Genomic DNA, 46,239 nt, shown 5'->3' on the forward strand with positions numbered 1-46,239 from the left:
CGATTGCATGATAAAGAAAGACCGCATGAATCGCCTCACGTACTAGATTGTTCCCTCTAAAAGAGAAGGAGACATTAGAGATCCCCCCTGAGATATGGACATAGGGGAGATTTTTCCGAATCCATTCCGTCGCTTCCAAAAAATCTAACCCATAACGATTATGTTCTGAAATGCCCGTTGCAATCGCAAAGACATTGGGGTCGAAGATAATATCCTCCGCCGGAAAGTTGACCTCATTGACCAAAATATCATACGCTTTTGAGCAGATCTCAATCCGGCGTTCTAAATTATCCGCCTGCCCTGCCTCATCAAATGCCATCACCACAATGGCAGCGCCATATTTTTTCGCCAGTTTTGCCTGCGCAATAAATTGCGCGACCCCCTCTTTCATCGAGATTGAGTTAACAATCCCTTTCCCTTGAATGCACTTAAGCCCCGCTTCTAAGATCTCCCACTTTGAGGAGTCGATCATAATGGGCACTTTAGAGATATCGGGCTCTGAAGCAATAAGATTGAGGAAGGTGACCATCTCCGCTTTCGAATCGAGCATCCCCTCATCCATATTGATATCGATAATCTGCGCGCCATTTTCCACTTGATCACGCGCGACTTCCAAGGCTTCGGCATAATTCTTCTCTTTAATCAGGCGCTTAAAACGGAGAGAGCCGGTAATATTGGTTCGCTCGCCCACATTGGCAAAGAGCGATTCACCAATCGTTAAGTTACACGCCTCTAAGCCTGAAAGGCGCAATGATTTTACCTTCTCTTCCGGAATACGAGGAGCGATCGATGCGACCTTCTCAGCAATTTTCGCAATATGTTCCGGCGTTGTTCCACAACATCCCCCGACGATATTAAGAAAACCTGATTCTGCCCATTCGGCCATCTCTAACGCCATCTCATCAGCGCCAAGATCATACTCACCAAACGCATTGGGAAGGCCGGCATTAGCATGAGCAGAGAGATAAAATTCGGAAATATGGGAGAGTTCTGCAACATAGTTTCGCAGAAGATCAGGTCCTAACGCACAATTAAGACCGATCGAAAAGGGGCGAACATGGCGTAACGAGTTGTAGAAAGCTTCGGTCGTCTGCCCTGAAAGCGTCCGCCCTGAAGCATCTGTAATAGTACCGGAGATCATCACCGGCAATCGAATCCCTCTCTCTTCAAAAAAGGTCTCGATCGCAAAAAGCGCTGCTTTAGCATTGAGCGTATCGAAGATAGTCTCGACCATTAAGATATCGGCACCGCCGGCTACCAAGCCAGAAATAGCTTCCAAATACCCTTCAACTAATTGATCAAAAGAGGTATTTCTAAAGCCAGGGTCATTCACATCAGGGGAGATCGAGGCCGTCTTACTAGTAGGACCTAAAACCCCTACCACAAATCGGGGCTTTTCTGCCGTGCTATAGCGCTGACACGCACGCTTAGCTAATTGCGCTGCCTCATAATTGATCTCATAAACATAAGGCTCCATCCCATAATCGGCCATCGACATTTGAGTAGCATTGAAGGTATTGGTCTCAATAAGATCAGCGCCCGCCGCAAGATAGGCCTCATGAATCGCCAAAATAATATCAGGTTGCGTTAAGACTAAAAGATCATTATTCCCCTTAAGATCTTGGGGCCAATCGGCGAAACGTTCACCGCGAAAATCAGCCTCCTCCAATTGTCGCTTCTGGATCATCGTCCCCATTGCTCCATCTAAAATTAAGATGCGTTTCTGGGCGATACTCTGAAGTTGCTCTTCGATAGCCATAAAATAGATACTCCTCTCTCTACCGGCAGACGCAATCGCTGCCATCATCAATAGTGGTTAACTCAGTGAGTGTTACTCATTTATGCGACGAACTTAACTTGTAGCGCACTTTAAAAAAGTGTCGCTCTCATCATCATCTTGATAATCGTTCATCGTCGTTAATAATCGTTCTAAATAGAGAGAGGAGGATAGAGAAAAAATAGAATCGACCATAAAAAAGTGCTAATCACAGATCAAATCTGCCACTAGCACTTCTTTATTAAGATCAGCCTGTACAAGATCATCTTCTAGAGTGCAACAGATCAAGCATCCTAAAAGATTGATCAACGATAACACATTAATCAGGAATATCGATCTTTCCTGAGATAGCGGGCTTCACAGCCTTGCTATCGATAATTAATGTGGGCTGTAGTGAAGGATTAGAGGGATAATTCGATCCTCCCCATTTCATCACTACTTGTCCTTTCCCTTTGCTATAAACGGAGAGATCAGACCAACCATTTGAACGTGCTTCTAAGACATAGATCGGCGCATTCGCAACTGTCGATTTTGATGCTAATTTATAATTACCATCTGCTAAGCCTTCAAAGACTAACAGTGTACAGCCACCGGTTCCACACCACTCTTCCCCTTCGAGAAGCACTAAACCATCATCGATGCCATCTTGGTTAAGATCAGCATATGCGACAGCGTAACTTGGTGCGGTCTCATTGGTGAAATTTTTAATTGCTGCCTCTAACTGCGGTGTTGCAACAACCTCTTCTAACTCAATAGAACTCCCTGCTGTTTGACAGCCTGCTAAAAAAAGTGCGGAAAGTGCTACGGTTAATAGACCTTTTTTCATCATAGTGACTCCCTTTGTTGTCCTGAGACTTCTGGTATAAAAAAGCTCTTCCTGGGTAACAAGAAGAGCATCATTAACTGATTAATGCTTCTTATCTGCCAGACTCATCGATCTGTTGGACTTAGCACAAAAAGATTGGTGCTGAGACTTCATTGGGCCAATTCCCTCCATCTCTCTTAATAAGAACTACACTTTTACTATATCACTCAAAATTTAAAAATAGCAAAATAAAAGTGCAAATATAGAAATAGAGGTAATAAAAAGTGAACGTAATAACGGACGCAGCAATCGCGGTAACGGTTTCGTTTAAGATTAATCTCGTTTAAAAATATCGCAAGAATGTCGTAAGAATATTGTAATAGTATCGATAAACAGGCCGGTTAAGATATCGAAAAATAGTGAAAAGCATCTTGCTAAAAAGATTCAAATGATCGATTTTTAGAGCCTTAAGCTCTTCATGCAGATGCAGTAACGACCTCAAGGGCGATCTCAATAGAAGCCTCAGTAGCGCGTAAAAACTTGCTTTTTACACAACAACTCCTCTATAGTAAAAAGTAGATGGTAGAGAGAGCAACCCGCTTTTAATACCATGATCTTATCAAGAGCGGCGGAGGGAAAGGCCCTGTGATGCCCGGCAACCTGATGAAAATTAAGGTGCCAATTCCTTCGACCTATCTAGGGATAGTGATCGAAAGATAAGTTTGCGTAATGCCAACACTTGATGAGAACGAGTGCTGGCTTTTTTTATGCCAGTTCGAAAATGGAAGGACCCTCCAATAACCCCAATTTCCCAATAACCCAATAACCATTAATCGACAGAGGACAAATAAGATGAGTGCGCAATATGTTGAGCTATTAAACCAGAGCCTTTCTGAACTACAAAATGATGTTAATGTCTCTTTTGAGTTCTTTCCCCCCAATAGCGAACAGATGGTAACCACTCTCTGGAACTCCATCGAACGCCTTAAAGTATTAAAGCCTCAATTTGTCTCCGTCACTTACGGAGCAAATGCTTCAACACGGGATCGAACACACCGCGTGATTGAAGATATTGTTTATAAAACAGATCTTACCGCTGTGCCTCATCTCACCTGTGTGGATACCTCCGAAGAGGAGCTTCACCAGATTGCCGATAACTATTGGAATCTTGGCATTCGCCATATATTAGCGCTTCGAGGAGATCTCCCTAAAGGTACCGAAAATCCTGGGATCTATGCCGATCATTTGGTGAAGCTTCTAAAAAAACGACATGATTTTGATATCTCTGTCGCTGCCTATCCTGAGATTCATCCCGAAGCTAAAAATGCCCAGGCAGATCTGCTTCATCTCAAACGAAAGATCGATGCCGGCGCCAATTTAGCTATTACCCAATTCTTCTTCGATATCGATGCCTTTCTTCGATTTCGTGATCGTTGCGTTGCTGTGGGAATTGAAGCGGAGATTGTTCCCGGTATTCTTCCTGTCTCCAATTACGATTCTCTTGTGAAATTTGCCGGCCCACTCAATGTCAAAATCCCCTCTTGGCTCCATAAACGCTATGAAGGCTTAGAGAATGATCCCACCACTCGAAACCTTGTGGGGGCGAGTATCGCCATCGATATGGTGAGAGTTCTCCGAAAAGAGGGGATTCAAGACTTCCACTTCTATACGCTCAACCGCTCCGAGCTAACCTATGCAATCTGCCATACATTAGGTCTACGCCCCGAGCCGGCACTTACCATAAAAGAGGCCTGAGCATCAATCAGCGACTCAGGTTCCATGTGAAACATTAAAAGAGAGAGTCAAAGGTTTAACGAAATGGATCAGGAATTGTGGAGGGAACAAGGATATGGCGCCCCACATGCGCAACATCGGTCTCGCCACAAAAAGCCATACTGGTCTCAAACTCATTGCGGATCAGTTCCAATGCCTTTGTGACCCCGGCTTCCCCCATAGCGCCTAAACCATAGAGATAAGCGCGACCAATCATTCCGGCATTCGCGCCTAATGCAACAGCTTTAAGGAGATCTTGTCCGGAACGAATACCACTATCGAGAATAATCTCGGTAGAAGTACCGCTAAGCGCTTCAACAATAGAAGGGAGAACCGCAATGGAAGAGAGTGCACCATCTAACTGGCGCCCGCCATGATTACTCACCACAATGGCATCGGCACCCACTTGATGTGCCATCTTGGCATCTTCAGCATCTAAGATCCCTTTTAGGATAATTTTGCCGCCCCACATCTCTTTGATCCAGGCGATATCATCCCAATTGAGGGTTGGATCAAATTGCTGATTAGTCCAAGAAGCAAGAGAGCTTGGATCATCAATCCCATCCACATGCCCAACAATATTGCCAAATTGACGCCGTTTTGTCTTCAACATATTCCAACACCAACGCTGTTTAGTTAGGAGGTTTAACCAGTTTCGAAGTGTCGGCTTTGGTGGCACCGAAAGACCATTTTTAAGATCTTTATGACGCTGACCGATCATCTGCAGATCAAGAGTAATCACTAAAGCATCACACCCTGCTCTTTTCGCGCGATCGATAAGGCGCTGCATAAAATCACGATCACGCATCACATAGAGCTGAAACCAGAAAGGCTCACCCACCTCATTTTTAATATCTTCTAAGGAGGCAATACTCATTGTAGATAAGGTATAACGAATCCCAAATCGCGAAGCGGCTCGTGCCGCTAGGATCTCCCCATCAGGATGGACCATGCCCACAAGTCCGGTAGGAGCAATAGCGAGCGGCATCGACATTGGAATCCCGAGAACTTCACGCTCTAAATGTCTATTCTCCATATTCCGTGCCACTTTCTGCACTAGCTTAATCTTCTGAAAATCAGATTCATTTGCGCGATAGGTGGATTCTGTCCAAGATCCTGAATCAACATAATCATAAAACATTTTAGGGACACGTCGCTTTGCAAGCAGACGAAGGTCTTCGACATTGGTAATCGTTGCCATACTTAAAAATTGAACCTCATAACATAATCTAAATTAATAATCTGAATTAAAAAGGACTCAAACTGAGCCTAAATAGCCTCAAAACACTATACTGCTCGCACGAAAGAGTGACAACGATTTATTGAGAATTTTATCTATAGCTCTCTAGTTTCGACCCTAGTTACAACCTTACTTACAACCCTACTTACAACCTTATTTAAAATCACATTTGCCATTCTATCTACAAAATTTATTTGCACTTTTTATTAATGTAGTCTATACATATATGTAATGCCGATTTGATAACAGCTTGCGGGCATAACCAGCTAAAGCGTCCCTCTCAAAAAAAGAGATTCTCCTCCAAAAATACCTTGTGGAGAGCAGGCAGATCAGATCGCAATTGAGACAACTCAATGGAATCTAATCGATCAAATCAATAAGTCGATCGAGTCGATTAGATGATTAGCACCTGACAAACCTGACAATCACCACAAGGAGAAAATGTATGTCATCAGAGAATCCTCAACTTCCCATCCTCGATTATCATCAATTTCTTGCAGGAGGCGATGAGCGAGAAGCTTTCCTAGAATCGCTCCGCTATGCCGCACATGAGATCGGCTTCTTCTACCTTAAAAATCATAATATCCCCCAATCATTGATCGAAAAGGCGCAAAGATTAGCGAAAGAATTTTTTGCGCTACCGTTAGAGGAGAAGTTAGCAATCCATATGTCGAACTCACCTCACTTTCGCGGCTACACCAATATTCATGATGAGATTACACGAGAGAAGCCCGATAGCCGTGAACAGTTCGATTTTATGCCGGAGTATGAAGCGATTCCGCTCGACCAGATCCCTCATGATCAACCTTGGCTTCGCCTTCAAGGCCCTAATCAGTGGCCCGACTCGCTTCCGGAGTTGCGCCCCACCTTTATTGAACTTCAAGAGCGTCAGACAGAATTAGCAAAGTCGATGTTAACCGCTTTTGCTTTAGCGCTCGGGCAGGATGAGGAGATCTTCGCGCCCACCTACGCGCATAAACCCTCTGTTCTCTCCAAAGCGATCCACTATCCCGGCGTCGATGGCGAGCAAGGGGTCGGACCTCATAAAGATTCTGGCTATATCACCTTTGTGCAGCAGGAGGATCAAGCGGGATTAGAGGTCTTAAAAGATGATGAGTGGGTCTTAGCAGAACCGATCGAGGGAACCTTTGTTGTCAATATTGGTGAGCTACTTGAGATCGCCTCACAAGGATATCTCAAAGCGACGCTTCATCGAGTACTTCCCTCCCCTATTGGGCAAGATCGCTACTCTATCGCCTACTTTTTAACCTCACAGCTCGATGCCACCGTGCCACTTTTAACATTACCGAAAGCGCTACAGGGAAAAAGTTTTTCAATCACCCAAGATCCTAAGAATCCACTCTTTACACAGATTGGCAAAAACTTCTTAAAAGGACGTTTACGCTCCCATCCTGATGTTGCCGCGCGCTTCTATACCGATATCTCAATTGATGAATAGATCTGTAGATGAATAGCTAGAGAGAGAAGTAATAATAAATAGTGATCGTTATTGGTAACTAGCAACGACCAATAACGACGAACAGAGCACTCACCCTCATCACTATTCATAACACAATCACCCAACCACACAATGACGATTAACTGATTAACTGATTAACAATTAATAACTAACAATTAACGATCCACAATAACAGAATGCCGATTTGGAAAAGCTTGCGGGCAGAACAGCTAAGCGAATCTCCTTTTCGGCATCTACTAGGAGAATAAGATGAAAATCAACACCCCATTCCTCACCCCCACTTTATCATTAAGCGATAAAAAACCTTCCTTTTGGAAATCTCTTAAACGAGGCATGAAACTGCTTCTATTAGCAACGCCACTACTCTTAACGGCATGTTCAGATGATGGCTCAACCGCACAAGCGAGCGAAAATAGAATTAAAATTGGCACCTCTCCCGGGGATTTTGCCGATATTGTGCGGGAGTATCTTGCGCCAGAACTACAAAAATCGGGGTATCAAGTAGAGCTAACAGAGATCACCGATATTGTGATCCCCAATGTGAGTGTTGAAGAGGGTGCACTCCATCTCAATCTCTTTCAACACCGCCCCTATATGGAGGAGTTTAATCGTGTTCGAGATGGCCACCTTGCACCGCTGGTTCAAGTTCCTACCGCACCTTACGGACTCTATGCCGGCAAGAAGAGATCGCTCGATGAGATCGAAAAAGGAGCAACAGTCGGGATTCCCTCCAATGTCACCAACTTTTCCCGCGGTCTTTGGATTTTAGAGAACTTAGGTTGGATAGAGCTGCGCGATGATATTGCCGACCCTTTCCGTATTGAGAAGCGTGATATCACGAAAAACCCCTATCAATTGGAGATTAAAGAGATTGAAGCAGCCCAGATGACTCGAGCGCGTGATGATCTCGATTATGCTATCATCAATGGAAATTTTGCTCTCGATGCCGGCATCCATTTTACAGAAGCGCTCACCATTGAGCCGAGTAAATATTTTGTCAATTGGATCGTAGTACATGAGAAGAATCTCAACGCTCCTTGGGCAACAGAGATTGTGGAGATTATCAATTCCGACGGCTTTAAAGCTTATAGCCAAGAACGATTCCCTGGTTATAATCTTCCCTTAGTATGGGAAGAAGAGAGTGATCAATAGCACAACATCATTTCAACACGATTTAAGATAGATCAGCGAAGCGGTGGAGATCCATCGCCCGCTGATGCTCATATTTTCCAACAATTGAGAATTACCACTTGCCAGCACGAAATTGATGGAATTATGCGACAGTAAGATCCGGCAACTCATCAGCTTCTATTGCTTTGATCAATTATTCTTAAGAGAATCCATGGAGATGTGGGAACCAACTATTTCGTTCTTATAACGATTGCATGCCCGCAGATTACATCAACCATATCGATCTTCTACTCAACATAGAAAAGAATACTAAAGTATTGGCAGGCACTGCCACCAATGACAAAAAGATGCCAAATGCCATGCGCATGTTTAACCTTTTCATCCAGAAGAAAAAAGATCACGCCGAGCGTATAGACTACCCCACCGGCAATTAACCAGAAGAGCCCTTCAGATGAGAGCGCTAAAGAGAGTGGTTTTGCCGCAATCACAATCAACCATCCCATCACAAGATAGATCGTTAATGAGAAGATCTGTGTTCGACGACCAATTAAGATCTCCTGAATAATTCCGATCGCCGCTAATCCCCATGAGACACCAAATAATGACCACCCCCAACCGCCACCTAAAGTCACCAAAGTATAAGGGGTATAACTCGCTGCAATTAAGAGATAGATCGCACAATGATCTAATACCTGAAAGAGATCTTTCCTTGGTCCGGGCTGAAGAAGATGGTAAATCGTTGAGGTAAGATAGAGTAAAACAAGTGCCGCGCCATAAACCGAGACACTTACAATCTTCCACGCATCATTATAGAGGCTGGCATAGACAATAATAAATGACATCCCCCCTAATGCGAGTAAGGTCCCGATTAAATGACTATAGATATTAAATTTTTCACCTTGAGGCATCTTATATAACTCCTTACACTCATTGCTGTGTTGATGCATTGCACGACTTAAGTGCTTAGTGTAGCACTCCTCAGGACCACTTTATCAACCAAAATAAGAAAATCTGTAGAGCCACTGGAATCAACGACTGCACGCTTTTCACCACTCTATGCCCACAGGTCGGCATACTCAATGCCGAGATTAATCTCATTGAAGTATTCATAATTGCTGGCGATTGAAAATTGCCACTTGCCGGCGCGAGATATGTGGAAGTACGCGATAGTAAGATCAGGCAATCGTTCAGCTTTTTTGTTTCAATATGTTTCAATAAATAAGATCATCAGCAAAGCCTCAGGAATCGACGACTGCACACTTTTCACCACTCTATGCCCACAGATCGGCATCAATGATGATCAGACAATTACACATTTTGATTCCCATTATCATGAAAAATCGCTATATATCGAGTTATTCCCTCTAAAATTGGGTAAAATAGAAACGGTATACATAAAAAATTGAATAGATATTCAACAGATAGATATTTAATCATTGAGTTATCTCAACAACTAGATTTTAGGAGCAAAAATGCGTAAACGTACTACAACCGTTAATCTTGATCGATTCCGTAAGAAGCGATCACTTCGCCTCAAACCGCTTGCAGTCATTGTCGCCTCTGCCCTCTTCCTTGCCGCATGTAATGATAATAGCGCACAGCAGGAAGAGGTCTCCATGTATCGTAACGTTGAAGAGTGTGTGCGTTACAATCCCGATGCAAAATCGCTCTGTGAAACAACCTTTGCACAAGCACAACAAGAAGCGCTCGATACCGCACCTCGCTTTGCAACAAGAGAGGATTGTATTGCTGAATTTGGAGAAGCAGGTTGTCAAGTTGCACCACTCAATCAAGAACAGAATACGGCACAATCGAGCGGAAGCTTCTGGATGCCCCTTATGGCAGGCTTCCTCTTTGGTAAAATGATGGGTGGATTTAATGCCCATAAGCCGCTCTACTCGCCACAAGCAGGTCCGAATAAAGGGCAATTCTTCGACTCAAGCGGCAAAAACTTTGGCAATGTCAAACCAGGAACGAAGTTTAAAGTCAATCCAACAGATTTAAGACCTGGAAAAGCAGGACAGACGCTACGCCGTGGTGGTTTTGGCCAGATGGTCTCTAAACAGAATATGGCGCCGGCAAAATCAGCTTCGGGAAGCAATACTCGTCGCAGTGTAGGTGGCTAGCGATGAAACGCATCCCTATTACCGAACGCCCTCACTGGCAGCAACAAGCTGAAGAGTATGGCTTTAACTTCCATACCATGTATGGCGAACGCTACTGGTGTGAAGATTTCTACTATCAATTTGGCCTTAAAGAGATTGAACTGATTGAATCGGCCACTGAAGAGCTTCACCAGATGGCGCTTCAAGCAGTTGAGAGAGTGATTAAGAGCGAAAAACTGCTGGAAAGATTTCAGATTCCGCCTCAAAGTTGGCGCTTTATTCGAGATTCATGGGAGCAAAATGCCCCATCACTCTATGGCCGTTTTGACTTTGCCTACGATGGTGCCGGACGCCTTAAGCTCTTAGAATATAATGCAGATACACCAACCTCTCTCTATGAGAGCGCCTTCTTCCAATGGCTCTGGCTTGAAGAGCAGATTGAGGCGAAAAATCTGCCGATGATCGCCGATCAATTCAATAGTATTCAAGAGCAGCTAATCTCGCGATTTTCAGAGCTACGCGCCTATCATCAGGTCGAACTTCTTCACTTTAGCTGTTGCCAAGATTCAGATGAAGATCGAGGTACTGTGGAATATCTAGAAGATTGTGCTCAAGAAGCGGGTTTAGCGACTCAGTTTCTCTATATCGAAGAGATTGGTATCAATAACGAATTGGAGTATACCGACCTCGATGATGATCCGATCAAAGCGATCTTTAAGCTCTATCCTTGGGAGTTTATGTTAGGGGAAGATTTCGCGAGCTATCTCGATATGAATAAGACCTTATGGCTTGAGCCAGGCTGGAAAGCGATTCTCTCTAACAAAGCGCTTCTCCCCCTCTTATGGGAGATGTTTCCTAACCATCAATATCTTCTGCCTACCTATTTTGCCGATGATCCTAAAGCAAAAACACTCACTGATTATGTGAAGAAACCACTCTTCTCTCGAGAAGGGGCAAATGTTGAGATCATCACCGATGGTAAAGTCCTAGAGAGTGCGGATGGCCCTTACGGCATTGAAGGCTCCATTATTCAAGCCTATGAACCTCTACCTGTTTTTGATGGTAATCATGTTGTCGTAGGAAGTTGGATTGTTGGCGATACCGCTTGTGGGCTCAATATTCGTGAAGATCACTCTCGGATTACCCAAGATCTTTCGCGCTTCTATCCTCATGCGATTATTGGCTAATCAATTTGAAAGAATCATTAAAAGAGAAATGCGCCTTACCGGGCGCATTTTTTATAAATAACCTCTAAGAAAGTTAGAGATAATACATATAGTTGCCCTCTTCCTCTTGTGCTTCTAAGGCAATGTCGGACAACTTAATATTGGTTAAAATCTTCATCAATCCTTCACTCATAGGGCGATAGACCTGTTCAAGCAGAGCGCGCTCAATATTGTGGGCGGTCTCTTCCACCGTGGCATCATTCTCGGTAAAGAGCGCCGGCTCAACACTACTTAAAATGTCATAGAGCGTAATCTCTTTAGGTGCTCGCATGAGATAATATCCTCCTTGAGCTCCTTTGATCGAACCGACAACTTCTCCCCGACGCAGTTCTGAGAAGATTCTCTCTAAATAGATTTTAGAAATCTCTAAATCTTCGGCAATCTCTAAAACTGTAGTGACAGGCTGAGACTCATGGACTAATGCCATCTTCACAAGCGATGCTAATGCATAACGAGATTTTGCGGATAACTTCATAGAAACTCCTCAGTGAATATTAATTGACAACTATTTCCAGATCCTGATACTCTACACTACATAGAGTAAACATATAATAATGGTATGCTTATCATTCGTCAATAGCGATTTTCTTTTATAAGCGCGATCTGCATCTACAAGCACCTTATAAGCAACCATTGATTGTCTCAAGGAGAAGAGAAGATGACAAAAATTTATGAAAGTTTAACCGATCTTATCGGCCATACCCCCCTTTTAGCACTCAATCGTTTTTCAAAATCGAAAGGCATTAAAGCGCCACTCATTGGAAAACTAGAGTATCTCAATCCTGCCGGAAGCGTTAAAGATCGTATCGCTTATGCTATGATCGACACCGCAGAAAAAGCGGGCATCTTGAAACCCGGATCAGTGATTATTGAACCCACCAGCGGAAATACCGGCATTGGACTCGCTTCTGTTGCCGCAGCTAAAGGGTATCGTATCATCTTAACAATGCCGGAAACAATGAGTATTGAGCGTCGCAATCTTCTAAAGGCTTACGGTGCTGAATTGGTGTTAACGGAAGGTGTTAAAGGAATGAAGGGCGCCATTGCCAAAGCAGATGAGCTTGCAGAAGAGATTGAGGGCGGTATCATCTTAGGGCAATTTATCAACCCAGCAAATCCACAAGTTCACGAAGAGACAACCGGCCCTGAAATTTGGAATGATACCGATGGCCAGGTCGATATTGTCATTGCCGGTATCGGCACGGGCGGAACAATCACCGGTCTTGGACGCTATCTTAAAAAGCAGAATCCCGCGATTCAAGTGATTGCCGTAGAACCAGAATCGTCTCCTGTTCTCTCTAAAGGGGAAGCAGGTCCTCATAAAATCCAAGGTATTGGTGCCGGCTTTATCCCTGAAACTCTCGATACCGCAATCTATGATGAGGTGATCACAATCTCCGATAGCGGTGCTTTTGAATTAGCAAAAGAGGTCGCCGCGACAGAAGGTCTGTTGATCGGAATTTCAGCAAGTGCCGCAATTAAAGCTGCGGTCGAAGTCGCAAATCGTCCAGAAAATGAGGGTAAAAAGATTGTAGTGATTCTCCCTGATAGTGGTGAAAAATATCTTTCAACACCGCTCTTTGAAAAGGAATAATCATCCCCATATTGGAATTACGGTATTTTATTCCTCCTTTAAATACCTACTTACTTTCGCCTAGTCAGATGACTAGGCTTTTTTTATTTCAGAAATTATTCCCAAAGAGGTATTTATACAATAAGAAAATCAGCAGAGCCGCGAGAATCGATTATTTCATACTTATTGTGGAAAAAGGATAGAGATCTGCAAACCTGATAACTGATCGTCTCGCGCTGAAAAGTGGATCTCTCCATGATGCGCTAAGACGATCTTCTCTACAATATGGAGTCCTAAACCAAATCCGCGACGCGATCGATCCGCTCTATGAAAACGCGCCTTTAACTCAGCCATCTGCGCAGATGGAATGCCGGCACCCCGATCACGAATCACCAAACGAATGGCACCTGCCTCCTGCTTTGCTACAAGCTCGCTATACTCCCCTTCTGCCGCATAAAAGCGGATATTATCGAGAAGATTTTTAAGGAGAAGATAGAGCAGACTCGCATCCCCCCGCATCTTTAACTCAACGGGGATATCCACCCGTAAAGGATGGGGAAATTGTGGCTGATACTCCATTAGTAAGGGCTCAATCACCTCCTGCAGTAGATCGAACTCCCGAACATTTTCAAAGTGAAGCTGATAACTTGCACGCGAAAATTGGAGTAATCGTTCAATGGTGACTAAGAGATCATCGATTCGATTGAGCAGTAACTCTCGCTCCGGCAGAGCCTCCATCAACTCTAAGGTTAAACGCATGCCGGCAAGTGGTGTTCGCAACTCATGAGCAACATCTGCCGTAAAGGCCTTCTCATACTCAATCCGCTGCCCAATATTGTGCAACAATTGATTCACCTTCAAGACCATCATCTCCACCTCTTTTGAGGGACTCGACAATAAGATCGGCGTTAAATTGAGCGAGCTTCGAAGTGCTAACTCCTCACTCAACCGCTCAAAAGGAATTAAGAGACGCTGTGTGACATAGCGAATCGACAAAAAAGCGCCGATCAAAATCAGAATAATAAAGAGCGTCAGCGCGATAAGGATCTCTTTTGCTTCATGCCGCATCGCACTCACCTTCTCTGCATCACTCAATACTTGATCTGTTAAGATATCGATCTGCTCACTAATCTCATAAGCGATCAGGGCAATAATGATAATGCCTGATATCAGAATGATCCCGGTTAAAGCTAAAAGTAAACGTCGCTGAATGCCCACTGCTTCGCCCCTTACTTGTTTACATTTTGATGCTGTTGAGTCTGATCGATCTCATCGACCTCATCGATCAACTGATAACCAAAACCACGAACTGTCTCTATCCTCTCTTTACCGATCTTCTGCCGTAATCGATGAATGTAGACCTCTAAGGTATTCGATCCCAATTGATCTTGCCAAGAGTAGAGATCTTGCTGTAAAAACTCTCGAGCAACAACCTGCCCATATTTGAGCAGAAGACGGGAGAGAATCAGATACTCACGAACGGTAAGATCGAGCAATTTCCCCTTAAGATGAATCTCTTTCTGGTTCAGGTCAAGCGCAAAATCAGCGATCTCTAACTGATTATTAGCAACACCACAGTGACGCCGAATAATCGCTCGTAAACGCGCATAGAGTTCGGCAATTGCAAAAGGTTTTAATAGATAATCATCCGCGCCGGCATCTAGCCCCATCACCCGATCATCCACCGTATCTCGCGCCGTAATAATGAGTACCGGCACACTATTTTCCGTCTGCCGAAGATAGGAGAGGAGTGTCAATCCATCACCATCAGGAAGCCCAAGATCTAATAAAACCGCACTATAGTGACTATTCTCAACCGTTAAAAAAGCGATCGCTTCCTTCACTGTCTCCGCAGAGTCGACCACATAATCCTCTTTAATAAGCGCTCGCTCTAGGCCTCTTCTTAAAAGAAGATCATCTTCCACGATCAATAATTTCATAATGTTTGACACGCCTTAAATAAGTTCATCGATTCATCATAGACCGCACTCTCTACCGAGAGCAAGCCCAGAAGTGAATGGAAGAGGTTGTCTTGAGATAGTGCCACCTCATCAGCCATTTGCAAGAGACAACTCTCTGATAATTTTCGGTTTTGATAAAAATCGGGATCTGCCCAAAAGATCATCGGCACCTGCTTTTGCTCCTCAGGGGCAATCGCATAAGGTGCGCCATGAAGATAGAAGCGATTCTCGCCCAACGACTCACCATGATCTGAAATATAGAGCATTGCGGTCTCATACTCACCGGAGAAACGCTTTAGAAGCCCAATCGTCTCTGCTAAAACATAATCGGTATAGAGAATCGTATTATCATAAACATTCGCTAACGCCTCTTGATCACAGGTTTCGATCTTATTGGTATCACAACTTGGAGTGAATTGGCGAAACGCTTCAGGATAGCGCTGATAATAGGTAGGGCCATGACTTCCATTCATATGAAGGACTATCACAAGATTCTCATTTTGTGGATCAATCTTCGCCGCGGCACTCTTTTCAGCAATATAATCCGCCAAGCCTGTTAAGAGATATTGATCATAATAGAAACCGGTGATCGACTTTGGCTGATCGAGATACTCCTCTACATATTGCGTCGGCACCCGATCACATACCCCTTTACAACCATTATCATTCTCCCGCCATAAAACCTGATAGCCAACACGTTGTAAAATATCGAGTAAATTATCCTCTTTACTCGCGCGTACCTTATCGAAGGTCTCTCGCGTTAAACGGGAGAACATACAAGGAACAGAGATCGCCGTCGCCGTCCCACAAGAGGAGACCGATTTAAAACTCACTAAGTTCTGCTCTTGAGCTAAGCGTGGATTCGTCTCCTTTTCATAACCATTAAGAGAGAAGTTTTTACTCCGCGCAGTCTCGCCAACAACCAGGATAAAGAGACGCTTCTTCTCTCCGAGCGCATCTTGATTGAGATAAGCATCTTCTCCGATCTGCTGATAAGGGAGATTATCTGCATAAAGCTTACGAGTATAAGAGAGTCCACTCGAGATATAACTAAAGGGCATTGTAAGCTTCAAAAGCGGACGGTTATTGCGAAAATAGGAGGCATAATCTTTATAAAAGAGTGTCGCAACGCCCAATAGTAGAAGCAGTGATCCCACAATTAAGAGAAGTCGCTGTAGTAGCGAAAAGCCTATTTTTGTCTGACGAATGGGGATCTTCATCACGATCAAAAGCGGCAGACCCACACCGATCAAGAGCCAAAGAAAGAGCTTCAATGTGATTAAATTCACCACTTCGCCGCTATTGGTCTCAATAATATTGATGAGCATATCTCGATCCATATAGATCTGATAGTAGTAGGAGTAGTAGTTAAAGAGTGTCGAAAGAAAAAAGAGCAATGCGACAACGGGTAGCCGTAACTTCCCCCATAAAAGTAGAGTAAAGAGAATAATCGAAAGCAACCACAGCGTGATAAAAAGCGAGATGAAAAAGAGATAACTCCAACCAGAATCAAAGAGAAAGCTCTCACTAACACCGCGCCAAAAGACAATATTTTGCGTTAAAGTAGAGAGCAGTGCGATCAAGATGATCCCCATAAAGAGAGGGATGCCACGATGATGACTTCGCACAACTCCATCTATTTTGGTAGCTGATCGCTCTTCTGCCTTGATGCCACCAATATTCCCGATACTCATAAAAAAACTCCTCTAATAGTGAGGGAATGAGTATAGAAATTGAAGCTTAATAAAACATTAAAAAGGAATTAAATGACAAGTAAACAGCAAGTAAACGAAAAGTAAACAGAGAATACACAAAGAAAAATAGAGGTGGAAAATAGAGATAGAAAAGTGCGTGCAAAAAAATGGGGCGAAGATCCAATGATCTCTGCCCCCGCAACCATGATTCTAATGATCTAGTCGAGTCCCTCATAAGAACTCTCCTATGACCTCTCTTCCTCTTACGATCTTCTCTGCGATTGCTTACGCTCTATCACCCCTGATATTGATGAATAATCGCCAAAATACCATTAATCACAAATTGCACACCCATACAGACAAGAAGGAAGCCCATCAATCGCGAGATCGCCTCAATCCCTTTCTCCCCTAATACGCGCATAATGGTCGATGCACTACGAAGGCCAATCCAGAGAAGCGCCGCGATCAATACCCCTACAATCGGAGGGGCAACTAGATAGACAAACTCAGAGATATGGCTACTTGTATGGAAGGTAGAGCCAGTGCTGATCACTAAAGCGATGGTGCCAGGTCCTGCCGTTGCCGGCATCGCTAGTGGCACAAAACTGATGCTACTACTCTTACCTGCTGACTCTACAGTTTCATCACTCTGTTTAGCTGGAGGGAAGAGCATCATAAAGCCGATAAAGGCAACAATCATACCGCCGGCAATCTGCAAACCGGGGATCGAAATTCCAAAAACACTCATAATAAAGTGCCCTAGATACCAGGTAGTCAGAAGAATCACTAAAGTATAAAAAGCACTTTGAGAAGCGGTCTTCTTCCGCTCTTCAATCGACATTCGACTCGATAGCCCAAGGTACATCGCAATAGCGGTGAGGGGATTTGCAAGAGGAAGTAGCATCATTACCCCAATAGAGACCACTTTGATCAACTCAATCATATAACTCCTTCATACTCTTTAAAAAAATCGATCAGAAAATTTGATCTAACGCTCTTTAATCTGCCTCAAGGATACCATCTCGCTCCTGAAGAAAAGAAAAAGTTATGCTTAAATAGGTGCTTAAATTATTAGCGAAAACAGTTTTCATCACAAATTTTCCCGCTACTGTTAAGGAGTTGTCATCTACTCTCCCTATAATTTGCGCATCCCAAACTTCAAATAAGGAGAAACAAATGAAAACTCACAGCAAGAGACAAGTCCGATGCCATCAGTGGCTAACACTACTGCTACTCCAAACGGCCTTAAGTATCCCACTCTCTCTTCAAGCGGCAGAAAATAGCACAACCCCAAGGGAGGAGATAATGCAGAAACAAGATTCCCATTCAAATGTTCATTCAAGCACTATCCATTTTCAAAAGGTGGATAATTTTCGTGATGTTGCTGGCAATCTTCAGCCTTATCAAAATAATCGTGGTGAAACACTCCAACAGGGGCGACTCTATCGCGCCAATGCCCTTCTTCTCTCCCCGGAAGAAGCAGAAAAATTGGCCTCACTCAATATCACCCATATCTATGATCTTCGCACACCCGGCGAGATTGCCCTCCATCCCGATAGCGAGATTCCCGGCGCAACATGGCACAATATCAATCTATTAGGGTGGGATGATATCGAGCCTGTCCGTGTAGGCTTTACCCAAAAACCAGAGATCACAATTGCCGGCGCTGAAGAGATCTATCTTAACTTTGTGAATGATCCAATAACACGCGCACAGATCGGTACGCTCTTAACATCAATTGCCCAAAATGAGGGGAATCAGCTCTTTCACTGCTCCGGCGGTAAGGATCGCACCGGTTGGGTTTCTGCCCTCTTACAATATATTGCCGGCGTTCCGCAAGAGATTATTATCGCAGATTTTCTCGCATCGAATGATTACTCCCGTGACTCTATCACCCAAAGTTTCAATAAGATGGCAAATGAAAAGGGCGTTGCCGCTGCGATCGCCTTCTCCCCATTCTTAGGCGTTCAAGATGATTGGCTCTTAATGGCCTTCGCGGAAGCGGAGAAAAATTATGGCTCTGTTGATAACTACCTGCTCGAAGGTTTAGCGATTACACCGGAGACAAAAGCACAGTTGAGAGAGAAACTCTTAATGCCGTAGTAAATCGCAAGATTTCATCTGAGAAATCAAACTCTACCTTCTCTACCCCCTCTACCACTTTAGGCTAATAGTTATTCTATTAGCCTCTTTCTATAATAACGAGGGAATTTTTAACTTCACAACACTGACAATAGTTATGGAAAGGGATCAAGATGAATCTACTTAAGCGTGCACTCTCTATTACACTTCTCACCCTCTTTAGCACCACTGCTTTTGCCGCAGGGTCGATCTTTGTCTACTCCGGCGCTGGCTTAAAAAAGCCGATGGAAGAGATCGCCACTATTTTTGAAAAAGAGCATGATACGACCGTTGAATTTAACTTTGCCGGCTCAGGACAGCTCTTAGCACAACTTGAAACAACACGTAAAGGGGATGCTTTTATTGTCGGTTCAGATGCGACCTATCTCGTTGCACATCAAAAAGGTTTAGTGGGAGAAGCTTACGCCATCGCCCATCACACGCCGGCAATTGTGGTCCTGAAAGGCAATCCGAAAGGAATTGAGGTATTAGAAGATCTCGCTAAGCCTGGAATGAAGCTTATTTTAGGGGACGCTAAAGCGAATGCGATCGGTAAAACAGCGCAAAATATCTTAAAGAAAAATCAGCTTGAGAAGATCAATGAGAATGTTGTCTCTACGGCAAATACCATCAATGAGATGGTAATGCAGATGGCACTTGGTAACGCCGATGCGACAATCGCGACTGTTGATGCTGTCTTTATGAATGATAATGTTGAGGTGATTATGATCGATCCGGCACAAAACATCGATCAAATCGTCACTGGCGCCGTCGTCACATCGAGTAAAGAACCACAATTAGCAAAAGCCTTTATGGATCTTGCAGCATCAGAAGAGGGGAAAGAGATCTTTGCAAAATATGGCTTTGCGCCCGTCAATGAGGCGCCAGTAGAAGAGATGCCTGTAGATGAAGCGCCTGTTGAGTTAATCATCGAACTTAATCAGCCTTAACTCATTCAGAAAATTGATCTAACAGAGACATGTATAGCACCCAAGTGAAAGCGATCCAGCATATGATGCGCCTATCGATACTATTATCGATGTTGTTATCGATACATCATATGGTTGATCCAATAATCGGGAGAAATATTAGGAGATCAGCGCTGTGAAACAACTGATCTTCTACCTTATCGTTGCACTTATCACCCTCTTTATCGCAGCACCTCTTTTTATGCTCGTTAAAGAGGGTTTTCTGCAATTACCAACCGCCTTAAAATCGCGTGAAGTACAATTTGCCATTCAGCTAAGCCTGATGACATCGATCATCTCGACACTCATCTGTCTACTTCTTGCCGGTCCTGTTGCTTACTTTCTCTCTCGCTCCTCGCTCCGGCACTTCTTAATGCCGATTCTCTATCTGCCACTCGCCCTTCCCCATATTGTCTCCGGCGTAGCATTACTTCTCTTTTTTGGTTTTATGGGAATTGGAACATGGCTCGATGAATGGTTTAATCTCTCCTTTATCTTCACCAAAGAGGGGATTATTTTAGCGCAAGTTTTTGTTAACCTCCCTTTTGCCATTCGCCTCATTGTTTTAGGTTTAGCCAATTTGAATGAGAAGCAGCTCTTTGTCGAAAGAACTTTGGGCGCATCAAGGTGGCAATGTTTTCGTTACGTCACACTTCCGCTATTAAAACCGACACTTCTCTCGGTCATTGTTCTCACTTGGTCTCGGGCATTAGGGGAATTTGGCGCTGTGATGATGGTTGCCGGCTCGACGCGCCTAAAAACAGAGATTCTTCCCACCTCGATTATGCTCAATATCTCCACCGGTGATCTCGACCTTGCGCTTGCCATTGCCCTGATCTTGATGCTCATCTCCCTACTCTGTTCTACTATTTTTGAGTACCTTTTAAAATCGAAATATGTTCACCATTGATCATCTACAGCTAACACTCTCCCAATTTGCGCTTCAAGATATCTCGCTGACGCTTAAAAAAGGAGATTACTGCATTATTCTCGGACGCTCTGGCTCTGGAAAGACACTACTATTGGAATCGATCGCCGGCCGTTATCCACAAGCAAAAGGAGAGATCATCTTCAATCAACAACGTATCGACCGACTACCACCGGAAGAACGGAATATCGGCTTTGTCTATCAACATTATGAACTTTTTGCCCATCTCTCTGTGTGGGATAATATCGCTTTTCCGCTAAAGATGCGGGGTGAATCACCACAGAGCTGCAAAAAAATGATCGATGAGATCTTAACGCTCTTAGGAATTACCTATCTCAAAAATCATGGTGTTGCGACATTAAGTGGCGGCGAAAAACAGCGAGTCGCCCTCGCAAGAGCCTTAATCGCCGAGCCCAATATTCTACTGCTCGACGAACCCACCAGCGCACTCGATTATGTAACGCGCCATGAGATGCGTGATGTCCTAAAGATGATCCATCAACGATACGCACCCATCATCCTCCACGTCACCCACGACATTAGCGAAGCCCTCGCACTCGCCACCCATATCGGTATTATGAAAAAAGGAGAACTCAAACATTATCTCCCGACCGATCAACTCAATAGGGAGAATGCTAAGCGGGAGTTGTTTGAGATTTTGAGGTAGTTAATAATCCCATAAAATGCTTACTTAACCTGCTGTTCTGCCACCCTTTTCGATCTCTTTTTAGCCTATTGAGGAAAGCGTGATTAAGGGACTCGAAACCAGCTACACTCTGCGGCAAAATTGGATGAACACTCCATTCGTTTCGCTCGGCAGTAGACCCCACTGCCATAGAGATTAACGCCATGGTAGCGACATAGAAAGCAATTTCGCACCTTAAAGCCGTGCTCAAAGGCTTTAGTGAGCTCCCCAATAAAGAAGTCCCTCTTAGTTAAAGGGGAGTCTAATAGTCCCATCTCAAGATCGGCGTTGTTCCGATCAAATGGTAATAGCACCTTATGGTGAATAATCGCTTTTGAGCGCAGATCATAAGCGATAGCAGCTAAGCTCTTCTCCTTTAAGATCGCCTTTCCAGTAGGAAAGAGATAGAAGACAAAATAGGTCTTAAAGGCGCAGCGGCACTCTGAATCCACAATTGGCGACTCAGCCTGATCAAACCCGATCAAGAGCGCATCATCGGCGGTGATATGGCGTGCGCTAATCGACTTAAGATCGGCATCTGAATCTAAGCGGATCTCAATTACTCTATTTCCCGAGTGAGCCTTTTTCTCACTTAAAAAGCTAGTGACGGCAATCTCAATATAAATCTTCTCTTGGGGATTTTTCTGACTTCTTAAGAGAAGATCGGGAATAAAATCTCCATCCCTCTGCTCTAAGATGATCTCCTGATAGTAGGTGGTAAGATCGAATCTCTTCACCGTTGATCCTAACTGACAATCTTTCGCCGGCATTATATTGAGATGATCATATTTACGGCACCGATTAGCGTAGGAGATATCGATATAGAAGGGGGTATTATGAGCTAAAGCCTCCCGATACTGCTCTAAAAAGAGGCGCTTTCCCAACTGATGAAGATAGCTCTCCTGAGAGCACTCCTGCTGAACTTTATGAGCAAAATGGGGCTGCATCACCTCCCCCTTCACCTTAGGAATTAAGCGCGTGCCACAACCGATACAATAAATCACTCCCCACTGCACTTGTGGCTTTTCTAACAGATCATAAACCGAAATAATCGCTCCCGATTCCTCTTCTCCAAAGAGATACTTTGCCATCTTCCCCTCACTTATCTAAAAGGAGTATTAAAGTGCCTCATCTGCCCGCTGACAAGCGCTATTTTGATTCCCAACAAGGTAAGATCCTCTCGGAGAGTTATGGTGGCAAGAGAAGAAGAAGTACGGAAACAGATAACGCTAGCAGAAATGAGCTTTATCGGAATACCGAGATCCCGAAAGCTCAGCATCATGTCTCACCACAAATATCTAAGAGAAGCTTACTTTTACTTCTCCCCCCCAACATTCGTCCTTAACTTGATAAAAGGAGATCTGATCTAAATATAGGCATTGAAACGACTCTACCAAGTCCATTTAGAGCCACTCTCTATGGCGATTGTAAAGCAGAAGATCAACTGTACCTCGCCCCTGCTGATCCATATCGATGAATCAGGAAACAGATACCTTTAAGGTAATGATCTTTGGTCAGGAGATTCGAGGTTAGAAATTGGATTCCTATCAGTCGGTTGAGCAGCAATTAGCTGATAGCGAAATAGAGGACTATCTAAAGGAACTATTAGCGGCCTACTCACACTACTTCTACCATAAAGAGAGTAGAAAAGTGCGCTCCCGCTCCATCTTTATTGCCGACCCATCGTTATTTAAGAGAAACTCGCTCTGAACGAACCTTGAGAAACTTGGGAAAAACAGGTCTTTATTGCAAACGAAGGGAAAGTTGTTAATTTCTACTGAACATATTAGTAATATACCCAAAACAGATTATTATAAAAAAATATAAAATCATAAGGTATAGCCCCACATAAGCAAAAAGTGGCAATAAGAGGAATTGTAAAGTCGTGCCAATAGTGCCATAAAGCCAATCCGTCTCCTTATAATTCACTATTGCCACGAAAAGATACAAAATAATAGCGATGCCCATCACCACAAGACCATTCAAGGTCTCCCGATTAACCTCTAACCCTAAAAATTCACTTCCCGTTCCCGTCAATGATGATTGATACCACTTTAATCCACCATAAAATATAGCGGCGCCAATTCCCAAAAATCCCGTCGCACCCATGGTCAAAAACTGATAACCAAACTTATCTTCACAATGTTGATTAAAGAGATAAATTGCCCCCATAAAGAGCAGGATTCCTAAAACTACACCTAAAATAATTAAGACGGTCATTATATTTTCCCAAACAGACGCTAAATAAATCAAAAATCGATTAACTAAAATTTCATTAAAGTGAGATATATTATTTTATTTATCTGAAAATTCAATAATGAAATAGCGTAAGTCTCTTTTTAGCCAAAACTAACAATTTTGGTTCCCTATCAAAACAAAATATTACCAGCTTGCTATTTTTTCAAAAAAGAGGTCAAAGAGCCACAACCCAATGTCTCTTTATAATGAATGCCTCTATCTTTCAATCTTCGACCTATCCGGTCTCTATCTAATAACGCTCTATCTTTCTCATCACAACTATATTTTTTGATAATTTCTCGCACTTTTTTAAGTTCACTTTTAGGTAATTTACAAGCAATATGAAGTGTATTTTTTTGTCGATTCAATCTAAATAGAGCTATCGTTTCAATTAACTCTGATAACTTGGAATAACCATAGTTTCGAACATCAAATTCAGGATCTACTTTATTAATATAAGATCCTACAACGCCTAAGGAGACCCACCCTGTATCTTGATCATGTTCTTTAATGGCATTGCGAATCAACTTCAATAATGATAAATCTGATCGAAGAGAGATTTGATCCCAGACCTTTTTTTGGCCAACACGAACAGACTTACTCCCACGATCCACTAGGTCAACTAGACTCTCGGTTGATGCTTCATCTCTAACCAGCAAATTATCAATAAATATATATTTATCACACGATCTGCGAAATGCTGCGGGCGCTGACTGTTTACCAATCCCATAGACTTGAATACCATTTTTACGAATACGAGAAACTAGTCCGGTAAAATCACTATCACTCGAAACAATACAAAATATATCAAATTGCTGACTATGTAATAGATCCATAGCATCGATCACCATCGCAATATCTGTCGCATTTTTGCTACGGGTATAAGCAAACTGCTGAACGGCCACTAATCCATGACTCAAACATTTCTCTTTCCAGCTTTTAAGTGCCGGGGAGCTCCAATCGCCATAAGCTTGCTTAACGTAAGATGTCCCATATTTGGCAACTTCTTCTAAAATAGCATCGATCAATACAACAATATTTGAAGAACATACCGTCATAAATAGAATATGCCTTAAATTTAATATTTAATAATAAAGTAATAAGATGGAATAATAGATTCTTTACCCTTCACTTTCTAAAGACCAACCTTAAAAAGATATCCCCCTATCTCAATACCGTTTCTCCTCTTTTAGACGGTTAACCATTAGCAATTTTATATCATGCAATATCATGATTTTGGTTGAAAATTAAAATCTACATTTCCACAGTTTTCACACCAATAATAGATCTTACTACTCTTCCTCGAGTAGAGCTTTAATAATTTACCGTTATGACAAGCCTTACAGGGATTTAACTCGGCGATAGAATATTGATAGTAACTATTTGCAAAGGCTTCTGGAAAGTATTTTGCTAAAAGCATAAATAGTTTTTTACGGTCGATTAAAATTAAAAAATCATCCACTGCTTCTAGCGCTGGCATTGTAAAATAATGCGTTGTAAAAAAGAGCGCATATTGATATTCGTTCATTGTTGCTCCTTTAAAACTTTGAACGCACTCTTTACTAACCTGTTCTGTATTTCTTTTAGGGTTCCAGGCTTTACATTGCACCGCTATTTCTCTCTGATTCCCAACAAAACCAATAATATCGACGCCTTTATCATTTTTACCATCAATAATTTGCGTGCTATACCCCATTTTTTGTAACAATTCCGATATTACATAATTGAAATCATTGGCATTGCAATCATCAATGGAATGAATAATTTTCATCAACTTATGGGCTTTAGCACTATTATTCACATAATCTGTTGTTTCTAATAAGCTCGGCAAAGAGACTTGTATTGGTGCCTGCTTTGGTGCTGCTTTAGTCATCATCTTTTTAATAGCTGTGAACATCTTATCTTTTTCCTCTCCTTAAAGCTTTTGCTTAATCACACTTAAAATGTATTCTAATTGATCACTATTTGAAATGATCATCTCATAGTCTCCATTTCCATAATGACCGACATGACTCACATCACGGAAAATATGCTTAGGCTCATCTAATGATCCCCAAACTGCATTGATATAGAGTTTTAATGCTCTCTTTTGAATCTCAATATCCACAATATTGGTTTTATCTTTTTTAAAAGCAGCATAAAACTTGGTATAAACCAGTTGCAGTTCATTATCGAGATTTAAAATGGCCTGTTTAAACCGCTCGTAAAGCTCAATGGTTTTTTCCGAACCTCTTTGGTAAAAAGTGTCCTCATCGTACACAACAATCTCTTTGGTGATATTGGCTAAAGACGCATTTTCACCTTTTTCGGATGCCATAGATTGCGGTAATGCCGGCGCACTTTTAGAACGCTCGACAAAATTCACGGTTAATAGATCATTTTTATAGCGCTTAAACTCAATCAGTTCGATACCTAAATTTTTAAAATTAGTGGCATTTTTTTGATAATCGGTGAAAGCATTGGCAACAAAAAGAATCCGGCTCTGGCTCCAATCCACATCACTACGCTTTAATGTTTGTCCTAGATTTTGCTCGTTATATTCAACGATTAAGCTATCCCGATACTCCAGCAAAGCATTAAGGTAAGAAACGCCCTGATCCACAACACTCTGATTTTTATCGCGCTTATATTCAATCACCACAAATGCTTGTTTCTCATGATCAAATGCTAAGGTATCGAAACGAAATTGCTTGAGCAGAAATTCTGATTTCACCAATGTTAAGCCGGTCAGCAGGGATAAATGAGTTTCAAAGAGTTGTTGCATCTCTTTTTCAAGCTGAAAGGGCTGCTCTTTAATCGCCTCTAAATGAGAAGCACTGATTTTATAGATATCCATTTCGCCTCTTTATACAAACATGCGTTGAAGCATTGCTTTTTTCAGCTGTTGATAAGTGCCTTGTCTCTGCTTCTGCGACTTGATCTCCCAGAAGAAATCGCCGATTTCGGTCTGTTCTGACATAGTGCACGATCCAATAATTTGGGAATTTAATTATTAGATCATAGCAGAATCGAAGGAAAATGGCTCAAAGTGCGTCATTAATCAGAGGGATAGATCTTCACTCAACTTTCAAAAGACAACAAAAAACCCTCGCAACTCAAAGAGTTAAACAAGGGGTTTGACATATCTGGCGGAGGCGGTGGGATTCGAACTCACGAACGGTTTAACCCGTTGCCGGTTTTCAAGACCGGTGCCTTCAACCACTCGGCCACGCCTCCATTTATATAAGAATGTTATTATAATGAAAAGTTAAAACTCTGCAACTGTTTCTTACATAAATTTTTCTATCAATCTTTATCACTCCTTCATATCTTTTTCGTTATCTCCCTACTTATCATCAAAACTGAGCGATTTCCCTTTTGTCTCCTTAATTAAAGAGATCGAAACAATAGAGATGAGACTCGCACAGACAAGGTAGATCGATATCGGCACCGAGCTATGAAAGTGATCGAGTAACGCTAACGAGATTAAGGGAGCCCATGAGCCTGCTAAGATTGGAGCGATCTGATAACAGAGTGAAAGCGCCGTATAACGCACATGTGTAGGGAATAGTTCTGTCATTAGTGCCGAGTAAGGTGAGTAGGTCATCGATTGGAAGAAGAGCCCGATAATAATCGCCAACATAATAATGCCATCATGCCCCGTATCCATCATGGGGAATGCGAAAAATCCCCATGTCGCCGTCAAAACTGCGCCCGTTACAAAGATCGGCTTTCTTCCATAAACATCACTTAAATGCCCCATCAGCGGAATAAAGAAGACGTGGATCAAATGTGCGCCAAACATCATCACTAAAATCTCTGTTGTATCTTTATGAACCACTAGTTTTAGATAGCTGATGGAGAAAGTAACCACCATATAATATAAGATATTTTCAACAAAACGGGTTCCGATGCCGGCAGCTATCGCTTTCTTATGATATTTCAATACCTCAACAATACCGAGTTGCTTTTCTGCTTTTAGTGCCTGCTGTCTTTGAGCTTCCTTAAATACCGGCGCATCATCAACACTTTTACGAATCCACAGTCCAATTAAGACGACAACAGCAGAGAACCAGAAAGCAACGCGCCAACCCCAATCTAAAAACTGCTCTTGGGTTAATAATGTAGATAAGAGTAGAAGAATAATGGTCGCCACTAAATTTCCTAAAGGAACGCCTGCTTGTGGCCAACTAGCCCAAAAACCTCTTCGATCGGGTGGGCTATGCTCAGAGACTAAAATCACAGCACCGCCCCATTCCCCACCAAAAGCAAATCCTTGAATTAAGCGGAGAGAAACTAGTAATACCGGCGCCCAATAGCCGATGCTATCAAAGCCAGGAATTGTTCCCATCAAAAAGGTGGTAATCCCCACCATAATCAAGCTAATCTGCAGAAGCTTCTTTCGCCCATATTTATCGCCAAAATGACCAAATATAATTCCTCCTAATGGGCGTGCTAAAAAACCAACGGCATAGAGTGCAAAGGCTGCTAATATTCCATCAATCGCATTTCCTGTCTGCTTAAAAAATACTTGTCCAAAGACTAGTGCGGATGCTGTTCCATAAAGAAAGAACTCATACCATTCAGCCACGGAGCCCACGGTTGATGCCGCGACCGCTAGCTTCAACTCTTTTGACGCCTTCTTTTTTGCCATATCTATCTCCTTATTATCTTTATTATTATTTTCAATGTGGATACTTTTTAATCTCACATCTCTATCTAGAGTCTAAGATTTAGCATTTTTATTCTTGATGAAAAAAGCGGTAAAAGATGCTGATTTTGGCATAGGAGCAGATAGATGATTTAGGGACAATAGAGGAAAATAGAGAAAAGGGATATTCTTTATAGACTTGAAGTAGGTTAATCCCTCTCTATAAAAAATAACCCCGAAAAGAACTTATCTGTTCAATTTCGGAGTTAATCCGATTTTTATAGAATCTACTTGATCGACTTAACTGATCAAGTAGAGATTAATACTTAGGGATTAATGCTTAGAGATTAAAATTCAAAAGCCACACCAGCACCTATCCCTACTTTATTCTGAGTATCATAAGAGAATTGAACTCGATATTTTGCACGATCATTAATACGACCTTGAATACCCATCGACATCGCACTCTCACCATCGTAATAGCCAACACCCATACCAAATGAGTATTTTGAGTAGTCAATATAGGGAATCGAGCTCATCGCCATCGCACTAGCAATACCGGCACTTGCAACTTTACGGTTTTCATGCACTTTTTTCTCAATATGATTCATACGAGTATTGTAGTGATTGAGTGTATAGTTAATATTTTGAATCTGTTGATTAGCCTGCGTAATCGATTGATTCATTTCATAGATCTGACCACCATTGACCGCTTCTGTTGAGCCGGCACCGATATAACCATCAGCAACGCCGGTCACTTTACGGCCAGCGCCATCTGCTTTCGCAAAGTTGATCGCGCTAGCTTGCTGATCCCCCGTAATAGTAATAGCGCCAACAGTCGATTTGTTACCCTCTTTATCATAAATCACCGCTTCACCTGTACCGAACATCTGATTTTGATCGATCGCTTGAATCGCTTCAGCAACGCTATTGTAGCCTTTACCACCAACAGTAAAATTATTACCATTCGTATTATATTTCACATAGCCAGAGGAATCGACCATAGCACCGCCGCCAAGGAGATTAGCAATTGCGGTATTTGCATCATAGAGTTGACCGCCATTAACCGCCTCATTAGAGGATGGCGCAATATTACCCTCCGCTAAACCTGTGAGTTTACGATTCTCACCGGCACCATTCTCTTTAGCGATATTAAAATCACCACCGTGCGCAAGCTTATCGTCAATAACGATCTCATCTCCATGGACCTGAATAACACCACTCTCCCCTTTTGTGATGCTCTCTACTTTGCCACTAATGTCACCCACACTGTTATTAATCGTATCGATTCTATCAGTCACATGCTTAAAGCCATCTTCTACAGTATTGATATCTGTATCCGCTTGGAGCGCATCTTTAAAGTTAGGCGCTGTCCATTTTCCATCACTATCAATGCTGGCACCACCGCCAAGAGCATCGGCAATATTGCCGATATTAGTGCTATTTTGATCTACTCGACCTGTTAGGTCTTTGATATCATCCCTGTTTTGCGCAATCTCATTGCTATTAATCTCTACAGCCTGATTAGTTTGATTGAGTTGCGATCCACTTACAGCGTCGGTAGAAGTTTCTGATAAATCCCCTGCAGTTACACCTGTCACTTTTCGAGTGTCACCATTATCTTGTGCAAGATTGAGTGTATCCCGCCCACTAGCGACTTCGTTATTAATCACAATCTCATTGGGTTTCCCCTGCCCTGAACCGCCCAGAATAAAGATACCTCCCGAGCGATTAAAGCTATCCATACGTTTGTCGAGGTGATCAAACCCTTGATAGACGCTAGTGATCGTCCCTTCTTCAACACCGGTGAAAGCAGATGAAAAATCGAGTTTCTCTAAACGGCCATCAGGATTGAGTCGACCTTGATCCCCCTCCCCCATCAATGCGAGAGAGATAGCTCTATTACTCTCATAGAGCTGAGATCCATTGATAGCATCTTTAGAGTTCGCATGAACCGATCCTTCAGCAAGATCCGAAATCTTCTGACCTGCCATATCGATACCCAATTGTGTAATCGCCGGACCACCATCAATCATTAAACCGCGTTGGTTAAGTGTTGTATCACCCATTGCAATCGAGCCATCTGCTGTTAAATTCAGATCCTTCGCTAATTTAATCTCAATATTACCGGCATCATCAACATTCACACCGATATTGCTATCTGTGAGAGTCTGCACTTCAGCACCGCCGAGAAGATGCACTGTTTCACCCTGTTTATAATTATGAGATTGGCCATCATCACCGGCAAAATTCAGGCCCAGATTGAGACCTTCATTCAGCTGTTGAGCGACACGATCTAATTGTGCTTTATTCACTGCATCATCATCTTTCTCTCCTGCAGAAAGACCAGAAATGACCTTATTACCGGCATAAATACCGTTTGTAGTGACGCTCGGACCATCTAAAATAGATAAGCCTGATCCATTTAATTGAGTATTACCCGCTTGTACCGAATCAATATGGAGATTCTTCGCAAGTTTCACTTCAATCTCACCCTGATTATTGATATTGATACCGATATTATTGTCACTCAATTGTGTGCTATCAGCTCCACCTATAAAACTTAACTTGTCACCAAGCTGAAGATTTCTCTCACCACTATCTGCCGCAAAGTTAAGCCCTTTAGCAATGACTTCACTATTTTGTGCAATATGATCCTCATTCTCAGAAACACGCTTTGTCACATTCGTGATATCTTGCTTGTTTTGGGCAATATCTTTTGTATTAAGCTCTATATCTTTCCCAAGAGAAATAATTCCTGCTTCATTTGTCGTTACTCGAGAACCGAGAGATTCTATACTGGACTCATTGTCGGTAACTCTCTTAGTAACATTATTTAGATTCTCATTCGTAGTTTTGATGGTTTCAGTATTCTCTGTAACCCGACCATCTAATCCAATAATCGCTTCTTGGTTCGCTTCAATATCAGTGCGGTTTTTAGCGATTGCTCGTGTATTATCCAGGACGTTCGAGTTAGTTTGGAAGAGCTGTGATCCATTCACGGCCTCGGTAGAATTTTCTGATACATCACCTTCCGCGACACCGGTTAAGGTGCGAGCGGTTACTTTCCCTTCACTATCGACATTGGCAAAATCGAAAGCTGTTGCTGTTTTGCCGGCAACATTATCAATCACAAGCTTTTTACCATCTTCAGAGAGCTGCACAAGTCCGGCTTTACCCGAAACAATACGGCTGTTGAGTGTGCTTAAACCATCATAAACGCTATTCACCGGCGAGCTGGCACCAACGGCACCGGCAAAATCGATCTCCTTCAACGTACCATCCGCATTTAACTGAGCATTTTCACCCATTAAAGCTTTAGAATTCTGCTGATTTACAGTGTAAAGCTGTGCGCCATTAATCGCATCGGTGGAGTTCTGCGCAATCTCCCCTGCCGTTAAACCAGTAATTTTACGGGTAACAACTTCGCCTTCACTATCGACACCACCAATATTAAATTGAGTGCGATCTGCCACTAAATCAGGATTGAAAAGAATCTCCGAATTTTCACCTAAGACCAATAATCCCGCTTTTCCACCCATCACAGATTGGATAGCAGTGCTATTTTTAGCGATATCATTCGTATTCGTCGTAACACGACCATCTAACTTACCAAATGCTTCCTGATTCGCTTTCTGATGAGCATCGATGTCAGTTCGATTTTTATCGATTGCATCTTTATTCTCAGCGATTGCCTTTTCGTTGACGCCGACTTGATCAGAAACATTTTTAAGATTCTCATTCGTAGTCTCAATGCTCTTTGTATTAGTCACGATACGATCATCTAATCCACTAATCGCTGTTTGATTCGCTTCAATATCAGTGCGGTTTTTAGCGATTGCTCGTGTATTATCCAGGACGTTCGAGTTAGTTTGGAAGAGCTGTGATCCATTCACGGCCTCGGTAGAATTTTCTGATACATCACCTTCCGCGACACCCGTTAAGGTACGAGCGGTTACTTTCCCTTCACTATCGATATTAGCAAAATCGAAAGTCGTGGCTGTTTTGCCGGCAATATTATCAATCACAAGCTTTTTACCATCTTCAGAGAGCTGCACAAGACCCGCTTTACCCGAAACAATACGGCTGTTGAGCGTGCTTAAACCATCATAAACGTTGTTGATCGGAGAGCTGGCACCAACAGCACCGGCAAAGTCGATCTCCTTCAACGTACCATCCGCATTTAACTGAGCGTTTTCACCCATTAAAGCTTTAGAATTCTGCTGATTTACAGTGTAAAGCTGTGCACCATTAATCACATCGGTAGAATTCTGCGCAATCTCCCCTGCCGTTAAACCGGTTATTTTACGGGTAACAACTTCGCCTTCACTATCGACACCACCAATATTAAATTGAGTGCGATCTGCGGCTAACTCAGGATTGAAAAGAATCTCCGAATTTTCACCTAAGACCAATAATCCCGCTTTTCCACCCAAAACAGATTGGATAGCAGTGCTATTTTTAGCGATATCATTGGTATTTTTGGAGGTTTGTTCAGTAACTGTCTTGATATCTTCCTGGTTTTTGGCAATAGCTCCTGTATTCGTCTCTATATCTTTTCCAAGAGACGTAATGCCCGCTTCATTTGTCGTTACTCGAGAACCGAGAGATTCTATACTGGACTCATTGTCGGTAACTCTCTTAGTAACATTATTTAGATTCTCATTCGTAGTTTTGATGGTTTCAGTATTCGCTGTTACGCGCCCATCTAACTTACCAAATGCTTCTTGATTCGCTTTTTGATGGGTTTCGATATCTTGCTTATTCTGAGCAATTGCATCTTTATTCTCAGCTACACTCTTATTAGTTTTGTTGAGCTGTGATCCATTCACCGCATCTGTAGAGTTTTCTGATACATCACCGGCCGCGACACCCGTTAAGGTGCGAGGGGCCACTTTCCCTTCGCTATCGATATTAGCAAAATCGAAAGCTGTTGCTGTTTTGCCGGCAACATTATCAATCACGAGCTTTTTACCATCTTCAGAGAGCTGCACAAGACCCGCTTTCCCCGAAACAATACGGCTGTTGAGCGTGCTTAAACCATCATAAACACTGTTCACCGGCGAGCTGGCACCAACGGCATCAGCAAAGTCGATCTCCTTCAACGTGCCATCCGCATTTAACTGAGCCTTTTTACCCATTAAAGCGTTAGAATTCTGCTGATTTACAGTGTAAAGCTGTGCGCCATTAATCGCATCGGTAGAATTCTGCGCAATCTCCCCTGCCGTTAAACCGGTTATTTTACGGGTAACAACTTCGCCTTCACTATCGACACCACCGATATTAAATTGAGTGCGATCTGCGGCTAAATCAGGATTGAAAACAATCTCCGAATTTTCACCTAAGACCAATAATCCCGCTTTTCCACTCATCACAGATTGGATAGCAGTGCTATTTTTAGCGATATCATTCGTATTCGTCGTAACACGACCATCTAACTTACCAAATGCTTCCTGATTCGCTTTCTGATGAGCATCGATATCGGCGCGGTTTTGATCTATATCCGTGCGATTCTGAGCGATATTCCCTTCGTTTTTGGAAACTTGATCAGAAACTATCGTGATATCTTGCTTGTTTTGAGCAATCGCATCTGTATTTGTCTTCACACGACCATCCAAGTCGCTAATCGCTTCTTGGTTCGCTTTCTGATGGGTTTCGATATCTTGCTTATTCTGAGCAATCGCATCTGCATTTGTCTTCACACGGCCATCCAAGCCGCTAATCGCTTCTTGATTTACTTTCTGATGAGCATCGATATCAGTTCGATTTTTTGCAATCGCATCTTTATTCTCAGCTACACTCTTATTAGTTTTGTTGAGCTGTGATCCATTCACCGCATCTGTAGAGTTTTCTGATACATCACCGACCGCGATACCGGTTAAGGTACGAGCGGTTACTTTCCCTTCACTATCGACATTGGCAAAATCGAAAATAGTAGCTGTTTTACCGGCAACATTATCAATCACAAGCTTTTTACCATCTTCAGAGAGCTGCACAAGACCCGCTTTACCCGAAACAATACGGCTGTTGAGCGTGCTTAAACCATCATAAACACTGTTCACCGGCGAGCTGGCACCAACGGCACCGGCAAAGTCGATATCCTTCAACGTGCCATCCGCATTTAACTGAGCTTTTTTACCCATTAAAGCTTTAGAGTTCTGCTGATTTACAGTGTAAAGCTGTGCACCATTAATCGCATCGGTAGAATTCTGCGCAATCTCCCCTGCCGTTAAACCGGTTATTTTACGGGTAACAACTTCGCCTTCACTATCGACACCACCGATATTAAATTGAGTGCGATCTGCGGCTAAATCAGGATTGAAAAGAATCTCCGAATTTTCACCTAAGACCAATAACCCTGCTTTTCCACTCATCACAGATTGGATATCTTGCTTGTTCTGAGTGATATTAGTCTCATTTTTTGAAACTCGACCTGAAACATCAGTAATATCTTGCTTATTTTGGGCGATGTCCTTTGCATTATTTTCCACACTTTTACTGATGGATGTTATCTGCTCTTCAGTAATCGCAACCCTATTCCCAACTGCATTAAGGCTCTTACTTACAAGATTAATATCATTTCTATTCGCAGCTACATCTTGATTCGTTTTATCAAGCTGTGATCCATTCACAGCTTCTTTAGAGGTAGATGAAAGTTCACCATCTGCAATGTTAATGAGTTTTCGCTGTAATTCACCATTCCCGAAGGAAACAGCATTCTCAACTGTAACTGTGGAGCTTGCCCCTATTGCAACACTATTTTTAGCTGTACTAGTAGCTTGATTCCCTATAGCGATACTATTTTGTACCGTTGACTTTGCCTTATTACCTAAAGCAATAGCTTTATCACCTGAGGCATCACTATTATCTCCAACTGAAACAGCTCGATTTCCTGTTTGGGTACCCCACCGATAGCAATAGCTCCTTCATTTGATTTAGCCTTATTACCTATAGCAATCCCCCCTTCATTTTTAGAAATCGCTCCAGGACCTATAGCAACTGTGACTGGAGCGCTTGCTTGAGCTCCTTGTCCAATGCTAATTTGAGTTTCATTTTCTAATAGACCTGCAAAGGTCGTTGGAGTCTCTAAATATTTCACTCCAGCAACTACGTCTATTTCATTTTGGCCTTCTTTCTCCATATCAGAAATATTTTGAATATCCTCTTCTGAGTCAGAAAAATTATTTTGAATAGCGTCTTGAGCAAATGCTACTGTTCCTTGAGAGATAAATAGTAGACTTAAACCTAACGTAACTAATTTCGATAAAGATTTACCTTTCTTTCTTTGAGAAGATAGTTCTGAAACAACTACATAAGCTTGTTTAACATAACTCCAAATAACTTTATAAATCCTATTCATAATCCTATTCACCACTTACATATCAGGACAATATATTTCAAAACCGATTCTAATAACGACTATTAGACAGAAAGAGACAATAATTAAAACAATCTGTGAGTGTAGGATTTTATTTTAAAAACTATTAATCTCATAAGAGATTTACATAATATTACAAAGTAAAATGAGTGTGGGAATTAACTCTAATAGAGAATTTAAGGTTAGGGACTTATCTCCATAGTAAAAAAGCAAATAAAAACAGATGGTTATATTTATTAATTTCTTTGAAATTATATTAATAAAAGATCACCAATAGCAGAAAACATTAAATATTCATAAATCTTAATTATGATATTTACATTTATTTAAGAATCAAAGCTTTCAAAACGTTATAAAAAAAACAAATGATAGCAACTCATTAATTAAAAATATCATTTTATAAGCTCTTCATATTTTTAATGCACAATCGATATTTTTGGCTATAAAATAAGATCCCTTTTTTAGATGTGAAAGATTATAAGTCGTTAGTGATTATCATCTATAGGAAAAAGATCGCTACTGCTTCACTTCAGAAACATCATCACACTATTGCAAAACAGACATTGAAAAATAGATATCAGATAATGAAAAATAGATCCTTAACTTATCTCTCATTAACCGCCACTTTCTCTTTACTCCTAAGTGCTTGTGGCACATTTCCACAACAATCTTATGGAATCTACGATACGCCGATGCCATCAACCGAGATCTCATTCCCTACGGAAGAGCGCACAATTGTAATCTACGATACGCCGGCAATCATTATGCCTACAGGCAATTATGGGGAAGTACATACAACCAAATCGAGTAAAACCTCCGGCGATAGTCAAACTCAAACAGAAGGCGGATGCATCACCAATGAATCTCACGATTTTCATACGAATGGGATCAGTACTACGCGCAAAAGCAACTGTAATAGTAGCTCTCAAACACGCAGCAATAGCAAGACACGTTCTACATCAAGTAGCGTAGGTTTTAATGTCGATGGCCCCGTCGGTGCCGCATTGGGCATGATTCGTCAAATGGAGGAGATCAACAATATCCAAGAACAGAATGCCAATGAGATGTTTAAAGCTTTTGGATTTTAAAGTTATAGATTTAGTTATAGCTCTAGTTGAAGGTTCAAAATTAAAAAACATCCTTCCCGATAATATCATTTCAAATATTTACTAATCTTGAATCATCCGCAATGAATCATTTCAGCGGATGATCTCAACCAATGATTTATTGCAGATATAATAAAAAACCCCTAGCGAATGCTAAGGGTTTTAAGATTGGCGGAGGCGGTGGGATTCGAACTCACGAACGGTTTAACCCGTTGCCGGTTTTCAAGACCGGTGCCTTCAACCACTCGGCCACGCCTCCATAGGTAAGAATGAATATTATAATGAAAAGTTATGACTTCGCAACCTATTTTTCATTCTCACTGCTTTTTTGACCGCTAATTAATCAATCGTCACAATACGAAGGCAGTTTGTACCACCTTGTTGGAAATTGAAAGAACCGAAGGTAACTAAGATACGATCCCCTGATTCCACCGCATTTTCTGCTTTTAAGACACTCACCACTTGACGTTGAATCTCATCATCGGGAGAAGGTTTAAAATCATAGAAAATTGGGGTTACACCACGGCAAATCGTCAAACGTCCACATGTATCTTGATTACGGGTAATACCATAGATCGGTAAATCCGTCGTAATACGACTCATCAAGAGCGCTGTCGTTCCTGTCTCTGTTAAACAAGCAACTGCTTTAATATCAAAGTGATTCGCTAAAACGATGGAAGACATGGCTATCGCCTCATCGGTGCGCTCAAATTTGAAAGGCTCCTCTCTTAAAGAGTAACCACCTTGCAAACCTTGTGCATACTCAACTTCACTCTCTGCGCCTCGACAGATCTCTGACATCGCCCGAACTGTTCTAACGGGATATTTCCCAACAGCTGTTTCTGCGGAGAGCATAACGGCATCTGTTCCATCAAGCACGGAGTTAGCAACGTCCATTACTTCTGCTCGAGTCGGCGATTGATGTTCAATCATCGATTCCATCATCTGTGTTGCTGTAATCACTGCCTTATCAAGCTGTCGCGCACGTTTAATAAAACGTTTCTGAACCCCAACGAGTTTCGCGTCTCCAATCTCAACACCAAGATCTCCACGCGCAATCATAATGGCATCAGAGGCTTCAATGATCTCATCAATATTCTCTAATGCTTCTGTTCGCTCAATCTTTGCAACAATACCTGCTTTAGAGTTTGCGGCTTTTAACAGCTCACGCGCCTCTAAAATATCAGCTGCAGTTTTAGGAAAAGAGACGGCGATAAAGTCTGTATTAAAACCAGCGGCACAAATGAGATCTTCTTTATCTTTCTCAGTTAATGCTGCAGCAGAGAGACCGCCCCCTTTTAAGTTAACCCCTTTTCGATTTGAAAGAGGTCCGGCAACAACCACTTTAGTCTGAATCTCTGTCTCTGTAACGCCTGTCACATCTACAATAATATTGCCATCATCTAATAGGAGAGTATCGCCAATCTTCACATCATTAACCAACTCTTTATAAGCGATACCAACACGCTCATTATTGCCGGCATCTTCATCTAATTGGGTATCGAGTACAAAGACCTGCCCCTCTTCGAGTTCAACCTTCCCTTCAACAAAATTCTCAATACGAATTTTAGGCCCTTGAAGATCCGATAAGATCCCCACACGAACACCTAATTTATCAGCGATTTCTCGTACCGCTTCAGCACGTGCCTTATGTTCTTCATGCTCGCCATGAGAGAAGTTGAGACGAACAATGTTAACCCCTGCTTTAATAATTCCCTCAAGAACTCCAGGTTTATCCGTTGCAGGACCTAATGTAGCTACAATTTTGGTACGGCGCATCTTAATGACTCCTCTTAATGACCATAAAAAACAGATTGATACAGGGAGGGACTCCCTAATAAAAGTATACCGCTAATTAGATCACTTCGCTCAAGAAATCAGGAGAAAAGCATCATGATCCGCTCCTTTACGTTATAATGAAGCTAAATTTATGGGTTAAAAGCCATAAAAACAGTATAGGTACATCATAAATACATTACAAATACCGGGTGAGTAAGATCATTGTGCCATTTTAACCCGATCTTCACCCTTCATAGATCTTCGAGCAGAAGCTTATCATTAGAGAATATAGAGCATTATGACAAATAAAATATTTAATGAAGCCCTCATCGCGAAATACGATAAAGCGGGTCCTCGCTACACCTCTTACCCTACTGCGGTTCAATTTACCGAAGAGTTTGGGAGCAAAGAGTATCAACAGGCGGCAGCTGAATCTAATGCTAGGAAAAATCCGCTCTCTCTCTACTTCCATATTCCATTTTGTGCAACGATCTGTTTCTACTGTGGTTGTAACAAGATTATTACCAATAATCGTAAGCGCTCACAACCCTATCTCGATCGGCTCTTTAAGGAGATGGAGATGCAAGGAGAGCTCTTTAGTAATCGTGCGCCGGTAAAACAACTCCATTGGGGCGGAGGTACGCCGACATTTCTCTCTCATGATGAGATGCGCTCACTGATGGAGAAGACTAGAGAGGAGTTTAATCTTCTCTCTGATGATGAAGCAGAGATCTCCATTGAAGTGGATCCTCGTGAAGCTGATGCTGATACCGTTCGCTTCTTGCGCTCTATCGGTTTTAATCGCTTAAGTATGGGAGTACAAGATTTTGATGAGAAGGTTCAGGTCGCGGTCAACCGTATTCAACCGAAAGAGATTACGATAGAAACTTTAACCGCCGCACGCGAGTCAGGTTTTAATTCAATCTCTCTCGATCTCATCTATGGCCTTCCTTTCCAAACGGTCGATAGTTTCAATCGGACACTCGAAGAGGTGATTGAACTTTCACCTGATCGGCTCTCTGTCTTCAACTACGCACATATGCCCCATCTCTTTAAGACACAAAAGCAGATGAATCCTGAAGATATGCCATCCCCTCAAGAGAAATTACTCATCTTAAAACAGGTGATTGAGCGCTTAACGGATGCAGGATATGTCTATATCGGTATGGATCACTTTGCCAAACCGACAGATCAGTTAGCCATTGCCCAAAAAGAGGGACTACTCTACCGTAACTTCCAAGGTTACAGTACCCATTCAGATTGTGATCTTGTTGGAATGGGTATCTCTTCGATCTCTCAAATTGGAGATATCTATGCGCAAAATGCCAAAATTATGCCACAATATGAAGCAATGATCGATCGTGGTGAGCTTCCTATTATGCGTGGAGTAAAACTGACGAAAGATGATCTGATTCGTCGCCATGTGATTACAGAGATTATGTGTAACCTTAAACTAGATCTCGATAAGGTCAGTGAAGATTTAGGTATTGATGCACGAGAATACTTCAAAGATGATCTTCCTGAACTCAATGCAATGCAGGAAGATGGGCTAATTATTATCGACAATGATCGCTACTATGTACAGGATGCAGGTCGTCTCTTAATCCGTAACATCGGCATGGTTTTTGATGCTTATCTTCGTAAAAATGATAATCGTTTCTCACGCGTTATCTAAAATATTGTGAAAATATTGCAAAAACATCTTTTACTAAAAATATAAATCAAAATCGAAGATCGATAAAAGATAAATCACAGAAGAATCAGTAAGTTAAATAATATTGTATCGGGCATTAACTTCTCTCTAATTGAGGAGTTAATGCCCGATTTTTATTTCTGAGTTGCTATAAAAAAAAAGCTGTGATAGCTTTAACTCATCCACCCTAGGAGAACAAATGTGCGCATAGAGATCCAAAAAGGACGGAGACGCACAGGCAGGAGGCAGTATATAGGTGTTAGCAGGCGGTTGGGCAGATCGATCAGAGCGCTGATCAAGAAGGTCTTTCCAACCGCTGTGCTAAATCTTATTCCACACTCTTGCAATAATAGGGATTCTCATAGAGTAGAACGGTAAGAGTGACACAGAGTAATATCACAATTTGCAACTGAGAAAGGAGACTCCATCGAATCGATATCTCCCCCTCACTTTCTCAATAGAGAGATTGAATGAGGCAAAATAAGAAGCGTTTGTAAAGTGTGATAAGCAAGCTACTGAAACCTTTTTAAAATCAAAAAAGATTTAATGAATTAATGAAAATCTAGATGAAGACACTAGATCAAAGTTTATTAAACGCTTGTTAAGGATTAGAACTTGATTATAAAAATCCTTAGTAGGAGAAGAAAAGAGGAAGTAGCAGCGAAGAAAAGGAGGAGCGATCACATGAATGATCTTCCCCTAAAAGTTGTAACCGAATGTTCCTTTACAGATTTCAAATAATAGATGGCAGAGATTAGATCGATGATCTAACATCTCGCCTTTAATGGATCATGGAGTATTGAATTTCACCGTAGAGAAAATCGATTACAAACAGAGCAATGTGGATAAAAATATCTATCAGAATAGCGATAAACAATCAATACAACAAAACTAGATTGAACTGAATTGAGTTAAATTGCGTTGAGTTGAATCGAAATAAATTAAATTAAATTAAATTAACAATTTGAAGTAACCGTTTTTAATACCATCACTATCTACAATACGAGGAGGATATTATGTCCAATTCAAATCAGGATAATACGCAACGCGATTATGATGCAATGACCATCGCGATTAGTAAAAATCCTAAATTCTATGACGTAGTCAGAAGAAAACAGACCTTTAGTTTAACGCTACTGGCACTCACTCTAGGACTCTATATCCTATTGATGCTTGCCGTTGCATTTGCACCTAACTTGGTAGGAATGCCTATCTCTAAAGATTCTGTAACCACATGGGGAATTCCAGCAGGTTTCTTCCTGATTATCTGGACAACGATTTTAACGGCGCTCTATATCAGCCGTACCAATAAAGTCTATGACCCAATGACTGAAAACTTAATTAAGGAGGCGGCAGATGAAACGCTTAAATAGATCATTAACAGCTAGCGCGATTCTATTATCGCCGCTTCTCAGCAGTGCCTTTGCACAACAAGCAGGCGAGAAGAATTGGACAGCAATCATTATGTTCTTTGTCTTTGTTATTGCAACGCTCTGGATCACTTTCTGGGCAGCCAATAAGACAAAGTCAGCTTCCGACTTCTATACCGCAGGTGGTGGCCTTTCAGGATTCCAAAATGGTTTAGCCATTGCCGGGGATTATCTCTCATCCGCATCCTTCTTAGGAATTTCCGCGATGGTATTTACCTCGGGATATGATGGATTAATCTACTCTTTTGGATTCTTTATCGGGTGGCCAGTTATTCTCTTCCTTATGGCTGAGAGATTCCGTAATTTAGGTCGCTTTACCTTTGCTGACGTGACGGCATATCGCCTCAAACAGCGCCCTATTCGTATTCTTGCCGCTTTCTCAACAATGGCGATCGTTCTACTCTATCTGATTGCACAGATGGTAGGTGCCGGTAAATTGATCGAATTACTCTTCGGTTTAAGCTATGGCTTTGCGGTAATGATCGTTGGGGTCTTGATGGTGATGTATGTTCTCTTTGGAGGAATGCTCGCAACCACTTGGGTACAGATGATCAAAGCGGTATTGATTCTCTTCGGTGCAACTGTAATGTCTGTTGTTGTACTCTACTGGTCTGGTTTTGATCTTGGCACACTCTTTAAACATGCTGTTGAAAAGAGTCCCAATGGTATCGATATTATGAAACCCGGTCTTCAATTCCCTAACCCTATTGATGCTATCTCATTAGGAATTGGTCTTATGTTTGGTACTGCCGGTCTTCCCCACATCTTAATGCGTTTCTTCACTGTTAAAGATGCAAAAGAAGCACGTAAATCAGTTCTCTATGCGACAACCTTTATCGGTTACTTCTATCTCTTAATGTTCATCATCGGTTTTGGTGCAATCGTCTATGTTATGGGTGTGCCGGAGTATATGAGCGGTGACTCATTAATTGGTGGCAATAACATGGCAGCGATTCATCTTTCACATGCTGTTGGTGGTAACCTCTTCTTAGGCTTTATGTCCGCAGTAACCTTCGCAACCTTAGTTGCAGTTGTTGCAGGATTGACCTTATCAGGCGCATCAGCAATTAGCCATGATATCTATGCTAATGTGATCATGAAAGGGAAACCTGTCATGAAGACAGAGTTGAAGATCTCTCGCTATACCACGATTGCTTTAGGTATTATCGCAATCTTATTAGGGATCCTCTTTGAGAACCAAAACGTTGCTTTCGTCGTAGGGCTTGCATTCTCAATCGGAGCTTCTGCAAACTTCCCACTTCTCTTCCTCTCAATGTACTGGAAAAAACTCTCAACACGTGGAGCGGTTATTGGTGGTGCGGCAGGTTTAGCATCTGCAGTGATCATCATTATCTTAGGTCCTGAGGTTTGGGGTAAAGTCTTAGGGAATGGCGATGGAATTATTCCTTACAACAACCCTGCACTCTTCTCTATTCCTATTGCATTTATTGTCACAATGATTGTATCGCTCAATGACAATTCAGCAGAAGCAAAAGCAGAAAGAGCAGTATTCAGTACCCAATATGTACGTTCACAAGTAGGGGGAGAAGGTATTGCTGAAGCGATTCAACAGTATCGTCAAGTAAACCATCCTGACTTTAATAAGAAGTCATAACAATAAGAACTCTCTAGTAAAAGAGTCATCTTGCGAGTAAAATAGAATTCGTTCGACCTTACTCGACTCTCATAGAAGCACTTCGAAAGAGGTGCTTTTTTTTATCTCATTTATAAACAATAGGAAGAGGACTGATGTCTACAGATACAAAACCGACCGCCGACATAATCGAGCCTACAGAGATGAATCGGATCGATCCTAACTCTGTTCTGATTCGCCCCTTAAGTCGCCCTGAAGATTTCCACTCTCTTATTCAGATTTGGTTAGATGCCTCTATTGAGGCTCATCACTTTATTCCAGAATCTTACTGGCGCTCTAAAGCGAAGGATGTCTGCAATATTTATCTCCCTACTGCAGAGACTTATATGGCGATTATTGAGCGTGAAATTGTCGGGTTTTATGCCTACTATCAACATAGGTTAGGGGCACTATTTGTTGAGCCTAAAATGCAACATCGCGGCATTGGTTCAATCCTACTTGAAGATGCTAAAAATCGATTCTCTCCTCTAGAAGCGCGAGTCTATAAGAGAAATAGTAATGCCGTTCAATTCTATCTTCACCATGGTTTTTTAATCCAAAAAGAGGAGATAGATACTGAAACTCAAGAACCGGAACTGATCATTACCTATAATCCCAGAGATTGAGGAATTAAATAGGGCAAATACCCCTTTTCGGCTCATTTTTTCGTACAATAGAGAAGAATTTTTAGAAGAGGATTAAGTATGACATATTATATTGGAGCACATGTCAGTGCTGCCGGAGGCGTTCAAAATAGCGTCAAAAATGCTCATGAAATTGGTGCAAATGCTTTTGCCCTTTTTACAAAAAATAATCGCCGCTGGGAAGGTCCCCCACTCAAAAAAGGGGATATCGACAACTATAAACGTTTTCTAGAAGTCTACCATTACTCACCTAAACATATATTACCCCACGCAAGTTACCTGATTAATCCGGGGCACCATGATCCTGAGCAACTTGAAAAATCACGAAATGCTCTCTTAGATGAATTCCAACGTTGTGAACAATTAGGAATTGAACTCATCAACTTTCATCCCGGCAGTCATCTAAATAAGATAAGTGAAAAAGAGTGTTTAGCGACCATTGCTGAATCGATCAACATTGTTCTTGATCAGACAAAAGGAGTTACTGCCGTTATTGAAAATACAGCAGGACAGGGGACTAATCTAGGCTTTGATTTTGAACACATTGCTCAAATTATTGAAGATGTCGAGGATAAGAGTCGAGTCGGTGTCTGTATCGATACATGCCATGCCTTTGCCGCAGGCTATGAGCTTCGCACTGAAGAAGGATGTGATGAGACCTTCACTCAATTTGATAAAATTATTGGCTTCAATTATCTAAGGGCGCTCCATCTCAATGATTCAAAAGGAGCTTTTGCGAGCCGTGTTGACCGACATCATAGTTTAGGCCAAGGAGAAATAGGGGAACCCCCTTTCCGCTATATCATGCAAGATGATCGCTTTCGTAATATGCCACTCATTTTAGAAACCATAGAACCAGCGATCTGGAAAGAAGAGATTGCATGGTTAAGATCATTAGAAAAATAAGCCAAAGTTTTACGATAAAGTCTCTAGATAAAATTCGTCAACTATAACGCATCCACTTAAATCCTACATCGGATCATCCCCATGTAGGTTTTTTTACTACCAACACAAAGCAAGTCACTCATCAGAGGACATCAAAGATGCCAACCGGCAGACATGCAGTTGTGATAAGAGTGAGATAGTCGGCTCTCGCCACTCAATAAATCCTCTTATGAGTTCAAACCCTAAAACAAACAGAGGCTGATGAATTGCCGGTCCTCACTATCGCATTCTTCCAGAAACTGCGTGCCGGCAAGGGGCATTGAAAATGCCGGCCGGCGGGCATGCAGTTGTGATAAGAGCGAGATAGTCGGCTCCCGCCACTCAATAAATCCTCTTATGAGTTCAAACCCTAGAACAAACAGGGGCTGATGAACTGCCGGTCCTCACTATCGCGTTCTTCCAGAAATTATCTTCTTAAGAATCATAAAAATGATTAGTTGAAACAACAAAGGCTGATGAGTTGCCGGATCTTACTACTGCATACTTCCAATAATCGCGTGCCGGCAAGAGGCATCGAAAATGCTCAAACTGCGGGCATGCACCGGTTAAAAGAGTGAAGTAGTCGGTTCCCGCAACTCCACGAATCTTCTTAAGGAGAAAACATCCAGGATTGTTAGTAGCCATTCATCATCCTGCTTTCTATTAACTCTATTGAATAAAGAGAGATTACTTAAAAATTACTTAAAAAATCCAGACAAAGAAAAAGCTCCTAGCTAATTAGCTAGGAGCTCTTAATGAAGCCCTGGGGTTGACCTACTCTCACATGGGATCTCCCACACTACCATCGGCGCTGCTACGTTTCACTTCTGAGTTCGGGATGGGATCAGGTGGTTCCATAGCGCTATTTTCCCCAGGAAAACTGGCTTGTGCTTGAAGTGCTGATGCATCTCTGCATTTTATCTTGCACTCCACTCACGAATAAATTTGATTAGTTGGTTAGTAACAGCAATGTCAGATTGAATTGCTTAAGTTGTTTGTATTCGCGTCAACTTTGGAAACGATCATGTCTCGTATCAAAATTGTCTAAGACCTATTATATGGTCAAGCCTCACGGTCAATTAGTATTGGTAAGCTCAATGCATTACTGCACTTACACACCCAACCTATCAACGTCGTAGTCTTCGACGGACCTTCAGAGGGGTTAAACCCCTAGGGAAATCTAATCTTGAGGTGGGCTTCCCGCTTAGATGCTTTCAGCGGTTATCCCGTCCGTATGTAGCTACCCGGCTATGCCATTGGTATGACAACCGGACCACCAGAGATACGTCCACTTCGGTCCTCTCGTACTAGAAGCAG

Annotated in this window: 37 protein-coding genes, 2 tRNA genes, 2 rRNA genes, 1 pseudogene and 2 riboswitches (1 of these 44 cut by a window edge); of the genes and pseudogenes, 18 read left to right on the forward strand and 24 right to left on the reverse strand. The window is 42.1% G+C overall.

The annotated features are described in order from the left end of the window. A protein-coding gene (gene metH, locus DC082_RS09460; protein ID WP_109236768.1) for a methionine synthase crosses the window boundary here: on the reverse strand, window positions 1–1,759 show its start. It extends 1,910 nt beyond the left edge of the window; the window shows 1,759 of its 3,669 coding nt (coding positions 1–1,759); it begins with the start codon at window positions 1,757–1,759; its stop codon lies off the left edge, out of view. A 337-nt stretch (window positions 1,760–2,096) separates the two neighbouring features. Then, window positions 2,097–2,606, reverse strand: a complete 510-nt coding sequence (locus DC082_RS09465) for a hypothetical protein (RefSeq protein ID WP_109236769.1) — start codon at window positions 2,604–2,606, stop codon at window positions 2,097–2,099. Between the two features lie 85 nt (window positions 2,607–2,691). Continuing rightward, window positions 2,692–2,789: riboswitch (SAM riboswitch) on the reverse strand. Between the two features lie 406 nt (window positions 2,790–3,195). After that, a riboswitch (SAM riboswitch) is annotated at window positions 3,196–3,305 on the forward strand. Between the two features lie 129 nt (window positions 3,306–3,434). Between DC082_RS09465 and metF the strand changes: the two genes are divergently transcribed. Continuing rightward, window positions 3,435–4,337, forward strand: a complete 903-nt coding sequence (gene metF, locus DC082_RS09470; protein ID WP_109236770.1) for a methylenetetrahydrofolate reductase — start codon at window positions 3,435–3,437, stop codon at window positions 4,335–4,337. Between the two features lie 55 nt (window positions 4,338–4,392). On the opposite strand, the gene DC082_RS09475 is transcribed toward metF, so the two are convergent. After that, the gene (locus DC082_RS09475; protein WP_109236771.1) at window positions 4,393–5,556 is read right to left on the reverse strand and encodes an alpha-hydroxy acid oxidase; all 1,164 of its coding nucleotides are present in this window, start codon (window positions 5,554–5,556) and stop codon (window positions 4,393–4,395) included. A 484-nt stretch (window positions 5,557–6,040) separates the two neighbouring features. Between DC082_RS09475 and DC082_RS09480 the strand changes: the two genes are divergently transcribed. After that, window positions 6,041–7,054 (forward strand): isopenicillin N synthase family dioxygenase, encoded by a 1,014-nt coding sequence (locus DC082_RS09480; protein ID WP_109236772.1) that lies wholly within the window; start codon window positions 6,041–6,043, stop codon window positions 7,052–7,054. Window positions 7,055–7,324: 270 nt separating this feature from the next. Beyond that, window positions 7,325–8,227: a MetQ/NlpA family ABC transporter substrate-binding protein gene (locus tag DC082_RS09485; protein ID WP_229821710.1), complete on the forward strand. Its 903-nt coding sequence runs from the start codon at window positions 7,325–7,327 to the stop codon at window positions 8,225–8,227. A gap of 266 nt (window positions 8,228–8,493) precedes the next feature. Here DC082_RS09485 and trhA read toward each other — a convergent pair whose 3' ends face one another. Beyond that, window positions 8,494–9,114, reverse strand: coding sequence for a PAQR family membrane homeostasis protein TrhA (gene trhA / locus DC082_RS09490; protein WP_109236773.1), 621 nt, complete (start codon window positions 9,112–9,114; stop codon window positions 8,494–8,496). A 564-nt stretch (window positions 9,115–9,678) separates the two neighbouring features. Here trhA and DC082_RS09495 point away from each other — a divergent pair. After that, entirely contained in the window at window positions 9,679–10,332 is a 654-nt protein-coding gene (locus DC082_RS09495; RefSeq protein WP_109236774.1) for a DUF1190 domain-containing protein, read from the forward strand. A 2-nt stretch (window positions 10,333–10,334) separates the two neighbouring features. Continuing rightward, on the forward strand, window positions 10,335–11,498 hold the full coding sequence (locus DC082_RS09500) for a glutathionylspermidine synthase family protein (RefSeq protein ID WP_109236775.1): 1,164 nt from the start codon (window positions 10,335–10,337) through the stop codon (window positions 11,496–11,498). Window positions 11,499–11,571: 73 nt separating this feature from the next. Here DC082_RS09500 and DC082_RS09505 read toward each other — a convergent pair whose 3' ends face one another. After that, the gene (locus tag DC082_RS09505) at window positions 11,572–12,012 is read right to left on the reverse strand and encodes an RrF2 family transcriptional regulator (protein ID WP_094568346.1); all 441 of its coding nucleotides are present in this window, start codon (window positions 12,010–12,012) and stop codon (window positions 11,572–11,574) included. 183 nt (window positions 12,013–12,195) lie between these two features. Between DC082_RS09505 and cysK the strand changes: the two genes are divergently transcribed. Beyond that, a complete protein-coding gene (cysK, locus tag DC082_RS09510) occupies window positions 12,196–13,131 on the forward strand; it encodes a cysteine synthase A (RefSeq protein ID WP_109236776.1) in 936 nt (311 codons plus the stop codon). Window positions 13,132–13,293: 162 nt separating this feature from the next. Here cysK and DC082_RS09515 read toward each other — a convergent pair whose 3' ends face one another. The 4 genes from DC082_RS09515 to DC082_RS09530 form a co-directional block, all read right to left on the reverse strand. Then, window positions 13,294–14,328 carry an ATP-binding protein gene (locus tag DC082_RS09515; RefSeq protein WP_109236777.1) on the reverse strand — a complete coding sequence of 345 codons (1,035 nt, stop codon included), beginning with the start codon at window positions 14,326–14,328 and terminating at the stop codon, window positions 13,294–13,296. Window positions 14,329–14,339: 11 nt separating this feature from the next. Further along, window positions 14,340–15,050, reverse strand: a complete 711-nt coding sequence (locus DC082_RS09520; RefSeq protein WP_109236778.1) for a response regulator — start codon at window positions 15,048–15,050, stop codon at window positions 14,340–14,342. Continuing rightward, entirely contained in the window at window positions 15,047–16,765 is a 1,719-nt protein-coding gene (locus tag DC082_RS09525) for a phosphoethanolamine transferase (protein ID WP_109236779.1), read from the reverse strand. The genes DC082_RS09520 and DC082_RS09525 overlap by 4 nt, the downstream gene beginning before the upstream one ends. A gap of 295 nt (window positions 16,766–17,060) precedes the next feature. Next, window positions 17,061–17,708 carry a MarC family NAAT transporter gene (locus DC082_RS09530; protein ID WP_094568351.1) on the reverse strand — a complete coding sequence of 216 codons (648 nt, stop codon included), beginning with the start codon at window positions 17,706–17,708 and terminating at the stop codon, window positions 17,061–17,063. 233 nt (window positions 17,709–17,941) lie between these two features. Between DC082_RS09530 and DC082_RS09535 the strand changes: the two genes are divergently transcribed. The 4 genes from DC082_RS09535 to DC082_RS09550 all read left to right on the forward strand — a co-directional run bounded on the left by DC082_RS09535 (window position 17,942) and on the right by DC082_RS09550 (window position 21,449). Beyond that, a complete protein-coding gene (locus DC082_RS09535; RefSeq protein WP_109236780.1) occupies window positions 17,942–18,868 on the forward strand; it encodes a tyrosine-protein phosphatase in 927 nt (308 codons plus the stop codon). Window positions 18,869–19,020: 152 nt separating this feature from the next. Next, window positions 19,021–19,836, forward strand: coding sequence for a molybdate ABC transporter substrate-binding protein (gene modA, locus DC082_RS09540; RefSeq protein WP_109236781.1), 816 nt, complete (start codon window positions 19,021–19,023; stop codon window positions 19,834–19,836). 154 nt (window positions 19,837–19,990) lie between these two features. Next, complete coding sequence (locus DC082_RS09545; protein WP_229821709.1) at window positions 19,991–20,764, forward strand: ABC transporter permease; 774 nt, start codon at window positions 19,991–19,993, stop codon at window positions 20,762–20,764. Further along, complete coding sequence (locus DC082_RS09550; RefSeq protein ID WP_109236782.1) at window positions 20,751–21,449, forward strand: ABC transporter ATP-binding protein; 699 nt, start codon at window positions 20,751–20,753, stop codon at window positions 21,447–21,449. Before DC082_RS09545 ends, DC082_RS09550 begins: the two co-directional genes overlap by 14 nt. Window positions 21,450–21,532: 83 nt before the next feature. Here DC082_RS09550 and DC082_RS09555 read toward each other — a convergent pair whose 3' ends face one another. Further along, on the reverse strand, window positions 21,533–22,558 hold the full coding sequence (locus tag DC082_RS09555) for a competence protein CoiA family protein (protein ID WP_109236783.1): 1,026 nt from the start codon (window positions 22,556–22,558) through the stop codon (window positions 21,533–21,535). A gap of 32 nt (window positions 22,559–22,590) precedes the next feature. Here DC082_RS09555 and DC082_RS09560 point away from each other — a divergent pair, with 32 nt between their 5' ends. Both DC082_RS09560 and DC082_RS10860 read left to right on the forward strand, forming a co-directional pair. Continuing rightward, on the forward strand, window positions 22,591–22,812 hold the full coding sequence (locus tag DC082_RS09560; protein WP_109236784.1) for a hypothetical protein: 222 nt from the start codon (window positions 22,591–22,593) through the stop codon (window positions 22,810–22,812). Between the two features lie 191 nt (window positions 22,813–23,003). Then, complete coding sequence (locus DC082_RS10860) at window positions 23,004–23,177, forward strand: hypothetical protein (RefSeq protein ID WP_157957455.1); 174 nt, start codon at window positions 23,004–23,006, stop codon at window positions 23,175–23,177. A gap of 57 nt (window positions 23,178–23,234) precedes the next feature. Here DC082_RS10860 and DC082_RS09565 read toward each other — a convergent pair whose 3' ends face one another. The 9 genes and pseudogenes from DC082_RS09565 to DC082_RS09605 all read right to left on the reverse strand — a co-directional run bounded on the left by DC082_RS09565 (window position 23,235) and on the right by DC082_RS09605 (window position 35,695). Beyond that, a complete protein-coding gene (locus DC082_RS09565; protein ID WP_109236785.1) occupies window positions 23,235–23,687 on the reverse strand; it encodes a hypothetical protein in 453 nt (150 codons plus the stop codon). Between the two features lie 173 nt (window positions 23,688–23,860). Continuing rightward, entirely contained in the window at window positions 23,861–24,763 is a 903-nt protein-coding gene (locus DC082_RS09570) for an NYN domain-containing protein (RefSeq protein ID WP_109236786.1), read from the reverse strand. Window positions 24,764–24,933: 170 nt separating this feature from the next. After that, the gene (locus tag DC082_RS09575; RefSeq protein WP_229821708.1) at window positions 24,934–25,602 is read right to left on the reverse strand and encodes a restriction endonuclease; all 669 of its coding nucleotides are present in this window, start codon (window positions 25,600–25,602) and stop codon (window positions 24,934–24,936) included. A gap of 18 nt (window positions 25,603–25,620) precedes the next feature. After that, a complete protein-coding gene (locus DC082_RS09580; RefSeq protein WP_109236787.1) occupies window positions 25,621–26,541 on the reverse strand; it encodes a DUF5655 domain-containing protein in 921 nt (306 codons plus the stop codon). A 290-nt stretch (window positions 26,542–26,831) separates the two neighbouring features. After that, window positions 26,832–26,921: transfer RNA gene (locus DC082_RS09585), tRNA-Ser, on the reverse strand. Between the two features lie 109 nt (window positions 26,922–27,030). Further along, the gene (gene abaF, locus DC082_RS09590) at window positions 27,031–28,338 is read right to left on the reverse strand and encodes a fosfomycin efflux MFS transporter AbaF (RefSeq protein WP_109236788.1); all 1,308 of its coding nucleotides are present in this window, start codon (window positions 28,336–28,338) and stop codon (window positions 27,031–27,033) included. 344 nt (window positions 28,339–28,682) lie between these two features. Next, window positions 28,683–34,709: a YadA-like family protein gene (locus tag DC082_RS09595; protein WP_420810075.1), complete on the reverse strand. Its 6,027-nt coding sequence runs from the start codon at window positions 34,707–34,709 to the stop codon at window positions 28,683–28,685. A 186-nt stretch (window positions 34,710–34,895) separates the two neighbouring features. Further along, window positions 34,896–35,195, reverse strand: a pseudogene (locus tag DC082_RS11110) (hypothetical protein); the annotation flags it as partial. Next, window positions 35,165–35,695, reverse strand: a complete 531-nt coding sequence (locus tag DC082_RS09605) for an ESPR domain-containing protein (RefSeq protein WP_109236790.1) — start codon at window positions 35,693–35,695, stop codon at window positions 35,165–35,167. The pseudogene DC082_RS11110 and the gene DC082_RS09605, both read right to left, overlap by 31 nt. Window positions 35,696–36,297: 602 nt before the next feature. Here DC082_RS09605 and DC082_RS09610 point away from each other — a divergent pair. Continuing rightward, window positions 36,298–36,801: a hypothetical protein gene (locus DC082_RS09610; RefSeq protein ID WP_109236791.1), complete on the forward strand. Its 504-nt coding sequence runs from the start codon at window positions 36,298–36,300 to the stop codon at window positions 36,799–36,801. Between the two features lie 187 nt (window positions 36,802–36,988). On the opposite strand, the gene DC082_RS09615 is transcribed toward DC082_RS09610, so the two are convergent. Next, window positions 36,989–37,078 (reverse strand) — tRNA-Ser (locus tag DC082_RS09615). A gap of 80 nt (window positions 37,079–37,158) precedes the next feature. Then, window positions 37,159–38,598 carry a pyruvate kinase gene (gene pyk, locus DC082_RS09620; protein ID WP_109236792.1) on the reverse strand — a complete coding sequence of 480 codons (1,440 nt, stop codon included), beginning with the start codon at window positions 38,596–38,598 and terminating at the stop codon, window positions 37,159–37,161. Window positions 38,599–38,896: 298 nt separating this feature from the next. Here pyk and hemN point away from each other — a divergent pair, with 298 nt between their 5' ends. From hemN to nfo, 5 genes are all read left to right on the forward strand, one after another. Further along, complete coding sequence (gene hemN, locus DC082_RS09625) at window positions 38,897–40,273, forward strand: oxygen-independent coproporphyrinogen III oxidase (RefSeq protein ID WP_109236793.1); 1,377 nt, start codon at window positions 38,897–38,899, stop codon at window positions 40,271–40,273. A 1,034-nt stretch (window positions 40,274–41,307) separates the two neighbouring features. Continuing rightward, on the forward strand, window positions 41,308–41,664 hold the full coding sequence (locus tag DC082_RS09630; RefSeq protein ID WP_109236794.1) for a DUF485 domain-containing protein: 357 nt from the start codon (window positions 41,308–41,310) through the stop codon (window positions 41,662–41,664). Then, on the forward strand, window positions 41,648–43,336 hold the full coding sequence (locus DC082_RS09635; RefSeq protein WP_109236795.1) for a cation acetate symporter: 1,689 nt from the start codon (window positions 41,648–41,650) through the stop codon (window positions 43,334–43,336). Before DC082_RS09630 ends, DC082_RS09635 begins: the two co-directional genes overlap by 17 nt. A gap of 134 nt (window positions 43,337–43,470) precedes the next feature. Beyond that, on the forward strand, window positions 43,471–43,980 hold the full coding sequence (locus tag DC082_RS09640; RefSeq protein WP_109236796.1) for a GNAT family N-acetyltransferase: 510 nt from the start codon (window positions 43,471–43,473) through the stop codon (window positions 43,978–43,980). Between the two features lie 78 nt (window positions 43,981–44,058). Further along, window positions 44,059–44,904 (forward strand): deoxyribonuclease IV, encoded by an 846-nt coding sequence (gene nfo, locus DC082_RS09645; protein ID WP_109236797.1) that lies wholly within the window; start codon window positions 44,059–44,061, stop codon window positions 44,902–44,904. A gap of 453 nt (window positions 44,905–45,357) precedes the next feature. On the opposite strand, the gene DC082_RS10665 is transcribed toward nfo, so the two are convergent. From DC082_RS10665 to DC082_RS09655, 3 genes are all read right to left on the reverse strand, one after another. After that, complete coding sequence (locus DC082_RS10665; RefSeq protein WP_133243707.1) at window positions 45,358–45,567, reverse strand: hypothetical protein; 210 nt, start codon at window positions 45,565–45,567, stop codon at window positions 45,358–45,360. Between the two features lie 116 nt (window positions 45,568–45,683). Continuing rightward, window positions 45,684–45,798, reverse strand: a 5S ribosomal RNA gene (rrf, locus tag DC082_RS09650). 182 nt (window positions 45,799–45,980) lie between these two features. Then, window positions 45,981–46,239 (reverse strand): 23S ribosomal RNA (locus DC082_RS09655); the annotation flags it as partial.

Origin of the sequence: Ignatzschineria indica, assembly GCF_003121925.1 — a bacterium.
GTDB classification, from domain to species: domain Bacteria; phylum Pseudomonadota; class Gammaproteobacteria; order Cardiobacteriales; family Wohlfahrtiimonadaceae; genus Ignatzschineria; species Ignatzschineria indica.

Coding starts and splice junctions, on each gene's coding strand:
- DC082_RS09465 (WP_109236769.1), bottom strand. CDS start 2,606: ATGATGAAAAAAGGTCTATTAACCGTAGCACTTTCCGCACTTTTTTTA.
- metF (WP_109236770.1), top strand. CDS start 3,435: ATGAGTGCGCAATATGTTGAGCTATTAAACCAGAGCCTTTCTGAACTA.
- DC082_RS09475 (WP_109236771.1), bottom strand. CDS start 5,556: ATGGCAACGATTACCAATGTCGAAGACCTTCGTCTGCTTGCAAAGCGA.
- DC082_RS09480 (WP_109236772.1), top strand. CDS start 6,041: ATGTCATCAGAGAATCCTCAACTTCCCATCCTCGATTATCATCAATTT.
- DC082_RS09485 (WP_229821710.1), top strand. CDS start 7,325: ATGAAAATCAACACCCCATTCCTCACCCCCACTTTATCATTAAGCGAT.
- trhA (WP_109236773.1), bottom strand. CDS start 9,114: ATGCCTCAAGGTGAAAAATTTAATATCTATAGTCATTTAATCGGGACC.
- DC082_RS09495 (WP_109236774.1), top strand. CDS start 9,679: ATGCGTAAACGTACTACAACCGTTAATCTTGATCGATTCCGTAAGAAG.
- DC082_RS09500 (WP_109236775.1), top strand. CDS start 10,335: ATGAAACGCATCCCTATTACCGAACGCCCTCACTGGCAGCAACAAGCT.
- DC082_RS09505 (WP_094568346.1), bottom strand. CDS start 12,012: ATGAAGTTATCCGCAAAATCTCGTTATGCATTAGCATCGCTTGTGAAG.
- cysK (WP_109236776.1), top strand. CDS start 12,196: ATGACAAAAATTTATGAAAGTTTAACCGATCTTATCGGCCATACCCCC.
- DC082_RS09520 (WP_109236778.1), bottom strand. CDS start 15,050: ATGAAATTATTGATCGTGGAAGATGATCTTCTTTTAAGAAGAGGCCTA.
- DC082_RS09525 (WP_109236779.1), bottom strand. CDS start 16,765: ATGAGTATCGGGAATATTGGTGGCATCAAGGCAGAAGAGCGATCAGCT.
- DC082_RS09530 (WP_094568351.1), bottom strand. CDS start 17,708: ATGATTGAGTTGATCAAAGTGGTCTCTATTGGGGTAATGATGCTACTT.
- DC082_RS09535 (WP_109236780.1), top strand. CDS start 17,942: ATGAAAACTCACAGCAAGAGACAAGTCCGATGCCATCAGTGGCTAACA.
- modA (WP_109236781.1), top strand. CDS start 19,021: ATGAATCTACTTAAGCGTGCACTCTCTATTACACTTCTCACCCTCTTT.
- DC082_RS09550 (WP_109236782.1), top strand. CDS start 20,751: ATGTTCACCATTGATCATCTACAGCTAACACTCTCCCAATTTGCGCTT.
- DC082_RS09555 (WP_109236783.1), bottom strand. CDS start 22,558: ATGGCAAAGTATCTCTTTGGAGAAGAGGAATCGGGAGCGATTATTTCG.
- DC082_RS09565 (WP_109236785.1), bottom strand. CDS start 23,687: ATGACCGTCTTAATTATTTTAGGTGTAGTTTTAGGAATCCTGCTCTTT.
- DC082_RS09570 (WP_109236786.1), bottom strand. CDS start 24,763: ATGACGGTATGTTCTTCAAATATTGTTGTATTGATCGATGCTATTTTA.
- DC082_RS09575 (WP_229821708.1), bottom strand. CDS start 25,602: ATGTTCACAGCTATTAAAAAGATGATGACTAAAGCAGCACCAAAGCAG.
- DC082_RS09580 (WP_109236787.1), bottom strand. CDS start 26,541: ATGGATATCTATAAAATCAGTGCTTCTCATTTAGAGGCGATTAAAGAG.
- abaF (WP_109236788.1), bottom strand. CDS start 28,338: ATGGCAAAAAAGAAGGCGTCAAAAGAGTTGAAGCTAGCGGTCGCGGCA.
- DC082_RS09595 (WP_420810075.1), bottom strand. CDS start 34,709: ATGAGTGGAAAAGCAGGGTTATTGGTCTTAGGTGAAAATTCGGAGATT.
- DC082_RS09605 (WP_109236790.1), bottom strand. CDS start 35,695: ATGAATAGGATTTATAAAGTTATTTGGAGTTATGTTAAACAAGCTTAT.
- DC082_RS09610 (WP_109236791.1), top strand. CDS start 36,298: ATGAAAAATAGATCCTTAACTTATCTCTCATTAACCGCCACTTTCTCT.
- pyk (WP_109236792.1), bottom strand. CDS start 38,598: ATGCGCCGTACCAAAATTGTAGCTACATTAGGTCCTGCAACGGATAAA.
- hemN (WP_109236793.1), top strand. CDS start 38,897: ATGACAAATAAAATATTTAATGAAGCCCTCATCGCGAAATACGATAAA.
- DC082_RS09630 (WP_109236794.1), top strand. CDS start 41,308: ATGTCCAATTCAAATCAGGATAATACGCAACGCGATTATGATGCAATG.
- DC082_RS09635 (WP_109236795.1), top strand. CDS start 41,648: ATGAAACGCTTAAATAGATCATTAACAGCTAGCGCGATTCTATTATCG.
- DC082_RS09640 (WP_109236796.1), top strand. CDS start 43,471: ATGTCTACAGATACAAAACCGACCGCCGACATAATCGAGCCTACAGAG.
- nfo (WP_109236797.1), top strand. CDS start 44,059: ATGACATATTATATTGGAGCACATGTCAGTGCTGCCGGAGGCGTTCAA.
- DC082_RS10665 (WP_133243707.1), bottom strand. CDS start 45,567: ATGGCTACTAACAATCCTGGATGTTTTCTCCTTAAGAAGATTCGTGGA.